Source organism: Blastomonas natatoria (genome assembly GCF_003201955.1).
GTDB classification, from domain to species: domain Bacteria; phylum Pseudomonadota; class Alphaproteobacteria; order Sphingomonadales; family Sphingomonadaceae; genus Blastomonas; species Blastomonas natatoria.
The window spans coordinates 56,898-113,456 of sequence record NZ_QJJM01000003.1 but is presented as its reverse complement, the minus strand read 5'-3'; the positions used below and the strand labels follow the sequence as shown (position 1 = coordinate 113,456).

Below are 56,559 nucleotides of genomic sequence, written 5' to 3'. Positions count from 1 at the left end.
CAAAGGGCACGATCTGCGGCTTTGGCGCAACGTCTTATCTATTGGCGCTGGAGGCCGCAGCGCAGTTATGAGCTTTGCCGCCCCGGCATCTGCTGTCATGATGCGGGCGAGCGATTGAATTTACGCACGGGAGCAGCCAAAGAGCCGCCCCTGATCAAAACAGAACCAAAGGGCGCAGGAATATGGCATCACCAAGCGGCAAAAGCAGCAACAACAAACAGGGAGGCGGCATGAACATCGACAGCAAACTGGTGCGCGAACTGGCGGAACTGCTGGGCGAAACGGGCCTGAGCGAGATCGAGGTGGAAGACGGAGATCGCAAGATTCGCGTCGCCCGGACGATCAGCGCCGCACCGGTCGCGAGCGTCGCGGTACCCGCAGCGCCGGCACCTGTTGCAGCTGCACCCGCCGCCGCCGCCGCGCCTGCCGCTCCGGCGGAACCCGCCGCACCGTCCATGGCCAATGCGGTCAAGTCGCCGATGGTCGGCACCAGCTATCTCGCGCCCGAACCGGGTGCGGCGCCGTTCGTCAGCGTCGGTGCGACGGTCAAGATCGGCGACCCGCTGCTCATCATCGAAGCGATGAAGGTGATGAACCCGATCACCGCCGAGCGCGCCGGCAAGGTCACCGCGATCCTGGTCGAGGACGGCCAGCCGGTCGAGTTCGACCAGCCGCTGGTCGTCATCGAGTAAGCCCATGGCCATCAAGAAGATCCTGATCGCCAATCGCGGCGAAATCGCGCTGCGCATCCACCGTGCGGCGCACGAGATGGGCATCAAGACGGTCGCGGTGCATTCGACCGCCGATGCCGACGCTATGCACGTGCGCCTCGCCGACGAGGCGGTGTGCATCGGCCCGCCGCCTGCGGGGCAGAGCTATCTCAACATTGCCAACATCATTTCGGCCGCGGAAATCAGCCAGGCCGATGCGATCCATCCGGGCTATGGCTTCCTGTCGGAAAACGCCAAGTTCGCCGAGATCGTCGAGGCGCACAAGATCATCTGGATCGGCCCCAAGCCCGAACATATCCGCACGATGGGCGACAAGGTCGAGGCAAAGAAGACCGCCGGAGCCCTGGGCATGCCGCTCGTCCCCGGATCGGACGGTGCGATCAAGGATATCCACGAGGCCAAGATCATCGCCGCATCGATCGGCTATCCGGTGCTGATCAAGGCGGCATCGGGCGGCGGCGGACGCGGCATGAAGGTCGTGCCGTCCGAAGACCAGCTCGAGACGCTGATGCAGCAGGCGGGCAGCGAGGCCAAGTCGGCCTTCGGCGACGACACCGTCTATATGGAAAAATATCTCGGCAACCCACGCCATATCGAGTTCCAGATCTTCGGCGACGGCAAGGGCAATGCCATTCATCTCGGCGAGCGCGACTGTTCGTTGCAGCGCCGCCACCAGAAGGTGCTCGAGGAAGCCCCCTCGCCGGTCATCACGCCGGAGGAGCGGGCGCGCATGGGCGGCGTCGTCACCAAGGCGATGGCGGACATGGGCTATCGCGGCGCGGGCACGATCGAGTTCCTCTGGGAAAATGGCGAATTCTATTTCATCGAGATGAATACCCGGCTTCAGGTCGAGCATCCGGTGACCGAGGCGATCACCGGAGTCGATCTGGTGCGCGAGCAGATCCGCATTGCCGAAGGGCACCCGCTCTCGGTCCGCCAAGAGGATGTCGAGTTTCGCGGCCATGCCATCGAATGCCGCATCAATGCCGAGGACCCGCGCACCTTCGCGCCCTCGCCCGGCCTGGTCAGCTATTACCACCCGCCCGGCGGCATGCACGTGCGCGTCGATAGCGGGCTGTATGCAGGCTACAAGATACCGCCCTATTACGACAGCATGATCGCCAAGCTGATCGTCTATGGCCGTACCCGCCAGGGCTGCATCATGCGGCTGAAGCGCGCGCTCGAGGAATTCGTGGTGCAGGGCGTCAAGACGACCATCCCGCTGCACCAGGCTTTGCTCGACGAACCCGATTTCCTCTCGGGCGAATATACGATCAAGTGGCTCGAGCAATGGCTGGCCGAGCTGGAGGCCGAGGAAAAGGCCTGACCTGCCAAGGACCTATGCTGCACCGCACAATTTTCCGTTGAAACGCGGTGCGGCATTGGTCATATTGGCGCGATGGATACAAACAAGACCGTGCTGGAAGCCATCGCGCTGCGCAAATGCCTCGAGGCGACCTATAACCGGCAGCGCATCCGGCTTGCGCCGCACATCCTGTATACAAAGCACGACCAGTTGTATCTGGATGGCGTCACGCTGGAACGCGACGGCAAGCCGCCGCGCGAACTCAAGGTCGGGGCTTTCAAGCTCGACGGTCTGGTCGATATTGCGCTGACCGATCACGCGTTCGATCTGCAGCCGGTGTTCAACCCCGACGAGGAACGCTACCAGGGCAAGACGCTGTTTGCGGTCGAGATGGCGTAGTCTTCCCTCTGCCCAATTTCGTCACCCCCGCGCAGGAGGGGATCCCGCTTCCTTCTCCAGCATGAGCGCAAAAGCGGGATTCCCGCGTTCGCGGGAATGACAGCGATTGGTTTCCGGGTGCGTTGAGCGTTACTGCTTTTCGACGCTCAGCGACGCCTCGTCGATCGTCAAGCTCAGGCGGCGCGGATCGCGCTGGTTCTCGATCAGGAAGACATGCGGGCCGCTGCTTGCCAGGATCGCATCCATGGCGCGTTCGATCGGGATTTCCACCTTCGGAATGCGCGCGCAATCGCAGGCGATCAGGACCCTGTCCCTGGCGATCCGTGTCACCGTGATCGTCACTCCGGATTGCGATGAACCCCGCGCATCCGAAATGATATCGCCGCGGTAGATGCCCGCGACCAGATCGGCGAGATCGGGCTTGCGCTCGGGCGCGGCGGCAGAGGCGGTGGAAAGCGAAACGAGCGCTGCAAGCAGCATCGCGAAAGAGCTGGAAATCCGACGCGCCATGGCCTTCCCCCATCCAATCTGATGCGGGAGACTATACGAATTTCCACAGCAACGCACGGGAAATGCCCGAAGGCGCTACTTGCCCGCGACGCGCTCCACCTCGGCCATCACGCGCAGCACGTTGCCGCTCCAGATCTTTTCGACATCCTCGCGCGACAGGCCACGCGCCAGCAGCGCCTCGGTAATCTTCGGTATCTGACTGATCTGGTTGAGCCCGATCACGCCGCCGCCGCCATCCCAGTCCGCACCGATGCCGACATGATCGACGCCGACCAGATCGATGCAGTGGAAGATCGCCTGCATGTAGCGGTCGAAATCGGTATCGGAAGGCGGCTCGGCCACGTTCGCCTCGGCCCATTGGCGCATCAGTGCAGCCCGCTCGGAGGGCGGCAGGCTGTCTGCCTCCTTCATGCGCGGACGCAGCGCGTCCACCGTCGGACGCGGCTTGTTGGGCGAGAGGAACAGGCTGTTGATCTGGATCACCCCGCCCTTCGCGGCCAGTGCCTTGATCCGCGCATCGTCGACATTGCGGGGATGATCGTGAAGCGCCCTGGGCCCGGAATGGGAAAGGATGATCGGCGCACGCGACAGTTCCAGCAACTGGTCGAACGTGCTGTCCGCCGCGTGGCTGCCATCAATGATGATGCCCAGCCGGTTCGCCTCGCGCACCCAGTCCCTGCCGAGCTCACTGAGGCCGCCATGTACCGCCTCGCCATTGGTCGAATCGGCAAGCTGGTTGGTTCCATTGTGCACCGGCCCCGCCATGCGCAGCCCCAACTGGTAGAAGGCATCGAGATTGGCGATGTCATTGCCCAGCGGATAGCTGTTCTCCATCGACAGATAGACCACGCGCTGCCCGGAAGCTGCGATGCGCCTGGCATCCGATGCCCGGGTGGCAATGGCAAAACTTTGCGGATTTGCAGCCACGAAATCGTGGATCTGGTGCAGGCGCTTCAGCGCATGTGCCAGCGCCACCGCGTAGCCGCGCGCATCATTTGGCCCCTGGGCGGTATAAATGACCCAGAAGCCGCCATCGAGGCCGCCTTCGATCATGCGTGGCAGATCGACCTGTGTCCCGTCCTGCGCGACATCGTGCCGATCGGTGATCTGCCAGCCGGGCTGATCGAAATTGGCTGGGCTGTCGAGATGCGTGTCCAGCGTCAGGATCGCCTGATGGATGGCGGCCGGATCTTCCGGTGCCTGGGCCGAAGCGGTGCCTGCCACACAGGCCAGGACCAGCAACGGCAAATGTCTGAATCTCATGATGCTCCCTTCAGTCGGCGAGCGCAGCAGCCCGCTTGCGCCAATCGGCCGCCAGTTGCGGAAGATCGGCCAGCTTGCGCACTGCTTCGGGCTCTGCCTTGTACTGGCCACCGACGAGCAGACGGAACACCCTGTCCACTGTCCAGGCCGAGGGGCCCGGTTCGACCAGCCGCATGACATCACCCGCTTGCACCAGCCCTGATTCAAGCACACGATAATAGAAACCGCAACGCGCAGTCCGCACAATTTCTGCCATGACCGACTGCTTGCCCGAAACGCCGAAGCGGTGATCCAGCTTCCAGCAGGGCTGGCGCCCTTTTGTCAGTTCGACCAGTGCCTGCCCCAGGCGGAAGCGGTCACCGATGCGCAACTCGCTCTCCACCAGCCCGCGCGTCGATATATTCTCGCCAAAGGCGCCGGGTTTCTGCAGCAATTTGTGCGAATTCAGCCTCTGCTGCCAAAAGGGATAATGATCGTAAGGATAATGGTGAATGGCCATGTCCGGCCCGCCATGATGCACCGGATCGGCGACTTGATCGCCTTCAAAACCGAGCTCGTTCAGCATCAGGGGGCCAGTAATCGGCTGGCGCGCGATAGCGCTCATCGTGCCGTCTTCACGAAAAGGGCGGGGCTTGCCAATCAGCAGCGCCAATACACGGACCGCTTGCGAACTCATGCACTTGCACAATACGCTGATGCCAGGCAGCGTGCAATGCAATTCCTTCATTTTGGGGCAACGCACAGCTTTTTTCTGAATGGCTGTTCATCTTGCGGTTAAGCTGACGGTCAGACTGTGGCTGATAGTCGTGATTGCCTATACCCAGTCCTGTGCCGCGTGGTTGCCGACACGATTGCCCAGGCCATTATCGAAAGGTCGATTTTGGTCATGCCACCAATCTATCGAGTGCAACCCGTTCCCGCCCAATCGTTTCAACCTGCTTTGCGAGCATCCAACGGCAGGTATCGGTTCGCGCCGCTGGCGCTGGCCGTACTGGCCGCTGCGGGGCTGCTGCTCTCGCCGCACGAAGCCAGCGCCGCCGATCTGCAACGCTCCGGCGCACAGGATGGCCTCCTTGCTGTCACCGGGCTTGAACCTGCCGCCCAGCAACGTGAGGGCCGCCGGGGTGGAGGCGAGTTTCGCGGGCAACGCGGCGGGGGAGGCGGAGGCCGCGAGTTCAGGGGCGGCGGCGGACGCGAAATGCGCGGGCAGTCGCGCAACAATATCGGATCGGCGCGGATCGATACGCCGCGTGAATTCCGCCAGGAACGCCGTGCCGACCGTCAGGACTTTCGTCAGGAGCGTCGTGGCGACCGCCAGGACCTGCGCCGCGAACAGCGCGGCGACCTGCGGGATTTCCGTCAGGAACGCCGCAGCGACCGTCAGGATTTCCGCGACGGCACCGTAACCCGGCCCGAATTTCGAGCCGATCGGCGCGATGATCGCCGCGATTTCCGCAGGGACCAGCGGGGCGATCTGCGGGAATTCCGTCGTGATCGCCGCGATGATCGCCGAGATTTCCGCGCCGACCGTCGCGACGACCGCAGGGACTTTCGCGATAACCGTCGCGACTGGGATCGCCGGGGATATGCCGGGCGGGGCTGGGACGGACGCGATTGGGACAGACGTGACTGGAACGGCCGGGGATGGGATCGCGGCTGGCGCAATGATCGCCGCTATGACTGGTATGGCTGGCGCGCCCGCAACCGTGCGTTCTTCAATGCAGGCCGCTATTATCCACCGGTGCGCGGCTGGAACTATCGCCGTATCGGCATAGGCTTCACGCTCGGCGCCCCGTTTTTCGGCAGCAGCTTCTGGATCAACGATCCCTGGGCCTATCGCCTGCCGCCAGCTTATGGCCAGTATCGCTGGGTGCGCTATTACGGCGATGTCCTGCTCGTCGACATCTATACCGGTCAGGTGGTGGACGTGATCAACGACTTCTTCTGGTAAGCTCGGCCGACCCAAGGCTGCGACCGGAAGCGACTGCTGGCGGCGGGTTGACAGGTCCGGGCGCACGCCGCATCCCGTGCCCCATGATTACCGAGCTCCTTCATCGGCGGGAACTGGCGAAGATCGGACGGGACGTCGGCGAACGCCTTGACGCCCATCGCCGGGTACAGCGCATCAGCTTCGACGATGTGCAGGTGCCGATGCAGATCTATTGCTATCAGGACTTCATGACACCCGCCGAATGCGGCGACATGATCCGGATGATCGATGCCGACGCAATTCCTTCCGAACTGTATCGCGCCGGCACCGCAGCGGACGAAAGCGACTTTCGCACCAGCTACAGCTGCAACCTTGATCGCTGGCACCCCGATGTCCTGCGCATCGACGATCGCATCTGCGGACTGACCGGGATCGATTCTCGCCGTGGCGAGACCCTGCAAGGGCAGCGTTATGCCGTGGGCCAGCAGTTCAAGGCCCATCACGACTATTTCCATACCGACCAGCCCTATTGGCAGAAGGAACGCAACAAGGGCGGTCAACGCAGCTGGACGGCGATGGTGTTCCTGAACGAACCTCAGAGTGGCGGGGAGACCGAGTTTCCGCAGCTATCGTTCAAGATGCTCCCGCGCACCGGCATGCTGCTGATCTGGAACAATATGGGACCCGATGGAAAGCCCAATCCCCATATGCTGCACAGCGGCAATCCGGTCACAGCCGGAACCAAATATATCATCACCAAATGGTTCCGCAGGGGATTCTGGGTCTGAACCGGGGGCGGCCCGTCCGGTCAGGGCCGGAACGCGCCGCCTGCAGCCGGGCAGGCCGCATCATCGGTCGTTATAGGCAAGCACCGTCACTCGGCCGACCTTGTAGCCGCGCTGGCGCATCTCCTTGACATAATCCTTGTCGGCATCGGCCAGTTCGACTTCATATTCTTCCCAGGCGTCTGCCTTGTCTTCGCGATCGGTCGCGCGCTTGAGATCGCTGGTCAGTTCCTTTTCTGCCTCGTTGATGTCAGCGACATAATTGTACCAGGACTGGTTGTAGACGCCCTGCACCGGCTCGGCTCGGATGACGGGCGCCTGATGCCCCTCGCGAGCGGGCAGCGCCTGGGCCGGCAAGGCGAGGATCGCCATGGGCAACGTGCCTGCAAGGGCATTTCGGATCAGCTTGCTCATCGATTGTCTCCTTCGAGCGCCCCCGGACCTCACCAACGCACCGCATGGCGATTGAGACGGCTGGCGGGCATCGACTGGGCGCCGAGTGCGGGCAATCCGCCGCGAAAGGCCGGGTGACGCGTAAATTTTCGACGCGCATGCCACTTTCCATGAACATTTTTCTTCATCTGGCGTTCATCACGAGCCTTCCCTACTTTTCATCGGGTGCGGCTCGTCTATATTGACCGTTGCTTCAGGGCGCATGTCGCCGAGCAAAAGGAGAGTTCATGTCCAGATTGAATGCACTGCGCTATGCTGGCGTCCTGGCCGGCGTCGCGTTGCTGGCCGCCTGCTCGGGTGGCAGCGAAACCCCCAAGGCCGAAGAAGAGGCCGCCGCTCCGGCTGCTGACGCTGGTGCCGAAACCCCCGCCGCAACGCCGGCTGCTGCCGAGGCCCCCGCTGCGGACAACACCGACACCCTGGATGGCAAGAAGTTTGCCGATTTCACCGGCAACGCTGCTGAAGGCGAGAAGGTCTTCGTCCAGTGCAAGACCTGCCACGTGAAGGAAGCCGGCCAGAACCGCGTTGGTCCGTCGCTCGCCGGTATCGTCGGTCGTGCCGCCGGTTCGGTCGAAGGCTTCAACTATTCGCCCGCCAACAAGAACAGCGGCATCACCTGGACCCCGGAAAAGCTGTTCCAGTATCTGGAAAAGCCCGCCCGCGTGGTTCCGGGCACCAAGATGGTGTTCGCCGGCATCCCCGACGCGCAGAAGCGCGCCGACCTGATCGCCTATCTGCAGCAGCCCTGATCGATCGCGATCGGGCTTTTGCCGAAACAGAAAGGCCGCTCCTTCGGGAGCGGCCTTTTTTGTTGGGCGGAAGAATGCGGCTTCACCGTCACACTTGATCGTCACCCCCCGCGAAGGCGGGGGTCCCGCTTCCTGTTCAAAGCCAAATGACGAAGCGGGATTCCCGCTTTCGCGGGAATGACGAGGGTCGTTCGAAAGCGCTCAGGCAGCCATTTCCCGCCGCGCCAGCTCGCATTGCGACCAGATGTCGCTCAGCGCGTGGAGCAGCTTGTCGCAATCGCCATCGCTGTGCACCGGCGAGGGCGTGATGCGCAGCCGCTCGGTCCCCTTGGGCACGGTGGGATAGTTGATCGGCTGCACGTAGATGCCGTGATTCTCCAGCAGCCAGTCGCTGATGCGCTTGCACTTGTGCGGATCGCCGACCATCACCGGGATGATGTGGCTGGGATTGTCGAGATGGGGAATGCCCATCAGGTCCAGCCGCTTGCGCACCTTGGCGACGCGTTCCTGGTGGCGCGCACGTTCCATCTGGCTGGCTTTCAGATGGCGGATGCTGGCCGTCGCCCCGGCGGCAAGCGCGGGCGGAAGTGCGGTCGTGAAGATGAAGCCGCTGGCAAAGCTCCGGACGAAATCGCACAGCGCGGCCGAGGCGGCGATATAGCCGCCCATCACGCCGAACGCCTTGCCCAAAGTGCCCTCGATCACGGTGATCCGGTCCATCAGGCCTTCGCGTTCGGCAATGCCGCCGCCGCGCGGGCCATAGAGCCCGACCGCATGGACTTCGTCGATATAGCTCATCGCGCCGTGCTTTTCGCACACGTCGAGAATCTCCGCGATCGGCGCGATATCACCGTCCATCGAATAGACGCTTTCGAACGCCACCAGCTTGGGGCGTCCCGGCGCAATACCTGCGAGCAGGCGATCGAGATCTTCGGGGTCATTGTGCTTGAACTTGTGGCATTCGGCGCGGCTATGGCGGATGCCCTCGATCATTGAGGCATGGTTGCCCGCGTCCGACAGCACGACGCAATTGGGCAGCTTGGCCGCCAGCGTGCCGAGCGCCGCCCAGTTCGAGACATAGCCCGAGGTGAACAGCAGCGCGGCTTCCTTGCCGTGGAGATCGGCGAGCTCGGCCTCGAGCAGCACATGGTGATGGTTGGTGCCCGAAATGTTGCGCGTGCCGCCTGCGCCGGCGCCGCACTGGTCGAGCGTGTCGTGCATCGCTTTGAGCACATCGGGATGCTGGCCCATGCCGAGATAGTCGTTCGAGCACCAGACGGTGACCTCGTCGGTCCCCTCATCGGTATAGCGCGTGGCGTGCGGAAAGCGGCCGCGATGGCGTTCCAGCTCGGCGAAGATGCGATACCGCCCCTCGTCGCGGATCGTATCGATTTCGCTCTGGAAAAACCCCTCATAGTCCATAACCACTCTCCTTCTTATCCCTTGCGCGCGTCGGGCAGGGCCCAGCGCCACAGCGCGCCGTCGCGAAACGGTAGCGCCAGAAACAGGTGCTCGAGCGCGCCGAGCGCTGCGAGCGTGAACACCAGGGTCGCGCTGACCGCGGCAAAGCTGTCGTCGGGGGCTGCGAGCGCACGAGCGCCCAGCCACAGCGACAGCGCCGCGAGCGCGACCAGGCTGAAGGCCAGCGCACCATGCAGGCGGCGCGGGCCGAAATAGGTCTTCAGATATTCCAGATGCCCCGGCATGATCTCGTCGCTCATGTTCGGCACGCCGACGAACAGGTTGAGCTTGGCCGAAAGGCGCAGCGCGAAGAGCAGGCTGAAGATCACCGCGCCGGTGGGATTGGCGCTGTTCCAGGTGAGCGAGACCAGCATCACCATGACGACCGCGATCGCCAGTTCGTGATGGATCAGCGTTGCCGCCGCATCGGCAAAGCGCCGCCAGCCGCGCGCATGTGGATCGCTCGCGGTGCGGCGGGGCCCGGCGACGATGCCGGTGAGGAAGGTCAGTTCGAGCCAGCCCCAGATGACCAGCGCCGCGCCGAAGCTGATATAGGCGTCGAGCAGTTGCGGCCCTGCGGCATCATGACCGTGCGCCGCCCAGACGATGACGCACAGGCAGATGCCCGCGGCAAATCCGGCCCAGCTCAGGCTCCGCGCAAAGGTCGCCTTGCCGCGATTGGCCAGCCAGGCGACCACGCCCGTGCTGCCGAACCAGGCCAGCAGCACGATGAACGCAGGCAGGATATGGCCGTGCAGGCTCATGCGCTTACCAGGCCGGCTGCAGGCGGATGGTGGCAGGCAGCGCATTGGGCTTGCCGGGCATGAAATACATGCGCGCAAACGCCGTGCCCGCGCCGATCATGCCGCCAGCACGCTGCATCAGCCCGCCAATACCGCCGCGCGCCTTGCCCGCCGCAATCCGGTCCGAAGCCAGACGCAGCTTTTCCATCTGCGCGCGCAGCGCCGGATTGTCGGTATCGATCTCGACCGGGAAGACCTGGCGGCTGATCGCGGTGCAGATGTCGAACACGCGGTAATCGTAATCAGTCGGGTCGACGCCGAGCGCCGCATGAAAGACCGGACGACTGTGATCGCGCACGTACATGGTCGCATAGACCGACAGGATGAAGAACTTGATCCAGTAACGGTTGAGACCCGTCAGCAGCTTGGGGTCCGCATGCAGCAGCATCGCGAAGGCCTCGCCATGGCGGAACTCGTCATTGCACCATTGTTCGAACCAGTTGAAGATCGGGTGGAAGCGGTTTTCCGGGTTGCGCGCCAGATGCCGGTAGATCGCGATATAGCGCGCATAGCCGATCTTCTCGGACAGATAGACCGCATAGAAAATGAACTTCGGCTTGAAGAAGGTATATTTCTTGGTCTTGGTGAGGAACGACAGGTCGATTCCGATCCCGGCATCCTTGAGCACCTCGTTGATGAACCCGGCATGGCGGCTCTCGTCGCGCGCGAGCAGCTTGAACAGCTTCTTGACGTCGGGATTCTTGGTCCGCTTGGCGATCTCGGCATAGAGGATGCAGCCAGAAAATTCGGATGTCAGCGAGCTCACCAGAAAATCGATGAACTCGCGGCGCAGCGCCGGTTCCAGCGATTCGATGACGCCGTCGAACGATTCACTGCGGCGGAAATGCGCCTTGTTCGGGTCGCCCTCCATGTCCGCCATCAGCTGGTCCCATTCGGCGCGTACCAGGCTGACGTCGATCGCATCGAGCGCGTCGAAATCGGTGGTGTAGAAACGCGGGCTCAGCACCGTCTCCTGCGTCGCCAGCTCCATGGTGTCGGGCGCATCGGGCAGATTCGCCCGGCCTGCTGCCTTTACCTTTGTCTGCATGTTCATCGCACCACTCCCGTTGTATCCTTGAACATCTGCGCTCACCACCGGCTGGTGGTGAAGCTGACCTCGTACAGTTCCTTCAACTCGCCAAACGCGGTCAGCTTGGTCCATGCGCGCAGCAATGGACCCGCCGGCTGCACTGTCGCCATGCGCTGGATCAAAATGGACTCGCCAAATCCGACAATGATCGGATCGCCATGCACGCGCACCTTGTCGCCCGGCTGGATGGCGACATCGCCGTCCAGTTCGACATGCGCGTGGAAATGCGCCTCGCTCTGCTCCACCTGGATGCGGCAGGGCGTATCGAACGATGGCTGGCGCAGCAGGCCGATCATTTCAGAAGCGCCTCGAAGGTCGCGCGGTTGGTCGGCCCGAACGCGCCCAGTTCGACCACGCGGTTGGTCGCGGTATCGGTGAGCGAGAGCGATCCGTCGCTCCAGTGGTTGAGCTCGTACGGCGCATCCATCGGAATGCCGCGCACATGCCGACCCCGGCCCATGCCGCGCAGGACGCCGCGGATGAAGCCGCTGCCCTCTTCGCCATAGACATGCACCGTCTGACCGGTGACGGCATCGGTCACGAGCACCTTGCCGTTCTGCGCATCGGCAAAGCGCAGGACGCGCGACTTGATCGCGGTCGCGGCTTCCGCCGCGCGCACGTCGCTGGCAGACGGCGAGGGTGCGATCCAGCCCAGCTGCGTCGCGCTGGTCAGCGCCAGGGTGAACAGCACCACGCCGCACGCCATCATCAGCGCGCCTCTGGGCACCGTGTTTTCATGACTATGGCCGTGGCCACCGTGCGAATGGTGGTTGTGGCTGGACGATGCGCTGGTCATGCGATGGCTCCCTGAAGATGCGCGGGGACTCCCTCACCCGCTGCGACACTGGCCTGTTGCGCGCGGTCCACCGGTGCAATGGCGGCGACAGCCCGCGCCAGCCGCTCGCCGACCACCGCTGCGTCGGGCAGCGCACGCAGCATGGGTTCGGGATGGCCGAGCTTCCATGGACGGGCATGCGGCCAGAGCACCAGATAGCCCAGCTTATGCGGGCCGATCAGCTGCAGCGCCAGATCGCCTTCGACCGGCCCCAGCGCGCGCAGATTGGCGCCACCGATCTTCGTGAGCGGCAGGTTGATGCACATGTTGAGCGCCACGCCGATGCGCAATACCACGCGCTTGCTGGTCAGGGTGTAGACGGTGGTGCGTGCCACGGCCCAGGCAAAGAGCATCAGCAGCCCGACGCCCAAGGCCCCTGCAATCACCGTGGCGATCACTCCGCTGGTGCTGCCATTGTAGATGGCGAGCGCGACGAGCGCGATGAAATACAGCCCGACGATTCGCGTGGCAAAGGCACTGCGCGCCAGCAACCGCCAGTCGGGCGAACCCTGCCACAGCAGGACCTCACCCTGCGGGAGCTCGCCGGGGAGACCCCGGACGGGCTCGTCGTCATATTCCGTGATCATATCAGCGGCTCCTGCCGGGCGCGGTTGGCGTAAAGATAGCCGCCGCCGAAATAGCCCGAGATCTTGTCTTCCTCGTAGCGGCTGATCTGGCCCGGGGTTTCGACCTGCGGGCAGCCGGAGAACTGCGCGGCGTTGATCGCATCGACGACGATCTGGCGCGCAGACTTGCGGATCTTGGCCATCATCATCGGCGCGAGCGCATGTACGCCCTCGGCGGTGACGACTTCCAGATAGCGCACCTGATGCTCCGAACGATCGACCCAGATTTCCGCCACGGTGCCCGCGACCGCGCCATCGGCGCCGATGACGGTCATGCCGCGCGGATCAGGATCGCCGCGTGCGATCGAGAAGCTCGGCTCCAGCGCCATCGGCACGATGCGGTTGTTGCCGAACGCGTCGATATCGGGAAGACGGCTGCGCTCGGCATAGGCGGCGGGGCCGATGCAGTCGGTCAGCGGATTGCCGGTGGGCACATAGGGCGCACCGGGGAACGGGCTGACCCGGCGTCCGGCGATCTCGAACGGTTCCTTGCCGATCGTGGGCGTCGAGACCGTGCCGCGGCCGAAGGGCAGCTTGAAGGTCTTGGGCGCCGCATGCAGCAACGGCCCGCCCATGCCCAGCGAACGGCCGGTCAGGTCGTCCTCGAGCGGGAAGCCCTCGCGCCGGTCCTCGCGCCGGAGATAATAGATGAGACCGATGAAAAACAGCACGAACGCCCAGAAAGCGATCGATGCGACATCGATATTGCCCACGATATTGCCGTTAAACATGGCGCTTCCTTCTCTCTTTCAAGCCGTTCATGTCGGAAATTCGGTAAGGCCGAACCGCTGGGGCGGTGCGGCAGGATCGAGGCCCTGGCCCCCGACAAGCGGGCCGAGCACGATCATGGTGACGAGCAGCAGGATGATTTCGATCAGATACACGGTGCCATAGCCGGTGGCGCGATAGGCCAGCGTCTCGCCGATGCGGTCCGCGAGCGCGAGCGAGGAGACGGCATCACGGATCAGCCCGCCTGCCGCCACCGCCAGGCCCGATGCACTGGCCTGCACAGCACCCCAGGCTCCGAGCGCGAGGCCCGACCCCTTGTGCTTGCCACTGCCGGCGATTCCCATGATCGCGCTCAATGTGCCGACCGAGAACAGGCCTGCGCCAAGGCCGATGGTCAGCGCGCCCGAAAAGACAAGAAAGCTCGCGTCCAGCGGCGCTGCGAACAGGATCATCGCAAAGGCCAGCATACCGATCGCCGCGCCGAAGCCTGCAAGCCGCAGCGGATCGGAACCGTGGCCTAGACGCCGCGCGGCAAAGGCAAAGGCGACGAGCATGCCGAACGCCCAGAGCCCGGTCAGCGAGGTCGTCGATCCCACCGACATGCCGAGCACCTCGCCGCCAAACGGCTCGAGCAGCACGTCCTGCATGCTGAAGGCCGCCGTTCCGCAACCGATGGCGAGCAGCAGCCGGGCATTGCGCGCCTCGGAGGTGAACTCGCGCCACACCACCGAGAATTTCGGCGTCTCGCGCTCGGGCCGGGTGGTCGAAGGCGCGCGCGCCTCCTGCTTCCACAGCGCGATGATGTTGAGCGCCATGGTGAACATCGCCGCGCCCTGGACGATCGCGACCAGCCTTGTGGCACTGAAATCGGCGAGCAGCGAGCCCATCACGAAGGCCGCACCCATCATGCCGACGAGCAGCATCACGAACATCAGCGCCACGACACGCGGGCGGCTGTCTTCAGGCGCAAGGTCGGTAGCGAGCGCGAGGCCTGCGGTCTGCGTGGTGTGCATGCCGAGGCCGGTGAGCAGGAACGCGAGCGCGCCTGCGATGAGCCCCACGGTAAACGTATCGGGCCTCGACAGCAGCAGCAGCGCAAAGGGCATGATCGCCAGCCCGCCGAACTGGAGCAGCGAGCCGAACCAGATATAGGGCACCCGCCGCCAGCCGAGCATCGACTTGTGATGATCCGACTTGTGGCCGATCAGCGCGCGGAAGGGGGCTACCAGCAGCGGGATCGCGATCATCAGCGCCACCAGCCAGGCCGGCGTGCCCAGCTCGACGATCATCACGCGATTGAGCGTGCCGTTGAGCAGCACCGTCGCCACGCCCACCGTCACCTGGAACAGCGAGAGCCGCAGAAGACGGCCCATCGGCAATTCGGCGCTCGCCGCATCGGCGAACGGCAGGAACTGCGTTCCAAGTCCGGCAAAGAACCGGGTCGAGGCGCTTGCCAGGCTCATCCGCGCGCCAGCATCATCGCGTGGCTGGTATAGAAGCCGCTGACAATGCGTTCGCTCGCGGCGATGCCATGGCTGGGGAGACGCTGGGCAAGCAGTCTCTGCAGCTTCCATTCGGCCACCGGCACGATCGCGGGTGCGCGATCGGATTTGGGAAAGAGTTTCCCGGTGGCATGCATCGCCGCGAGCAAGGGTGTCCGCGGTGCGAAAGTGAAGGCGATCGACGGCGCACGGTCGGCCAGAGCCGCCAGCACATCGACGATATCGCCGGTTTCATAATGTATGAGCGAGTCCATCGCGACGACATGGTCGAACTGGCCCAGCTGCGGATCGAGCATGTCGCCCACCCGCCAGTCGATCGTCAGGCCGGACGGCGCACGCTCGCGGGCCACGTCGACCAGACCGGCCGAGATGTCGATCGCGACCACCTCGGCCCCCAGTTGCGCCGCGGCAACGGCAAGCGCGCCGGTACCGCAACCGGCATCGAGGATGCGCTTGCCCTTGAGGTCATAGGGCAGCCAGTCGAGCAGCATCGCCCGCATCCGGTCGCGCCCGGCGCGCACGGTGGCGCGAATGCCGCTGACCTTGGTGTCCGAGGTCAGGTCGACCCAGTTCTGCCGCGCGGTGCGGTCGAAATAATCCTCCAGCCGCCCGCGATAGGCGTCATAGGTGGAGCGGGGCGCGTGGCTCGCCATCATTCGAAGCCCAAGAATTCGAAGATGTCGCGATCCTTCATCGGCATCGCATCGAGCGCATCGGTGCCCGCCCAGAGCGTTGCGGCGAGGCGCAGATATTCGTTCTTCACCGCTTCGATCTCGGGGGTCGAATCCATCTCGAAGATCGTGCATTTCTTGAGGCGGCTGCGACGGATCGCGTCGAGATCGGGGAAATGCGCGAGGCGCTTGAGGCCCGTGGCATCGTTGAACCGGTCGATCTCGTCGGTCGCAGCCGAGCGGTTGGCGATGACGCCCGCCATGCGGACCTCGTAATTCTTCGACTTGGCCTTGATGGCCGCGACGATGCGGTTCATCGCAAAAATGCTGTCGAAATCGTTCGCGGCCACGACGACAGCGCGCTCGGCATGCTGCAGGGGCGCTGCAAAACCGCCGCACACCACATCGCCCAGCACATCGAAGATCACCACATCGGTATCCTCGAGGAGATGGTGCTGTTTCAGCAGCTTGACCGTCTGGCCGACGACATAACCGCCGCAGCCGGTGCCCGCAGGCGGACCGCCTGCCTCGACGCACATCACGCCGTTGAAGCCTTCGAACATGTAATCCTCGGGCCGCAGTTCCTCGTGGTGGAAGTCGACGGTTTCGAGCACGTCGATCACCGTCGGCATCAGCTTCTTGGTGAGCGTGAAGGTGCTGTCATGCTTGGGATCGCAGCCGATCTGCAGCACGCGCTTGCCGAGCAGCGAGAGGGCAGCGGACAGGTTCGACGAGGTGGTCGACTTGCCGATGCCGCCCTTGCCATAGATGGCGAACACCTTGGCGCCGGTAATCTCGTCACGCGGGTCGAGCGCAACCTGGGTGCTGCCCTCGCCAAAGGCTGGTGGCGCTCCGCCATGGTCCAAAAGGCTCATATCGTCTCTCCCGTCATTCTGCTGCAATCAGGCCTTCAAGCCTGTCCTCGATATCGTCGGCGGCAGCGCGGAGCGCCGCCAGGGTTGCGGCATCCGGTTCCCAAAGCCGGCGGTCGCATGCCTCGAGCAGCCGTTCCGCCACCCGGGCCGAGGCCTTGGGGTTGAGCGTGGCAAGCCGCGCGCGCATTTCTGCATCGAGCACATAGGTCTCGCTGATCTGCTGATAGACCCAGGGGGCGACCTGCCCGGTGGTGGCCGACCAGCCCATCGTCGTGGTCACGTGCCCCTCGATCTGGCGCACGCCCTCAAAGCCGTGACGCAGCATGCCTTCATACCATTTCGGGTTGAGCATGCGGGTGCGCGTCTCGCGGTCGATCTGTTCTGCGAGCGTGCGGACCTTGGCCGCGCCTTCGGTGGCATCGACGATATAGACCGGTGCGGCCTTGCCGCCGCGTGCCCGCGTCACCGAGCGACTGACCCCGCCCAGTGCATCAACATATTGATCGATGTCGGTGACGCCGAGTTCAACCGAATCGAGATTCTGATAGGTGAATTCGACCGAGGCGAGCGCGGTTTCGAGCAATTCGCGCTGCTTCATCGGTGCGCCCGAGCGGCCATAGGCATAGCCCTTGTGCGTCTCGAACGCCTCGGCCAGCTCGTCGGGATCGGCCCAGGCGCCGCCGTCGATCATCATGTTGACCTGTGCGCCATAGGCCCCTTCGGCGTTGGAAAAGACGCGCAGCGCCGCGGTCTCCATGTCGCAGCCCATTTTCGCGGCATGGGCCAGCGAATGCTTGCGGATGAAGTTAAGCAGCTCGGGTTCTTCAGCCGTCGAGGCCAGCCAGGCGGCTTCGGCAATCATCCGCGTCTGCAGCGGCAGCAGGTCGCGGAACACGCCCGAGAGCGTGGCCACGACATCAATGCGCGGGCGGCCCAGCTCTGCGAGCGGGATGAGTTCGGCACCGGCAAGGCGGCCATAGGTGTCGAACCGCGGCCGCGCGCCCATCAGGTGCAGCGCCTGCGCAACCTGGGTGCCTTCGGACTTGAGATTGTCGGTGCCCCACAGCACCATCGCGATGCTTTCCGGCAATGGCTCGCCCGCCTCGACATGCCGGGCAAGCAGCGCATCGGCCTGGGCCGCGCCGGTCACACAGGCGAACGCGCTGGGGATGCGGAACGGGTCGAAGCCGTGGGTGTTGCGTCCGGTCGGCAGAACCTCGGGATTGTGCAATATGTCACCGCCGGGCGCGGGGCGGACATAGCCGCCGTCGAGCGCATGGATCAGCGCACCGAGTTCGTCATTGGCGGCAAGCTTCGCATCGAGCTCGGCCCGGCCAGCACCGCCATCGGCAGCAGTCAGCGCATCGAGAAACGCCTCGCGCTCCTCGCCTTCGGGCTGGCTGCCCAGCACATGCAGGCCGAACGGGATCAGTGCGCGTTCGAGCTCGTAGAGATTGCCTGCCAGCGCGGCGATGTCGCTGCCGTCGATGTCGAGCGCGGTCGCAGCATCGCGGATCATCAGTTCGAGCGCGGCGCGTTCGACGCCCTCGCCCGCGAGCGCGCGCCAGCGTTCGACCAGCGCCTTGAGGTCGGAAAAGCCCTTGTACAGACCGGCCTGGGCGAGCGGCGGGGTGAGATACGACACGATGGTCGCACCCGAGCGCCTCTTGGCGATGATCGCTTCGGACGGGTTGTTGGCGGCATAGAGGTAGAAGTTCGGAATGGCGCCCAGCAGACGATCGGGCCAGCAATCGCCCGAAAGCCCCGCCTGCTTGCCCGGCATGAATTCGAGCGCGCCGTGCGTGCCGTAATGCAGCAGTGCATCGGCGCGGAATTCCTCGCGAATCCAGCGATAGAAGGCGGCAAAGGCATGCGTCGGGGCGAAATCGCCATCAAACAGCAGCCGCATCGGGTCGCCTTCATAGCCGAAGCTGGGCTGCACGCCGACGAACACATTGCCGAACTGCTTGCCGAGCACATGGATCGACCAGCCATCGCTCTGGATCTTGCCCGGCGCAGGACCCCATTGCTTCTCGATCGCGCGCAGATGCGGTTCGTTACCGACATGATCGTCGGTCGAGATGCGCACCGCGACATTGGCGTCCGATCCGAACCGGTCGGCATTGCCCTTGAGGATCGCATCGCGCAGAGCATCGACCGTCGCGGGCGGGCTGCACTGATAGCCCTCTGCCGCCAACCGATGCAGCGTCGCGTGCAGCGATTCGAACACGGCGAGATGCGCCGCGCTGCCCGTCGCGCCTGCGTTGGGCGGGAAGTTGAACAGGATGATGGCAAGCTTGCGCTTCGCCCGCTCGGACCGGCGCAGCCTGACCAGCGCATCGACCTTGGCCGCCAGTGCCTCGGCGCGCTCGGGGCAGCTCTGCATCGCGCGCATGGCGTCTGGTGCCGTGAAAAGGCAGTGGCGCGCGCATCCCTGGCACGGCTCGGCCGAACCATCCGAACGACCGCCAAAGACATGCGGCATCACCGCGCCGTCGAGCTCGGGGATCGCGACCATCATCGTCGCTTCGAGCGGGAGCAGCCCCTGATGGCGCGAACCCCATTGTTCCAGGCTCTGGAACTCGATCGGGTGCGCGGCAATATAGGGCAGGTCGAGCCCGGCAAGCACCTCTTCGGCTGCCGCCGCATCGTTATAGGCGGGGCCGCCGACCATCGAGAAACCGGTCAGGTTGATCACCGCATCGACCACCGGGCGGCCATCGCGGACGAAATATTTCGCGACTGCCGGACGGCCGTCGAGACCGCTGGCAAAGGCCGGGACGACATTGAGTCCGCGCGCTTCGAGCGCCGATATCATGCCATCGTAATGGCCTGCATCCTTGCCCAGCAGGTACGAGCGCAGCAGCAGCACACCGACGCTGCCACCAGCCCTGGCGTTGCGCGGCATGCGGGCTGCATCCTCGGTGATCCGTTCGGGGAGCGCGGGGTGATAGAGGCCGATTTCGGGATAGTCGCGCGGGGCCTGGGCAGGCGTGGTGCCCTTGAGCGCGGCGCGCTCGCCAGCGGCATAGCGGTCGATAAGGCCGCGGATCATCGAGACGACATTGTCGTCGCTGCCCGCCAGCCAGTATTGCAGCGTCAGGAAATAATGGCGCACGTCCTGCGCGGTGCCGGGAATGAACTTGAGGATCTTGGGCAGACGCCGCAACATCTTCATCTGCCCCGCACCCGAATTGTTGCCCGGCTTCGAGGAACCGCGCAGCTTCTTGAGCAGCGCCAGCGGCCCGCGCGCGGGCGCATCCATCCGGTATCCGCCCATGCGGGTCAGCTTGACGATATCGCCTGCGGACATCAGCCCCAGCATCGCATCGCACTGCTCGCGCCGCGCTTCGAGCGCAGGCAGGATCGCACGGACATGGTCCTCGAGAAACAGCATCGTCGCGATCACGATGTCGGCGCGGGCGATATCGGCGCGCGCGGCATCGAGCGCGCCCGGATCGCGGCCCCAGTCGGCGGCGGCGTGAAAGCCGATCGACAGGCCCGGCATGTCCTTGACCAGCAGCGCCTCTGCCCGATCGACCGCGCCCGACAGATGGTTGTCGAGCGTGATGAACACCACGCGGATCGCGGCATTGCGGCCTTGGGCCGACTTATGTGGGGCTTTAGCGGGCATAATGCGCCTTCGCATCGTAGAGCGTATCGAGGGATATCGATGCGAGGCCGCGCTCTTCGGCATAGCGTTCCGTGTTCCGCCGCGCCTTGCCGCGCACGAAAAACGGGATTTTCTTGAGCTCGGCCTCGGCCTCGGCGGTCCAGAGGGTGCGTTCGAGCAGCTCGCCGTCCTGGCCGGCTGCCAAGGAAGGGGTTGGGGGTGGGCTTGCAGCCGCAGCGGTTGCAGGCTCGCCAAGCGGCTCGGACCCACCCCTCCCCGTTGCCTGGTCAGGCAGGGGGACAGCTTTTGGCGCGCTGCCATGCAGATGGCTCGCGCCGGCGCCGTCGTGAAATTCGAAATCGTCGCGGAACATGGTGAGCAGATGCTCTTCGAGACCCATGACCAGCGGATGCACCCAGCTGTCGAACAGCACGTTCGCGCCTTCGAAGCCCATTTGCGGGCTGTGCCGCGCGGGGAAATCCTGCACATGCACCGGCGCGGAGATCACCGCACAGGGGATCGACAGCCGCTTGGCGATATGCCGCTCCATCTGCGTGCCCAGCACCAGTTCGGGATGCGCAGCGGCAATGGCTTCCTCGACCTCGAGATGATCATCGGTGATCAGTGGCTCGACACCGTGATCGGCAGCTGCGGCGCGCAGGTCGCGCGCGAATTCGCGGTTGTAGCAGCCCAGGCCGCAGACCACGAAGCCGAGCTCGTCGCGGGCGACACGGGCCGCAGCGATGGCATGCGTCGCATCGCCGAAGATGAAGACGCGCTTGCCGGTCAGATAGGTCGAATCGACCGAGCGGCTCCACCAGGGCATCCGCGCTTCTGCGATGTCGAGCGCGGGCGAGGGATCGACCCCGGCGAGCTTTGCCACCTCATGGATGAAGTCGATGGTGGCACCATGGCCGATGGGGGTGGTCCTGGTGAACGGCTGGCGGAAGTTGCGTTCCAGCCAGCGCGCCGCCGTATCGGCGATTTCCGGATAGAGCACGATGTTGAAATCGGCCTCCCCTATCCGGGCGATGTCCGCCGCGCTCGCTCCCAGCGGCGCGGTGACGTTAATCTCTACGCCGAGCGCAGCCAGAATCTTCGCGATCTCGACGATATCGTCGCGATGGCGAAAACCCAGTGCGCTCGGCCCAAGCAGGTTCGCTTTGGGACGCGGAGAACCTGCCTGGCACGGTGCGGGGCGGGAGGAATCCCCGACCGCGAGAGCTCTGACTATCTGATAGAAAGTCTCCGAAGCGCCCCAGTTTTCCTTGCGGGAATAGCTGGGCAGCTCCAGTGGAATGACGGGTATATCAAGGCGCATCGCCTGCGCCATTCCGGCAGGATCGTCCTGGATCAGTTCGGCGGTGCACGATGCGCCGACCAGCATGGCCGCCGGCTTGAAACGCGCCACCGCATCGCGTGCGGCGGACTGGAACAGCTCGGCTGTGTCCTTGCCCAGATCGCGCGCCTGAAAGGTGGTGTAAGTCACGGGCGGGCGCTTGCCGCGCCGTTCGATCATCGTGAACAGAAGGTCGGCATAGGTATCGCCCTGCGGCGCGTGCAGCAGATAGTGCACATCGCGCATGCCGGTCGCCACCCGCATTGCCCCGATATGAGGGGGCCCTTCATAGGTCCAGACCGACAGCTGCATGGCCCTAAACCCTCAACACGTCGCGGCGGCGGATCGGCCGCGCGAACAATTCGGCAAGATCGCCAGCCTGATCGAAACCGTGAATGGGCGAGAACACCAGCTCGATCGCCCATTTGGTGGTGAAGCCTTCCGCCTCGAGCGGATTGGCAAGGCCAAGGCCGCACACCGTGATGTCAGGCTTTGCCGCGCGCACCCGGTCGAGCTGCCGGTCGACATCCTGGCCTTCGCTGATCACTGTCGCCTCGGGCAGCTGCGCCAGCTCGGCGGCCATGTGCGCGCGGTGCAGATAGGGTGTGCCGACCTCTACGGGCACCATGCCCAGTTCGCGGTGCAGGAACCGCGCAAGCGGCAGTTCGAGCTGCGAATCGGGCAGGAAGAAGATGCTCTTGCCTTCGAGCTGCGCGCGGCTGTGCTCGAGCGCGCGCTTGGCGCGCTCGCGGCCAGGCGCGACCGTGGCACGGAAATGCATCTCGTCCACGCCGAACGCGCGGGCGGCAGCGTGCAGCCAGTCGGTCGTGCCCTCGGCGCCGAACGGGAAGGGTGCCGAAAGGTGCACCGCGCCGCGGTCTTCCAGTGCCTGCGCGGTATCGCCGAGGAACGGCTGGGCGAGCAGGAAGCGGGTATTGGGTCCGACCGCAGGCAGGTCGCGCGACTGGCGCGCGGGCAGGCAGGAAACACGGGTGATGCCAAGATCGCGCACGAGCCGCACAAGCTGGTCTTCGACGATATCGGGAAGAGCACCGACAATCAGCAATTCGGGCTCGGCACCGGCGGCCGGTTCGGGCATGAACGGCACCAGCGATGCGAGGCACGCATCCTCACCCTGGGTGAAGGTCGTCTCGATGCCGCTGCCCGAATAATTGACGATGCGCACATCCGGCAGGAACGCTCCGGCGAGTCGCTGGGCAGCCCGCGCCAGATCGAGCTTGATAACTTCGGACGGGCAGCTTCCGACCAGAAACAGCGTGCGAATTTCCGGGCGGCGCGCCAGCAGGCGGCGAACGACCCGGTCCAGCTCCTCGTTCGCGTCGGCAAGGCCGGCCAGATCGCGTTCCTCGATGATCGCGGTGGCAAAGCGCGGTTCGGCAAAGATCATCACGCCGGCCGCCGATTGCAGCAGATGCGCACAGGTCCGCGATCCGACGACCAGGAAGAAAGCGTCGGGCATCTTGCGGTGAAGCCAGACGATGCCGGTCAGCCCGCAGAAAACCTCGCGCTGGCCGCGTTCGCGCAGCACCGGTGCTGAGGCACAGCCCTGATCGAGCACGGGGGGCGCGGCGGCGATCATTGTGCCACCGCCAGGCGCGGAGCCGATTCGGCGGCGCTTGCGCCCTGCAGCCGCGCCATGCGCAGCTTCCACAGGAACTGCGCGGCATTGATGACATAGGCCGCATAGCCCGCCAGCGCGACGGCCATGCGCTCACCGGTCGTGCCCAGCCCTGCGAACAGCATCACCAGATAGGCGGTGTGCAGCGCCAGCACGAGCATCGAGAACACGTCCTCCCAGAAGAAGGCCGGGGCAAACAGCCATTTGCCGAATACCACCTTCTCCCAGATCGAGCCGGTGATCATGATCGTGTAGAGCGTCAGCGTCTTGGCCACGATCGAGAGGTCGGCCGCGAATGCACCCTCGCCTGTCCCGAAATAGCGCAGCACCAGGCCCAGACTCACCAGGAAGACAAGGAACTGGACCGGAGCCAGCACGCCCTGGACCAGGGTCCAGATGCTCGAATCGCGGCGTGCACGCTCTTCTGGAGTGTAGAGCGAAACGGACACAGGCCGTGGATTGCGACCGACCGGATCGCCGTCAAGCTTGCGGTTTTCCGCAGTTCCAGGCTGATTTTCCAGTGGCATGAGCGTTTGAACGCCTCCCGTTTCAAGTCAGGAAACCTACGCCTCGCCCCGCAAAAGTGTCAAGATAAATTGACGTATAGTTTTCTTGACAAATCTTCGGTTGTCAGGCCTGCTGGACAGGCGTAGGATCAGGGCCTGGCGAGGATGGGCGCACAAGAAAGTTTCCCGCCATGAGGCCGGTGTCATCCGCACCGACAAGACTATGGAGAGTCTGAATGGCCTCGGTTTTTGGCATCGATTTGATCCGGTCGACGACAGAGCTTTTTCGCAATGCGCGTTTGCGCAAGAAGGCCTCGCCCTGGGATGGCGAACAGACCGGCCAGGGTCGGTTCGTTCGCTCCGGCCCGAATGACGATGTTGGCCGCCTGGTGGAAGACGAGATCATCCCCCGGCTGCTGATGGTGCATCAGGATGATCCTCGCATGTCGCAATTTCCCGTCGACCCTCCAGCGCATATGGTGACGCCCGTCATGCACGCGCAGGACGGCGGCGAAGAGTTTCGCGAAACCGCAGGTACGCAGTCGAACGACAACGCGCGCCCGGGCGCGAAGAGCAGAGGCTTTGCGACCATGGCGCCTCTGTTCGACGAGGCAGCGATCCGCGAATTTTCGGACCAGGTGCTGGCGCATGAAGTCAACGCCCTGGCGGACATCATCATCGACCATCTCGATCACGAGATCGCACCCGAAACCCTGTTCATCCAGCTGATCGCCCCGACCGCGCGCGAACTGGGCGAAAAGTGGAATCGCGACGAATGCGACTTTGTCGACGTAACCATGGGATTGTGGCAGCTGCTGCTGCGCACGATCGCGGTCTGGGCACCGCCCGCTACGGGATGGAGCCTCAAGTCGCATCGCGCGCTGTTCACCACCATGCCGCGGGACCAGCACAGCCTGGGCACGCTCATGATCTCCGAATGCTTCCAGCGCGCAGGCTGGGAGGTGGAAACCCTGATCGAGCCCGAACAGTCCGACATCCTCCAGGCCCTGGGATCTTCCTCGTTCGATGTCGTCGGATTGACAGTAACCACTGACTTTTATATCGCCGATGTTCCGAAACTGCTGACGGCGATGAGAAGCGTGTCCTGCAATCCCAAACTGGCAATCATGATCGGCGGCCCAGCCCTAGGCTATGACCCCGAACACGCGCGCAAGCTGGGTGCGGACGGGACCGCTGCTGATGCCGCTGACGCGCTTGCATTGGCCGATGAACTTGTATCTGCCGGGGTAGAGCGCGCCGCGCTTTCGCATTGAAGACCGCACCCGGCGCGGCATGAAGAAGGACGAGCCTCCGGCAATCGCCATGCCTTTTCGCGACCTCAAAGGCGTTGTCGGCACTTTGGAAATCGGCGCAGCACTCGCATTGGTGCTGGCCGCAGGGGATATCGCCCTGGCGCTGGATGAAAACGGCGTCATCAGCGATGTTTCCGTGAGTGCCGATGACATGCCTGACCTCAGCAGCTGGATAGGCCGGCGCTGGGAGGACACGGTTGCGCTCGACAGCCGCCCGAAGATCAGCGAGATGCTGGCGAGCCCCAGCTCCGAAACGCCCGCACGGTGGCGTCAGGTCAATCATCCCGGGCCCGAAGGCAATCTGCCGATCCATTACCGGCTGGTCGACCTGGGCGAAGGCAAGCCGCGCATGGCCATCGGCCGGGATGTCCGCGCCTGGGCCAGCCTGCAGCAGCGCCTGCTGCAGACCCAGCAGTCGCTGGAACGCGACTGTCTCAAGCTGCGCCAGACCGAGGCGCGCTTCCGCCTGCTGTTCGACATGATTACCGATCCGGTGCTGGTGATCGATGCCAGCACGCGCCGAATCGCCGCCGCCAATCCCGCGAGCTACCAGCTGTTCGGCGCCAAGCCCGGCAGCCTCGACAATCGCGATCTGGCCAATGTCATCGGCGGAATATCACGCGACGACCTGATTGCCGCGCTGGGCGGTGCGACCGCCACGGGCGAGCATTGCGAGATGGAAGTGAAGATCGGCGAGGATCAGCCGCCGATGATGCTGACGGCGCTGCCCTTCCGGCAGGATAATGGCCGCCAGTTCATGATCCGCCTGTCACGCGGCGATGCACCGGCGGGGGACAGCGCCAACCGCCGGCCGATGGCCGAGCTGATCGAGCGCATGCCCGATGCCTTCGTGCTGACCGATGCGAAGATGCAGATCCTCACCGTCAATTCGGCATTTGTCGATCTGGTGCATGGCAGCTCGAAGGAAGCGATTACCGGCCAGCCGCTCGGCCGCTTCATCGGCCGTCCGGGGATCGATGTCGATCTGATGCGCAAGCAGCTCGACGATCACGGCCAGGTGCGCAATGCGACCACCATCGTTCATGCCGATGATGCCATCGAGGAAGCGATCGAGGTATCAGGCGTCAAGACCGACGCCCAGGGCGGACATTACGGCTTTGCCATTCGCACCGTCAGCCGACGGATGCGCGACCTGCCGCCGAGCGATCGCGATGTGCCGCGCTCGGTCGATCAGCTGACCGAGCTGGTCGGGCGGATGCCGCTGCGCGAGATCGTGCGGGAATCGACCGATCTGATCGAGCGGATGTGCATCGAGGCGGCGCTGGCCTATACCTCCGACAACCGCGCCTCAGCTGCAGAAATCCTGGGCCTTAGCCGCCAGAGCCTCTATTCGAAGCTCCACCGCCACGGCCTTGGCAATCTGGTCGGCCGCAAGGACGAGCTGAGCTGAGCTGAATCGGTTGCGCTAGCGACCGATAAGTCCGAGCGCGTGGCGGATGAACGCGTCGCGGTCACGCACCCATTGCATTTCGGGCGGCAGCGACGGATCGACATAGGTCCAGCCTTCGGTCGTGAAGGGCTTGCGAATCGTGCCCCGGGTGTTGAATGCCAGCGAGACCATGCGCTGCTGCGCCCGGGTGGTCTGTTCGTTGCCGATGACCGTGGGCGAGCCGGGTTCCACCCCCAGGCCCTGGGCGTTCAGGCGGAAGACATGCGGTTCGGTGCGGAAGCTGTCGACCAGCGTGTTCTGGAAGACCGAGAGATAGACCTGGTCGAGCGAAGCGAGCGGTGCTGGCGGCATGCGCCATTGCGGGCTCACCATGATGTTCCACGGATAATGGTGCGGCGCGCCATAGACGATCTCGGTGCGCAGATCGACCAGCGTGTCGCGCACCGTCTGGGCCGAGGGCACGCGCTTGAGCTTCAGATTGTTCGTCCAGGTAAAGCCGAAGGCCGAGATGTCGACCAGCGGCATCGCCGACGGCGTGGTCGCATTGGGAAGATTCGCGACGGTCAGATCCTCATAGACGCGCAAGTAAGCCTTGTCCTTGAGCTGATGGCCGCTGGCGATATCGACCCAGCCCTTCTGCCCGTACCAGGTCGAATTGCGGATATGCGTGACCAGGGTGCCGTTGATATAGGTGCCATGTTCCTGGTCGACATTGTCGCCGATATTGCCGCGGATAATGCTGTCCTCGATCAGCACCATCGTCTCCCCGCCCGGCACGAAGATCGCATTCTTGCCGCCGAAGATATTGGCGCGGCGGATCACGGCAGTGATCAGGCCAGGCCGCGTTACGTCCAGAACCTCCAGATGCACCGCACCCTTGGCCTCACCGGCATTGGGGAAGTCGAGCGCGATGTCGCGCATTTCGAAATGGATGCGCTGCGGGCCGAGGTCGAACAGGCGCAGGTTGATGCTGGCCCAGGCATCATTGGTGCGGAAGGTGACCGGAACACCGGGCACGGAGGACCGGAAGACATATTGCGTGCCCTGGGTCTGGCCGATGATCTGCGGCAGCGACGGAGCAAACGGATAGACGCACGGCCTTCCGGCGCCGTCATAGGCTTCGAAGACAAATTCGAACCCGCCCTCGATCCTGCCTTCGATTGCTGCTGCCGATGGCCGGTCGAACACTTCGCGCCCCGCCGCGCGCGAGGCATCGCAGCGGACCCGCATGGTCACCGCCGGAGGGCGCAGCCCCTGCATCGGCATGTAGAAGGGATATTCGCGGTCATCGCGCCGGATACCGGATTGCGGCGATGCGGATTGCCCCGCGACAGTGACATTCTCGCTCGGGTTCAGCGCCTCGGTCTCGAGCCGCACGGGCGGCGCGGACGAACCCTGACCGGTCGACGAGAAGAGCAGCACCGGCACGAATGCCATCAGCAGTGCCAGTCGGTGCAGCGCCATCAGACCTCTCCTTGCCTGCCCCGCTTATCGAGCGGGCGTGTAGAAAAGGTCAAGAGGTGCGCCGAGTTCAATAATTCCATTGCGCCTGAATGCGCAGCAGCTCGCCTTCCGCCTGTCCGAAACGCCGCTCGTCAGCCTCCTTGCGCGAGGCAAAGCCATAGGTGACGGTCAGTTCCAGCGCGGGGGTCGGCAGGAATTCCAGCCCGAATTCGAGTTCTTCGGTTTCCAGCCTGGGCGCATTGATGGCCCCCTTGAAGCCGCCGCGATAATATTGCCAGCGGGCAAAGGGATGGAACGGCCCCAGCGGCGATTGGCGTACACGCGCCATCGCCTGGATATAGCCGCCATTGATCGGCCGCTCTTCGATCTGGCGACTGACCGGGTCGAATTCCGGCCCCGTGCCCCAGTTCCATTCCGCCTGGAGGCCGAACGGCTGTGGGTAGAGGATCGCGTGCACCCCGATGCGATTGTCCTTGTAGTCGATGGGGCTGACCCCGCCGGTGCGGATCTCCGGATTGACGCGGTTGCGATAGAAGGATCCGCCCAGCTCGAACACCTGCCCCTCCAGTCCGAGCGCATCGAGCTCGAACGGCCAGGTCGCAAGGCCGACGATCATCACATTGTCGTTGGTCTCGGTGCGGTTGGTGCCCTGGCCGTTGAACGCGCCGAGGCCAAAGGCGCCGTAATTGCCGAACAGCTTCTGCCCGTCCTTGCCCAGCCGGTCCCAGATGTCCTGGACGTGATCGGGGGTGTAATAGGCGACGATGCCGATATCCCGCTCGCTGGGTGCGCCAGTGTTGATTCCGTCGCTGCGGTCGAGCGCCAGCCGGTTCGACGAGGACTGCATGTTTTCCCAGCCATAGGGGATTTTCGACTGGCCGAAGCGGACGCGGAAGCTCTTGTCCCTTGTCGGAAACACATCGGCATAGGCATCGCGCAACTGGGCGAAGCCTTCGCGCCGCTCGCCTGCCGACTGGTTGGACACCGCCGTTGCCATATCGGCCTGCAGATAGAGCGAAAGATAATCGCTGACATCGCCCTGCAGCACGAGGCGCACGCGGCGGAAGCTGAAATTGTTGTCCGCGCGAACCTCGCCGTCGCCGATCGTGCGCAGCCGCGACACGCCCGCAGGAGCTTCGGCATCGCCCGAAACGATAGAGTTCAGCCGAAGCTGGGTATAGCCGCGCAATTGCAGCTTTTCGTACCAGGGCTTGCCCTTGCCGGGGCTGGCAGCGGCAACCTGCGGAGCAGGCTCGGATGGAGCGGGAGGAACGGTTGGCGTTGACGGGGAAGCCGGCGGTGCGGCCTGCGCCAGGACAGGCGAGGCGGACGCAGGCGCTGGTGCTGCGGCCTGCCTTTCCGCCTTGAGTTCGCTGACCGTGGCCTTGAGTTCATCGATCTGGCGCTGGAGATCGGCGATGATGCCGAGATAGTCGGGCTGTTCGGCAGGAGAGGCCGGCGCTTCTCCGGCCAGGGCCGGAGATGCAGCGGTGGCCAGCGCAATGGCGATCAGTGGCAATCGCAAGAGAGCCGTGCGAGGAGAAGTCATGTTCAGGCGCCTGTGGCAATGCCGCGCCCTGCCGCGACGGTTCGGATGCGCAAATATGAAGCTTTTATGTCTATTTTGTGAACTGAACAAAACGCTTTTGTGACATCGGCCAGCCGGCGACGCCCGCCTGTGGGCCTTGCGACGTTCCGGCACGACATTCCTGGCTGTCCATTCTGATTGACACTCTGCGGCGTCAGGCATAGCCTTCATCCCATGGATCGCTCTGCCAACATTTCGCCGTCCGCGCCGATTCCGCATCCGCGCGATGTGCTGGAATTGCTGAAGCCGGTGACCTGGTTTCCGCCGATGTGGGCGTTCTTCTGCGGGGTCATGTCGTCGGGCGCGGGGCTTGAGGGACGCTGGTGGTTCCTGTTCGGCGGCGTGCTGCTGGCGGGCCCGATGGTCTGCGGCACCAGCCAGGCGGTGAACGACTGGTTCGACCGGCATGTCGATGCGATCAACCAGCCCGAACGCCCGATCCCCTCGGGCCGGATCGCCGGGCGCTGGGGGCTGTATGTCGCGCTGATCGGCTCTGCGCTGTCGCTGCTGCTCGGGCTGGCGCTCGGTTTCTGGGTGTTCGTCGCGACCATCGTCGGCCTGCTCTGCGCCTGGGGATACAGCGCGCCGCCCTTCCGCTTCAAGATGAGCGGATGGATCGGCCCTGCGGTCGTGGGGCTGAGCTATGAAGGGCTCAGCTGGTTTACCGGCGCGAGCGTGATGACCGGAGGCCTGCCCGACGCGCGTGTGCTGATCGTCATCCTGCTCTACAGCCTCGGCGCGCATGGCATCATGACCTTGAACGATTTCAAGGCGGTCGAGGGCGACAGCGCGATGGGCGTGCGATCGCTGCCGGTGACCCTGGGTGTCGCGAACGCCGCGAAGCTGGCCTGCGCAGTGATGGCGGTGCCACAGTTGTTCGTCATCGCACTACTCTTCCAATGGGGGCTGGCGATCTCCGCTATCGCGGTGACGCTGCTGCTGGCGATGCAGATCGTGTTCATGCGCCGCCTGCTGACCGATCCCAACAAGTACGCACCCTGGTACAATGCCACCGGCGTCTCGTCCTATGTGCTCGGCATGCTCGCCGCCGCTTTGGGCCTGGGGGGCTGGATATGAGCGCCGCACGCATCGCCGCCCCGAAAATAGGGCTGGGCTGGACCGACATCATGCGGATGGGGCTGGTACAGGCCAGCATCGGCGCGATCGTGATGCTCGCGACGTCGCTGCTCAACCGGGTGATGGTGGTCGAATATGCGCTGCCCGCCGCCCTGCCGGCAGGACTGGTAGCCTGGCACTATGCGGTGCAGCTGTCGCGGCCCTTATGGGGACACGGATCGGACAAGGGCCGCAAGCGCACCCCCTGGATCATCGGCGGGATGGGAATCCTTGCGCTGGGCGGCATCGTCGCGGTCAATGCGACGATCCTGCTGCCGGTAGCAGCGATCCCCGGCACTCTGCTTGCGATCCTTGCCTTCAGCATGATCGGCGCAGGGGTAGGCGCGGCAGGCACCTCGCTGCTCGCGATGCTCGCCTCCGGCGTGGTGCCCGAACGCCGCGCGGCGGCAGCGGCGATTACCTGGATCATGATGGTCGCCGGCATCGTGATGGCCGCTGCGACCGCAGGCAGCCTGATCGATCCGTTCAGCGAACAGCGGCTCGCGACCGTCTCGGGCGGCGTGGCGCTGTGCGCCTTCCTGCTCGCCTGGCTCGCGATCTCGGGGATCGAGCGGCGCCTGGTCGCGCCCGCGCACCCGCATGACGATGCGCCCTCCGCCTCGTTCGGCGAGGCGCTGCGCGAGATCATGGGCGATGCCACCGCGCGGCGCTTCACCATCTTCGTCTTCGTCTCGATGCTCGCCTATGCGATGCAGGATCTGATCCTAGAGCCTTATGCGGGTCTGGTCTTCGGGATGAGCCCGGGCGAATCGACCAAGCTCGCAGGATTGCAGCATGGCGGCGTGATGGCCGGCATGATCGTCGCCGGAATCGGCGGCAGCGCCTTTGCCGGACGGCGGCCAGCCGATCTGCGCTGGTGGATTCTCGCCGGATGCGGCGGCAGCGCACTGGCTCTCGCGGGCCTCGCCTTGGCAGCGACTGCGCCTGATGCCTGGCCATTGCGCGTCAATGTCGGCCTGCTGGGCTTTGCCAACGGCCTGTTCGCGGTGTCCGCGATCGGCGCGATGATGGGACTGGCAGGCGCGGGCCAGCAATCGAAGGAAGGCGTGCGCATGGGCGTCTGGGGCGCGGCGCAGGCAATCGCCTTCGGCCTTGGCGGCCTCACCGGCGCGCTGGGCGTCGATGCGGCGCGCGGCATGCTCGCCAGCGATGGCGCGGCTTTTCAACTGATCTTTGCGGGCGAGGCGGGGCTGTTCGTCTTCGCTGCATTGCTGGGGGTGCGCGTGACCATGCGCAGCCCGGCGCCGTCTATGGTGGCGGCACCGGCCTGACGGCCGGACCTGAAGGAGCGTGGACGCAATGGCACAGGCGGATTTCGATGTGGCGGTCATCGGCGGCGGACCATCGGGTGCGACCGCTGCGAACGATCTGGCGCGGCGCGGGCTCAAGGTGCTGCTCCTCGACCGGGCCGGGCGGATCAAGCCATGCGGTGGGGCAATCCCGCCCCGGCTGCTCAAGGATTTCGAGATTCCCGAATCGCTGCTCGTCGCCAAGGCGCGCGCGGCGCGGATGATCGCGCCCTCGGGCCGCGAGGTCGACATGCCGGTCGGCGACGGCCCCGAAGGCAAGGGCTTTGTCGGCATGGTCGACCGCGATGTGTTCGACGAATGGCTGCGCGAGCGCGCACGGGCCAATGGCGCGACGCGGATCACCGGCAGCTATGAACGGATCGACCGCGACTCCGACGGCATGGCGGTGCTGGTCTGGCGCGAGGGGCGCGGCGGTCCCGACCGCCGGTTGCGCGTGCGATCGGTCATCGGCGCGGACGGCGCGCGCTCTGCCGTCGCGAAGGAGAACATCCCGGGGGCAACGGACGTCAAATGCGTCTTTGCCTATCACGAGATCATCAAGGCCCCCGAACCGGCAGTGGCCGCCGATTTCGATCCCGATCGCTGCGACGTCTATTATCAGGGCCATCTCTCGCCCGATTTCTATGCGTGGATCTTCCCGCACGGTGAGACCGCCAGCATCGGGCTGGGCAGCGCGCACAAGGGTTTTGCCTTGCGCGAGACCACCGCGCTGATGCGCAAGCAGGTCGGGCTGGACGGGTGCGAGACGATCCGCAAGGAAGGTGCGCCCATCCCGCTCAAACCCCTGAAACGCTGGGACAATGGCCGCGACATCGTGGTCGCCGGCGACGCGGCGGGCGTGGTCGCCCCGGCGTCGGGCGAGGGCATCTACTATGCCATGGCCTGCGGGCGACTCGCGGCCGATTCGGTCTACCAGTTCCTCGCCACCGGCAAGCCTGCCGCGCTCAAACAGGCGCGCAAGGCGTTCATGAGCAAGCACGGCAAGGTGTTCTGGATCCTGGGGATCATGCAGTATTTCTGGTATTCGTCGGACAAGCGCCGCGAGCGCTTCGTCAAGATGTGCGCCGATCCGGACGTGCAGTATCTGACCTGGCAGAGTTACATGCACAAGGAGCTGGTGCGCCGCAAACCGGTGGCGCATGCCAAGATCTTCGTGAAGGACATGGGCCATCTGCTCGGGCTTTCGCGGGCATAACTGTTGACGGACGCACAGGCCGAGAGGCCGCAGCTGGGAGGCTGGAATGCATCGTGAAGGCTTGCTGCCGGTCATCCTGGCAGCGATGGCGGCGTTGATCGTCGCAGCCGGTGGCGCGACGATCACCGATCTCGGCCCCTGGTATCAGGGGCTGCGGCAGCCCAATTGGGCCCCGCCCGGCTGGCTTTACGGTGTCGCCTGGACGCTGATCTTTGCCCTCGCCGCCATAGCCTCGCTCGCCGCCTGGCGCGCCGCGCCCAGCGTCAAGGCGCGGACCAACGTCATCGGGCTGTTCGCGTTCAACGGTTTTCTCAATGTGCTGTGGAGCCTCCTCTTCTTCCGCGTGCAGCGGCCCGACTGGGCGCTGATCGAGGTCGCGCTGCTCTGGCTCTCGATCGCCGGGCTGATCGTCTATTGCGGCCGCTTCTCGAAGCTCTCGGCCTTGTTGCTGCTGCCCTATATCGCCTGGGTCAGTGTCGCCGCCGCGCTCAACTATGCGATCGTCCAGCTCAACGGGCCGTTCGGCTGATGGAGTTTGCGCGCGCCCTGTTCGCCAGCGGCCATGTCGTCGATCTGGTGTTGGTGGTGCTCGCCGCCGAATTCGTCTGGCTGGTGATCCGCGGCAACCGGGCGATGGACGTCGGCCTGGGACTGGGCGCGGCGGTGCTGATGATGCTGGCGCTGCGCGGTGCGCTGACCGGGGCACCCTGGCCGTGGATTGCGCTGCCGCTGGTCCTGTCCTTCCCGCTACACCTGGCCGATCTGGGACGGCGCGGGATGCTGAGGCGGCACCGGGCCTGACTGGCCCCTGCGCAGGCAGGGGACCGCAAGCCGCATCGCCGCTTGGACACGCCTCTCCCTCGATGGGAGAGGCAGCGAGACTTGACGACGAAGGAGCCTAGTCGCAGCGGTGAGGGTGAAGGTGCGTGCTGTGCGGGAGGGCGTGGCGTTGCACCATTCGCGCCAGCCGGTACGATCACCCCCACCCCACCCTCCCCCATCGAGGAGGAGGGCTTCCAGGGCTGTGCCAATCCGCAATCGCGCCATGTCCAGATAATGTGACAAACATCTGTCAAACATTATGGACACCTGCTAGCATTGCACAATGACCCGGCGCTTTCCCGATTGGCCAATCCATGCGGCATGAACCGATCATCGTCGCGGGCGCCGGCATGGGCGGATTGAGCGCCGCCGCGCTGCTCGCCGCAGCGGGCGAGCCGGTGCTGGTGGTCGAGCGGCAGAAGACTCCCGGCGGCAAGCTGCGCGAGGTGATGGCGGCGGGCCGTCCGGTCGATGGCGGGCCGACGGTGTTCACGATGCGCTGGGTGTTTGAACGGCTGTTCGCCGATTGCGGCGGTGATCTCGACAGTGCGATCCCCCTGACCCCCGCCAGCCTGATCGCGCGCCATGCCTGGGGGCCGGACGCGCCTTTCGACCTGTTCGCCGATGTGGCGCACAGCGAAGCCGCGATCGGCGACTATTTCGGCGCGCGCGATGCCGCCGGTTTCCGCAGCTTCTGCGCCGAGGCCGCGCGCATCTTCAACGTGCTGCGCGAACCCTATCTCGAAGCCCCTGCCCCCACGCCCTTCTCTCTGGTCACGCGCATCGGCCTCAGGCGCCTGCCCGAGACGATGGCGATCCGCCCCTATCAGGCGATGTGGAAGGCGCTGGGCCGCCATTTCCACGATCCCCGGCTGCAGCAGCTGTTCGGGCGCTATGCCACCTATTGCGGCTCCTCGCCGTTCGTCGCGCCCGCCACCCTGATGCTGATCGCGCATGTCGAGCAGGACGGGGTGTGGCTCGCCGACAACGGCATGCACTCGATCGCGACAGCCATCGCCGACCTTGCCCGCAGCAACGGCGCACAGTTCCGCTATGACGCCCCGATTGCCGAGATCGTCACCGAGCATGGCCGCGCTGCGGGTGTCCGGCTCGAATCGGGTGAGGTGATCCGCGGCCGCGCGGTAGTGTTCAACGGCGATCCTGCCGCGCTCCAAATCGGGCGGCTGGGCGATGCAGTGCGCAAGGCTGTACCCCCGGTGCCGCCGAAACAGCGGTCGCTCTCCAGCATGACCTGGCTGATGAACGCCAAGACCGCCGGTTTTCCATTGGTGCGCCACAGCGTGTTCTTCTCGAACGATTATCGTGCCGAGTTCGACGCGATCTTCGGGCGCGGTGCGGTGCCCGAATCCCCGACCATCTATATCTGCGCGCAGGACCGCGACGACCATAGCGCGCGCGCGCCGCCGGGTCCGGAGCGGCTGCAGCTCATCGTCAACGCGCCAGCCAATGGCGACACCAAACAGAGTTCACAGGCGGAGATCGACCGATGCGAGAGGCAAGTTTTCGGCTTCCTGGAGGCCTGTGGCCTGACGATCGACCGTTCGCCGGACAATTCGCATCTGGTGACCCCGGCGGATTACGAGCGACTTTTCCCGGCGACGGGCGGCGCCCTTTACGGCCGGGCGACCCATGGGTGGAAGGCGGCTTTCCAGCGGCCCGGATCGGCCAGCCGCCTGCCGGGGCTCTATCTGGCCGGGGGTGGCATTCACCCCGGCGCCGGGATCCCGATGGCGAGCCTCTCCGGCCGCTTGGCGGCAGAGCGGCTGCTTGCGGACCTGCCTTCGATGCGGTCGTCCCGCCGGGCGGCTATGCCTGGTGGTATATCGACGCGCTGAGCGACGACGGAAAACACGGCCTCACCATCATCGCGTTCATCGGCAGCGTGTTCTCGCCCTATTACCACTGGTCGGGGCGCGGCGATCCGAACAACCATATCGCGATGAACGTCGCGCTCTACGGCCCCGGCGGTGGCTGGTGCATGACCGAGCGTGGGTCGAAGCATCTGGCGCGCGATCACGACCATCTCGTCATCGGCCCCAGCTCGATGCACTGGGACGGCACCAGCCTGCGCATCGATCTGATGGAAATCACCGCGCCGATCCCGCGCCGGGTGCGCGGCACGATCCGCGTCTATCCGCACATGATGCCGCAGACCGCCTGGCCGCTCGACCTCGAAGGCCATCATGCCTGGCGTCCGATCGCCCCGCGCGCGGCGATAGAGGTCGACATGAAGAGCCCCGGTTTGAGCTGGCGCGGCGAGGGCTATATCGACAGCAATGCCGGGATCGAGCCGCTCGAGCGCGGTTTCTCCGACTGGCACTGGTCGCGCGCGCATCTGGGCCGCGATTCGGTGGTGCTCTATGAAGGCCAGCGCCGCGACGCCAGCCGCTTCGCCATGGGCCTGCGCTTCGCCGAGGACGGCACGATCAGCGAGGTCGAACTGCCCCCCGAACGCGTGCTGCCCAAGACCCTGTGGCGCATGCCGCGCATCACGAGGGCGGATGCAGGTGCCCCGGTCGAAATCCGCCGCACGTGGGAGGACACGCCCTTCTATTCACGCACCGCGCTCAAGACGCGCCTGTTTGGCGAGCAGGCCGAAGCGGTGCACGAGAGCCTGTCGCTCGACCGGCTCGAGAAGTGGATCGTGAAGCTGATGCTGCCGTTTAGGATGCCGAGGCGGGGGTAAGGGGCGGCTTTTGGGGGAGTGGAGAGCGCCATCCGGTGCGGGCGATAGCTTGGACGGAAGATCACTATTCTATGGCCGAAAGCAGCTCCTGAGAGATCATTCGGTCAACGATGATTTCGGAGTGATATAGGCCAAAATGGCCGTAGCCGCCGGGATATTTTGTCTTTCTGCCGACAAATGAAACCAGATAGCGATTGCCGATTTCTCCACTGGTTGCGCCGCTCAGCCATATTCTGTCGTTGGGAATCGGGCATTGAGTTTGTTCGGCATCAGCAGGACAGAAAACCGTGTGTTCATACTGTGCGACCCATTCACCGCGCCAGACTTTGGCAGGTTCCATATGGACGCACTGATCGGTTGGAAGTAGTTCGCTCACCTCATACCCATCAATTGTCTTTTTTCGTGTGCAAGGCTCGACATAATCGAGTGACTCCGGCCGCTCCAGAGCACGCTGGCGATCGATGGGATGGATGAAAGCCATATACGGTATGTCACCGAACGGCCTGATATCAAAAACAAGATAGCTTTCAGTCGCCTTCATTCGTCTAGAATTGGGACCATCGTTTCTTTGCACCAGCATAAATCCGGCGATGATCAATAGCGCAAGAAGGAAACCGAGATTTCTCATGGGCCGAGGTTAGGAGAGAATCCGAACAAGAGCAATATTTGCACTTCTCAGGTATTTGCAAATTCTTGGTCCTACCCGCACCATTCCCGCTCAGCCTGAGCTTGTCGAAGGCCCCGCTATATGGCCAGCGTGGGCGCGGGTCCTTCAACTTCGCGGGCTTCTCGTGAACCTGATTTTGCACGCGAAGACGCGAAGGCGCGAAGGGGCGGGCGTGTTCATGGAGAGGCTGCGCGATGCGCGTTCCCCTCCCTGCAAGGGAGGGGTTTGGGGTGGGTACGCGGTAGCCCGCCGGGGGTGCACCAAGGCGCGCGTGAATGACCCACCCCCTGCCCCTCCCTTTCAGGGAGGGGCAGGGGGTGCGGATGGCGGGTGGAGCCTATAGCCCTCTCCCCTTCAGGGGGGAGGGTTGGGAGGGGGGAATGCGCTGCCCTGCCCTGGCCAAACAAAACCGACCCTCGCTGGCCCCTCTCAACTTCGGCTAGGCAGCGGGCTGTCAAGCCTTCGTTTCTCTCCCCTGAGCCGCAGGCGAGCGAAGCTCAACGGGAGAGAGCGGAGGTGTGCGCTATGCCTCAGCCTTCCGCCGCACCCCCGGCGCGGGCGGGTCGACTGGGGCGCCCGCAAAGCATTGCGCGATAGCCATCCAGGCAGTGGCATTGGGACCCGTCAGCTTGAGCGACGTGTCCGCGATGTTGCGCGTCTGCGTGACGACCTGGCAGAATTGCTCCGCATCGCCCTCGATCAGCTCGCCGTCCGCCGGTTCGCCGAAGACCCACAATTCGCCCGACGGCGCGGTGAGGCGCAGTTGCGGCACCGGCTGGGGCGGCTCCAGTTTGCGGTTTTTGAAGGTCCAGCCATAGGTGTTGAGCCCGAGCACGCAGATATTCTTCAGCGCATCGCCATTCTCGCGATCCACCCCCAGCACGTCGAAGATCGCCTGGGCATGCGCCCAGCTTTCCATCAGCCGCGCGGTGATCGACGAGCGCGCGCTCATGCTCGGCCCGGCCCAGGGCACGCGCTGCGCGGGGTCGGCTTCGGCGAAATCGGCGGCGACCGCGCGATAGGTCTCGGCCCATTGCGCAATCAGTGCCTGGCCGGTCAGGCCATCGAGCCAGACGCGCTCGAAGCTGTTGAGGTCCCCGCCCTTGGCGATGATGCCGCCGACCTGCCGCATGAAGCCCTTGAACGCATCCTCGTCCTTGAGCGAGAGCTGCGCCGCCTGGTTCCAGACGTGCAGATGGCCGATGACATCGCTGATCGTCCAGCCCTTGAACGCGCTCGGTGTCGCCAGCACCGCCTCGTCCAGCGGCGCAACGAGCGCATGAATCCGGTCGCATTCGGTGAGGAAATCGCTCGCCTGCTGCATCACAAAAAGCCCTTCAGTTCGGCCATGAACCGGTCGAACTGGTCATGGTGCAGCCAGTGTCCGGCATCGGCGAATTTGGCGAGCCGCGCGTTCTGGAACAGCTCCATTCGGCCATCGGCCTCGGGGTCGGAGGCCCAGCTCTTCTCGCCCCAGCACAAGAGCGTCGGGCAGGTGATGCGCTGCCATAGCTGGTGCATGTGCTCGGGCGGAATGTCGAGGATCGGCCAGATGCGGATATGCGGGTCGAACTTCCAGCTATAGGTGCCGTTCTCGTTGCGGATCACGGCGTGTTCGCACAGGTGCCGCGCCTGATCGGCGGTGAGATAGCTGTTTTCCGCGTGCATCCGCGACAGCGCTTCCTCGAAGCTGTCATATTCGCGGTGCTTGCGCGTCGCCTTGGCGCGCTTGTCGGCATACCATTTGCGCCAGTGTTCGTGCACCGGGGTGGCGTTGCGCTCCTCGATCATCTTCGGTGATGGGCCCAGCCCCTCGATCGCGACGATCTTGCGCACCTTTTCCGGGTAAAGCCCGGCATAGCGCAAAGCGGTATTGCCGCCGAGCGAGTGCGAGACGATGGTCACCTGATCATAGCCGAACTGTTCGACCAGCTGCGACAGGTCGTAGACGAAGTTCATGATCGGATAGTTGCCGTCGGCGGTCCATTGCGAATCGCCATGGCCGCGCAAGTCGGGCGCGATGACATGCCAGTCTTGCTGCAGCTCGCTCGCCACCCAGTCCCACGAGCGGCAATGGTCCTCGCCGCCATGCACCAGGATCAGCGGCGGGGCATCCTCATTGCCCCAATCGGCATAATGCAGCCGCAGCCGCTGCGAGAAATAGGTCTGCGAAGAGGGTCCAGTCGGTTTCATGCCCGAACCTTAAACGGCTTTGCGCGCAAAAGAAAAGTGGCTTTGGGCGCGGGTTTCGCCTGACGCTACGGCAGGCTTGGCAGCGCGCGACGCACACACGAAAAAGGCCGGAGAAGCGCTATGCTTCCCCGGCCTTTTCGGGTGTCATGGATCGAGAGGATCAATCCAGACGGGCAAGTTCCTTCTTCGACAGCGAGGTCGAAACCTTGCCGTCGCCAGCGGTAAGGGTCGAGGCGCCGATGCGCACGACCTTGCCCTTGTAGATGACCAGGGCCGAGCCGTCTTCGAGAACGCGGGTCACCTTGCCGACGCGCTTGCCTTCGGCGTCGTAGATGGTCTGGTTCTTCGAGATCAGGGCGTCGTCCTGCGCGAAGGCGGGAGCGGCGGTGGCGGCCAGGAGAACGGCGCCGAGCAGTGCGGAACGAAGGTTCATGATGACATTCCTTTCAATCGCGGGGGAGGACGTTGGCCCCTTATGGGCGGTATTCTTGTGACCGCCATTTAAGCGTGCGATTGATAGGTTTCAATACGCAATGCTGCGTCTGCGAATGATATTTTCGCGAGGCTAGATGCAGATTTTGCAATTAGGCTTGTGCACCGTTTAATTTCAGTACCTTAGAATCTCAATAGGAGTTGTGCATCGCAACAAAGTTGCGCTTTTAGCACCTATAGCTCGGCTATTGCGCGGAAACCTTTGACCAAATCCGTTTGTCCCGAGCCTGTCGAGGGACCTGCGCCCACGTCCCTCGACAAGCTCGGGACAAACGGGAAGGGGGTGCTGCTACAGTTTGAGCATCTGCTTGCCCCGGTTCGCGCCGGAGAACAGCCGCTGCATCGTCTGCGGCGCGTTCTCGAAGCCGTGCTGAATGTCCTCGCGATAGGTCAGCCGCCCGTCCTTGACGAAGCCTGCCAGCCGCTTGCGGATTACCGGGAATTCCGCTGCCCAGTCGAGCACGATGAAGCCGGTCATCGTGGCGCGACGGAATATGAGGTTGAAATAGTTCTGCGGCCCGGCGGGCATCTGTCCGGTCTCGTAGCGGCTGATGCCGCCGCAGATGACGACGCGCGCATTCGTCGCAATCTGGCTGAGCATGTCGTCGAGAATCGCCCCGCCAACATTGTCGAAGATGACATCGACCCCGCGCGGACAATGCTGCCGGATCGCCTCGCGCACGCCGCCCGCCTTGTAATCGATCGCGGCATCATAGCCTGCTTCCTCGACGAGCCAGGCGCATTTGTCTGCGCCGCCCGCGATGCCGACGACGCGGCACCCGGCGATCTTCGCCAGCTGGCCGACCACCGATCCGGTCGCCCCGGCGGCGCCAGAGACCAGCACGGTATCGCCCGCAACCGGCTTGCCGATCTTGAACAGCCCGCAATAGGCCGTCAGACCCGTGGTGCCGAGCACCGACATCATCGCGGTCGGCGGCAATTCAGGATCGCACGGAACCAGCCCTTCCCCGTCCGAAAGGTGATATTCGGTCCAGCCGGTCGACCCGATCACCATCGTGCCGACGGGGAACTTGGCCTGGTTCGATTCGATCACCTCTGAAATGCCCGATCCGCGCATCACTTCGCCGATCTCGGTCGGCGCGACATAATCGGCGATATTCTCCATCCAGCCCTTCTGCGCCGGATCGAAGCCCAGATAATGCGTCCTGAGCAGCATCTGGCCAGGTGCGGGCGGCGGCAGCTCGCGCGTGACGAGTTCGAAATCGCTGTCTTGCACCGGGCGGCCACGGGGGCGGCCTGCGATCAGCCATTGGCGGGTGGTGGTCATGGTTTGCTCCTGTTCAAGCTCGGAAAAATCCGTTTGTCCCGAGCGAAGTCGAGGGACGTCGTGCATACGTCCCTCGACTTCGCTCGGGACAAACGGGAGGGGATGACTATGAAACGCTAGCCGATCTGCCGCTCGCCCTCCTGCCAGTAGAGCTTGCGCAATTCCTTCTTGAATATCTTGCCCGAAGGGTTGCGTGGCAGTTCGGATACGAAATCCACGCTTTTGGGGCATTTGAACCCGGCGATGTGCGTGCGCGCAAAGGCGATCAGGGCGTCCGCCTCCACCGCCTCGCCGTCCTTCAGCACCACGATTGCCTTCACCGCCTCGCCCCAGCGCGGATCGGGCACGCCAATGACGGCGCAGTCACGCACGGCAGGGTGGTGGTGCAGCGCGTTCTCGACCTCGGCGGGATAGATATTCTCCCCGCCCGAGACGATCATGTCCTTCACCCGGTCATACAGATACAGATAGCCGTCGGCATCGCGATAGGCCGCGTCACCGGTGCGGTACCAGCCCTGGACAAAGGCGCTGGCATTGGCCTCGGGCAGGTTGTGATAGCCCGCCATCACCAGCGGCGCGCGCACCCAGACCTCGCCGACCTCGCCTGGCGCGCGGTCCTGCCCGTCCTCGCCGACGATGCGCAATTCGACATCCGGGAACGGCTTGCCGCAGCCCTTCATCCGGGGTGTGCCCGCGACATCATGATCCTCGGGCGGCAGATAGACGATCGTCCCACTGGTCTCGGTCGCGCCATACATCTGCACGAACTCAGCATTCGGGAACATCTGCATCGAGCGGCTGAGCACGTCGAGCGGGATGGGCGACGCGCCATATGGAAGCACCCGCATCGAAGAGAAATCCGCGCCTGCGGCATCGGGATGGTTCAGAATCATGTTGAGCACGGCGGGCACCGCGAACATCTTGGTGATGCCATGCTGCTGCACCGTGGCGATGATCGCGGCGATATCGGGCTGGGCAAGGATCACCCCGGTGCCGCCGCCGTTCAGCGTCTGCATCACCCAGGCGGTGCCACCGATATGGAAGAGCGGCATCGCCACCAGCGACACGTCGCTCGGCCACCAGGCTGCCCAGTCCTCGCCGATCTTGCGGCCCTGGCTCAGTGAGGCCGTAAGGCTGCCATGCGTGAGCAGCGCCCCCTTGGGGTGCCCCGTGGTACCCGAGGTGTAGAGCTGCACCGCGACATCCGCCGGGTCCAGCGCTGCAACGCTGTCATCCGCCGCAAAGCCCTGCAGCCAGGTGCGAAAATCGTGCCGTCCTTCGAATGCGCCATCGCTGAGCAGGATCGTCTCCAGCCCCGCCTCGCCGCGCACCGCCAGCGCATTGTCCAGCACCGCCGATTGCGTCAGCAGCAGGCGCGCGCCGGCGTCCTGAACGATATAGGCGATCTCGCGCGGCACCAGCCGCCAGTTGACCGCCACCGTCACCGCCCCGAGGCGCAACGCGGCGATCAGCAGGATGACATAATCGATATGGTTGAGGCCGAGAAACGCCACCCGGTCGCCCTTGCCGATGCCGCTCGCCTTGAGTGCCGCAACGCAGCGGCGGGTCAGATCATGCAGCGTCGCATAATCGAGCGCCTCGTCATCCTGGATCAGCGCGGTCTTTTGCGGGGTCGCAGCAGCGCCGCGCGCCACCATCTCGGCAATCATGCTCATCGGATCAGTGCACCATCGCCTGGGCGTAGAGACCGCCATCGGCGGGATAGAAATTGCAGTGGAAACCGCTCGGCACGCGGAAGGGCACATGCACCCGCGCCACCGGCCCCGAGGCGATATCGAGCGCGTGGAAGATCGCCAGTTCGCTGCCCGGCGCATTGGCACGATGGACGAGCGTCATGGCATAGCCGTCCGCCTCGCCCTCCGGCCCCGTCTTCGCCCCGAGGCGCGGCGCGAAAATCAGTTCGCCCGCAGCCGAACCTTTCCCGAAATGATAGATATCCTCCTCGCCCGTCTCGGTATCGAAGCGAAGCACCGCATCGAGCCCTTCGGCCCGGGCATCGCGCGATTCCAGATTGATATTGGCAAAGGCATGACGCGTTCGGCGGGTCATCAGCCGGTCGTCGGGACGCGGGAATTGCAGGTCGCGTTCGTTCAGCACCTCCTCGCGCAGCATGTCGCTATTCGCATGCAGGTCGATCGTCCAGCGGCGCAGGCTCTGGCGCGTGCCCGCATGCGTGGCGCGCACCCCGGTCTCGTCGGGGAACAGCGCGGTGCCGTTGGCGGCGGCGACATCGGCGATGATCCTGCCGTCCTCCTCCCACACGTTCAGTTCGTGGAACATGTGGCGCGGCTCGTATTCAAACCAGCGCACGTCGCAGGCCCCGCCCCGGCGCGGCATCACCGCCAGCTTGGACGGGCGGTCGTTGACCCAGGCGGTCATCGGCCCGCCGCGCATGAAGCGGCCAAGATCGGTGTCGATCGGCAGCACCGGAAACACCACCCAGTTCTCGGTCACGAAGAAGGTGTGCATCAGGCTCATGTGCGGGACCGGGATGATCTGGCTGTGCGTCAGCGCGCCGGTGCGGTCGATAATGTCATAGCGGATTTCCGCCGCGCCCATCGGCCCGTTGATCATCGCGCCGATATTGATCAGCTCGCCGGTGGCATGGTCGATCTTGGGATGCGCGGAAAAGGTGGTGGAGATCGTCCCGCCATAATGCTCCTCGCCGATGGTGCTGAGGTCACGCGGGTGCATCTCGACCGGCGGCGCGCCTTCCATCAGCGCGAGCAGCTTGCCGCCGTGAATGATGATATTGGTGTTCGCGGTGTTGTAGCGCTTGCCCTGCACCGACGGGTCGGCGGTCATCGGATTGCCGAACACGCCGAACAGCCGTTCGCCCGCTGCCTTTTCCAGCTCGAACTTCTCGGTCCTGACCCAGCGGTTGCGCATCGAGACTCGGCCATTCTCGATGAAGAAGCCGTAGACCATGCCGTCGCCGTCGAACCAGTGATATTCGTCCCCGCGCGTCGGGTGCAGCGGCTCGGGTCCGTTGCGATAGAACACGCCTGCCAGATCGTCCGGAATCTCGCCCTCGATCACCAGGTCGGGCGCGTCCGCCTCGAACCGGTTGGGGGCATGGTGGCCATGCAGGAAGGGATGCGGCGGAAAGGGCTTGGCCATGGTCTTGCGTCTGCCTGTCCCAGATAGGTTTCAACAAAAGGCCCGCCGCTCCGATGCCAGAGCGACAGGCCGAGAGAGGCTATCAGAATTCGAGCATGAGTTCGGCCCCGATCTGCCGGGGCGGACGCACACCGGCAAAGGCGAACAGCCCCGCCACCGGCAGCGTGCTCGACAGACCGCGATTGTCGAAGAGGTTGCGGCCGAAGACGCTGAAGGTCGCGCTCGCCCCGCCGAAATCGTGCTTGTACGAGAGCGTCGAGTCGAGAATCTCGCGCTCCGAGGCTTCGCAGCGGCGGTCGTTGGTGATGATACCCTGCGCCTGCAGCGCCGGATCGGCCACGATGCAGGTCGTGTACTTGTCGACATAGCGGAAGATGGTGCTCCAGCGGAACTCGCCATCGCCCACCGGCCGGGTGTAATCGAACCCGGCGGACCAGGCATATCGGGGCGCACGCCGCAGATCGAGATCGGACACGTCGATGCCTCCGCGCACGAAATTCTGGTAATTGGCATCGAGATAGGTCGCCGAGAAATTGAACGACAGATCGTCTGCCGGCAGCGCGACAATCTCCAGCTCGACGCCCTTGATCCGCGCAGAAGCCGCGTTCTCGACGATGGTTTCCTGCGCCTGAATGGCGTTGAACGGCGCTTGCGTCGCGCGCACCAGCTCTTCCTGCTTGTCCGAATAATCGGTCTGGAAGATCGCGATATTGGTGCGCAGGCGGCGATCGAGCCAGTCCGCCTTCAGGCCGATTTCATAGGCATCGACAATTTCGGGCTGATACGGGCCGATAGCGGTCGGCGTCGCGGCGCGGCCGTTGAAACCACCCGATCGGAAGCCGCGCGAATAGCTGGCATAGAGCAGTTGCCCGTCATCGAACTGGTAGTCGAGGCTGGCGCGATAGGTGAACTCGCCGAAATCCTCGGAGCCACGGCAATCGGCAGCGACGATCCCGGCAAAGCCCACGGGACAAGCCCCGGTCGGGCTGAGCGCAAAATTGGTGACCAGCGCCTTCTCGTCCTTGGTATAACGGCCGCCTACGCCGAGCGTCAGATTGTCCGACAGCTTGAAGCGCGCATCGGCAAAACCGGCATAGGATTTGGAATCGCCGACCGAAAGCTGGAAGGCGCTGGCGCCGGGGCCGAGAAAGCCGAAGAACGAGGTCTGGCGCAGGGTGTACTGGCTATCGAAATAATAGGCGCCCAGCACGATATCCATCCAGTCGGTGACATCGCCTGCAAACCGGATTTCCTGGCTGAACTGCTCGTAGCGCTGGATGCGCAGGGTGTCGAAGAAGTTGATCGATGCCGAGTCGAAATCCTGCCGGACGCTTTCGTTGTTCTTGCGCCAGCCGGTGACCGAGGTGAGCGTGAAATCGCCCAGTTCGACGGTGATCGTCCCGCTGATCGCATCGGTCTTGTTGCGCACCGGGGTCTGGATATTGCCGAAAACGTCATAGAGCAGGCGGCTGTTGGTCGGCGTGCGGTTGCACTGGTTGTCCGGAATCTGAAATGCGCGGACCAGACCGACGCCCGGCACCGGCACCTGAAGGCAGATCAGGTCCAGATCGTTCGAGACGCTGGCGGTCGCGACCTCGCCATCTTCCTCCATATGCTCGTAGGTGATCACCGCTTCGATATCGTCGGTGGGCGTGATCAGCGCGGTGACGCCGGCAGTCCAGACCTCATACTCGTTGGTGCGGCGGTTGCCCTGCGTCACGTTGCGCAGATAGCCATCGGTATTGTCGTAGAAGAAGAAGCCCTTGAGCGCGAGGAAATCGCCGATCATCGGCGTGTTCACGACCAGGCGCCCACGGATGGTGTTATATTCGGCATAGCCGATCGAGGCGCGCACGCCCCATTCGCCGGTCGGTTTGCTGCGGCGGACGTTGATGACACCACCAATCGTGTTGCGGCCAAACAATGTGCCCTGCGGCCCGCGCAAGATCTCGATCGATTCCAGATCGAACGCATCGAGCAGCTGCCCGGTATTGGTGCCGATGAACACATCGTCGACCACCACACCGACCGCCGGGTCGAACGACTTTTCGATGTCCTCGAAGCTGATGCCGCGGATCGCGATCGCGGCAGCGGATGGCCCCGCGTTCACCGGATCGACGACGAGGCCGGGAACGCGTCCGGCAAAGTCGCGCAGATCGTCGACCGCGCCGGTAGCCAGAGCCTCGGAATCGATCGCGGAGACCGCAACCGGCACTGCCTGGAGCGATTCCTCGCGGCGTTGCGCGGTGACGACGATGGTGCGCAGGCCGCCCTCTTCGGCCTGTTCTGCACTCGCCGGCTGATCGGACGCCTCCTGCGCGATCGCCGCCTGGGGTGCCGCGAGCATCGCGAGCCCCAATGCGAAGGTTGACGCCGACAGATAGGTGGACACCCTCATGACAAACCTCCCCTCAATGCTGCGGCCTTTTTGACCCGCACCTTTTCCTATGCTGCGCGAAAATGATCCGGGGGCGACAATGCCTCAAGTGTCAAAAATGACAGTCGCGGACCCTACGGCAAGCGCTAGGTTGGCGGCACAGGGTCGGGGTCCGGCTGCCTTGCTGCGTGCCTGGAACGCGGCCCGCCAGCCCATGTCCGAGGGGAGGGAACGCCATGCCGGTCCAGCGCAGCTTCTGCCGTTTCTGCCACGCCAATTGCGCGATCCTGGTCGAGACCGAGGGCGACCGCGTGGTGCGCGTGTCGGGCGACCGGCAAGACCCGGTGTTCGGCGGCTATACCTGCATCAAGGGGCGGCAACTGCCCGAGGCGCATCATCATCCCGAGCGGCTGCTGTCGTCGCAAAAGAAAGGCGCGCACGGCTTCGAACCCATCGCCACGCAAGCGGCGCTCGACGAGATTGCCGCGCAGCTGAAGCCGTTGATCGAGGAGCACGGTCCGGACAGCGTTGCGATCTATGCTGGTACCTATTCCTTCCAGAACAGCGCCGGGGTCGCCTCGGCCATGGCGTTCGCGCAAGGGCTGGGCACCCGGCATTTCTATACCAGCGTCACGCTCGACCAGCCCGCGAAGGTGTACACCGCCGCGCAATATGGCAGTTGGTCGGGCGGCGGGCATGTGTTCGGCGAGGCAGATGTCGCGTTCTTCATCGGCAACAACCCGATCGTCTCGCATTACGGACCACCGGGCGGCCTTCCGCCCTTCTCGCCCTCGCGGCGGTTGCGTGATGCGATCGCAGGCGGCCTCAAGCTCATCGTCGCCGATCCGCGCGAGAGCGATGTCGCGGAGCTCGCGCATATTCACCTGCCTGTGAAGCCCGGCGAGGACCCGGCGCTGCTTGCGGGGATGATCCACGTGATCCTGCAGGAGCGGCTCTATGACGAGGCGTTCGTGCAAGTGCATGTCGATGGCCTCGCCGAACTCAAAAAGGCGGTTGCGGGCTTCCCGCCTGCCGTCGCCGCCGCGCGCGCGGGCGTGAGCGAGGCCGATCTGGTGGCGGCCGCGCGGATGTTCGCGGGTGGGAGGAAAGGCTCGGCCAGCACCGGCACCGGCCCGGAAATGGCGGGCAACGGTACGCTGACCCAATATCTGGTGAGCAGCCTCAACATCCTGTGCGGGCGCTTCTGCCGCGAGGGCGAGAAGAGCTCGATCCCGCGCATCTTCACGCCCGTCACCCCGCGCCGGGCGCAGGTCAATCCGCCGATGAAGCTGTGGGGCGAAGGCTATCCCGCCTCGCGCTTCCGCGGCCTCACCCATCTGATGTTCGAGATGCCGTGCAACGTGATGGCCGACGAAATCCTCACCCCCGGCCCCGGCCAGGTGAAGGCTCTGATCTCGATCGGCGGCAACCCGATGCTCGCCTTTCCCGATCAGGACAAGATGGCGCGCGCGATTGACGCGCTCGAACTGTTCGTCAGCGTCGATGTGCGGGCGGAAGGCGTATCCGCGCGCCGCAGCGACTATATCCTCGCGCCGCTGATGAGCCTCGAGCGCGACGACATCTCGTCGCTGTCCGAATGGTGGTACGAGATTCCGTACGCGCGCTATACCGAGGCGATCCTGCCGCGCCCCGGCGATCTGCTCGACGAGTACGAGATGCTCTGGGGGCTGGCGAAGCGGCTCGGCACCGGGCTGCCGCTGGCGGGCGGGCCGTGTCCGATGGATGCCTGCCCGGACAAGGAGGCGTTTCTCGACCTCGCGGTCGCAGGCTGCGTGGTGCCGCCGAGCCAGGTGCATGCCGACAGCCCCGATGGCCGTGCAGTCATCTATCACGACCGGCACCCGATCGTCGAACCGGCGGAACCTGGCCACGAGGCGCGGTTCGATCTGGCAGCAGGTGCGATGCCGCAGCAATTGATGCTGTATGGCCGCAACGATCCGGCGCAACAGGGCTATCCCTTCCGACTGATCTCGCGCCGCAGCCGCCACCGCTTCAACTCGACCGGCGGGCATCTCTCCGCACTCAGGGCCAAGCGCACCACCAATCCGGCGCATATCCATCCTGATGATCTGGAAGGGCTGGGCGTCGCGGATGGCGAGATGATCCGCATTGCCTCGCCGCACGGCGAGGTGCACGCGCTCGCCAAGGCCTCGGCAGCGTTGCGGCGCGGCGTCATCTCGATGGCGCACGGCTATGGCGATCCCGATGTCGGGAAAGACGAGGTGCCACTGCGCGGGGGCTCCACCAACCGGCTGGTCAGCGAAACCGCAGGCTATGACCCGATCACCGGCCAGGCGCTGCAAAGCGCGATCCCGGTCAAGGTGCTGCGTGCTTGAAGTCGCACAGACCGATCCTTCGGGGCATCCGGGATTGCAGCCGCAAGGATGTTTGGGCATCACAAGCAGGATGACATTCACCCCCGTCACCCCTGCCGATCTCGAACCGGGCACCACCCGTTTTGTGCAGCATGAGGGTGCAGCATATCTGCTCGTCCGTGATGCTGAGGGGGCGCTGCACGCACTCGATGGGCTGTGCAGCCATGCGCTGCTGCCGCTGGAGGGCGCGAGGGTGCGACGCGGCCATGTGCTGTGTCCGCACCATGGCGCGCGCTTTGAGATCGCCACGGGCGCCGCCAAGGGACCGCCGGCCTATTGCGGCGTCAGAACCTGGCCGGTGCGGGAAAGGGACGGAATGATTGAACTGGATAGCCACGCATGACATTCGACGTGAAGGACAAGGTCGTGCTGGTCACAGGCGCGGCCTCGGGCATCGGGGCCGCCACTGCACGCCTTGCGGCGGAGCGCGGTGCCAGGGTGATTGCGACCGATATTGATGGCGAGCGCATCCAGGCGGTCGCTGCGGATTGTCAGTGCATCGGCCTCAAACACGATGCCACCTTGGCCGACGACTGGGACAATGCGATTGCCGCCGCCGTGCATCATCACGGACGGCTGGATGCGCTGGTCAGCAATGCGGGGATCGTCAATTACGAGCCGATCATCGATCTCGACATGGCCCGCTTCCGAAAGCTCAACCAAGTGCATGTCGAAGGAAGCTTTATCGGACTGCAAAAGGCAGTGGAGCAGATGCGCGCGCAATCGGGCGGGGCGCCTGCGACGGGAAGCATCGTGCTCACCGCATCGGTCATGGCCAATTGCGCGGCACCGGCCATTTCCGCCTATGCGGTCGCCAAGGCGGCGATGGCGAACATGGCGCGCGCGGTCGGCGTCGAGCTGGGCCGCAAGGGCGACATGATCCGCGTGAATGCGCTGTGCCCCGGCCCCACCCGCACCCCGCTGCTCGAAGGCGCGATGCCGCCCGGCGCGATGAACGATCCTGCGCACTGGACCGACGTGCCGCTGGGCGTGCCGCAGGAGCCCGAGGACATGGCCGAAAGCATCCTGTTCCTGATCAGCGAGGAAAGTTCGTTCATGACCGCGACACAGATGGTGGTCGATGGCGGATGGAGTCTGACGTGATGCTGGCAGCAGGCATGAACCCAGGTCCGTTTGTCCCGAGCGAAGTCGAGGGACGTACGCGAGAGGTTTGCGATCACGTCCCTCGACACGCTCGGGACAAACGGGGGTGGTTGATGGCGCGCCCCTTGCAAACGGAGGCCAGCGCATGACCCGTACCGCCATCGTCACCGGCGCGACCTCGGGAATCGGGCGCGCCACGGCCATCCGTCTCGCCAAGGCCGGCTTTCACATCATCGCTACCGGCCGCAATCCGGAGCGCGGCGCAGAGACCGTGCGCCAGGTCGAGGCGGCGGGCGGCAGTGCCGAGTTCCACAGCTTCGACGTCACCTCGGAAAGCGACTGGGCCGCGTTCGCCGAGACGGTGACCGCCCGCCACGCGTCGGTCGATGCCCTCATCAACTCCGCCGGATCGTTCTTCACCAGGCCCCTGCCTGAGACGACGCTAGAGGATTTCCGCGAGCTGTGGACCGCCGATGTCGAGAGCGTCGTGCTCGGCACCAAATACGGCTTTCGCATGATGCGCGATACCAGGAGCGCGGGGTCTATCGTCAACATCTCCTCGCTGGCTGGACTGATCGGGCTGGAAGATTGCGCCGCCTATTGCGCGGCCAAGGCGGCGGTGACGCATTTCAGCCGGGTCGCCGCGCTGGAAGGCGCGCAGATGGACCCGAAGGTACGGGTCAATTCCCTGAACCCCGGCGTGATCTATACAGAAATGATCACCGAGGCCTATGGCGACAATGATGCGGTGAAAGCCTTCGTGATGGACGGCAACGCACTCCAGCGCGTCGGAACGCCCGAGGACATCGCCAGCGCCGCCACCTTCCTCGCCTGTTCCGCCTCGCGCATGGTCACCGGCACCGCCATGCTGGTCGATGGCGGGCGGGGTGCGGACTGACCCTTTTCCATTCCCTGCACGGAGACGCTCCACCCATGACCCAGAACCGCCAGTTCATCCTGAAGCGCCGTCCGAACGGCGCGCCCGTGGCCGAGGATTTTGCGCTAGAGACTTCAACCATTCCCGCTCTGGACGAGGGCCAGTTCCTGATCCGCAACCATTATGCCTCGCTCGATCCGGCGCAGCGCGGCTGGATGTCGGACGCGGACAGCTACATGCCGCCGATCCCCTTGGGCGCCCCGGTACGCGCGACCACCATCGGCGTGGTCGAGAAGAGCCGCGCCGAGGGCTTTGCCAAGGGCCAATGGGTGATGGGCCTCAACGCGATCGAGGACTATTCGATCGGCACCCTGGGCGGCTTTACCCAGCCGATCGATCCGCACGCGGTGCCCAAGGTGACCAATTACCTCTCGCTCTTCGGCGCGGTGGGCATGACCGCCTATTTCGGCTTTCTCGACGTGTGCGAGCCTAAGCCGGGCGATGTCGTGCTGATTACCGGTGCCGCCGGGGCCGTGGGATCGCTGGTCGGGCAGATCGCCAAGATCCTGGGCTGCACCGCGATCGGCATTGCGGGCGGCGCGGAGAAATGTGCACGGCTGACCGAGCGTTATGGTTTCGACCATGCCATCGACTATCGCGGCAAGGACGTGGCCGCGCTCGATGCCGCGATCCGCGCGGTCGCGCCCGATGGCGTCGATGTGATCTTCGAGAATGTCGGCGGCGACATTCTCGATGCGGGCCTGATGAACCTCAAGCACGGCGCGCGCATCGGCCTGTGCGGGCTGATCAGCGAATACAACGCGCCGCAGCCGGTGGGCGCGCGCAATATTTGGCAGCTGATCGTGCACCGCGCCTCGATCCGCGGATTGCTGGTCGCCGATTATATCGCGCGTTTTGCCGAGGGCGGCGCGCAAATGGGCGAATGGGCGGCGGCCGGCAAGCTGATCGTCGACGAGCATGTCGACGAAGGGCTCGACAACGCGTTGCCCGCTTTCCTTCGGCTGTTCGAGGGATCGAACCAGGGCAAGATGATCCTGAAGATCGCCTGAGCGTGCGCGACCTTCTGGTCCTGTCGGGCGGCCATCCGTACGAGGCCGAGCCCTTTGCCGCTCTGCTTGCCAGCCTGGACGGATGGCGGGTGGAGCATCTCGTGCATCCCGAGGCCGAGGCGCAGGTGGCAGACGGTGCGGCGGAGAAAGCCGATGCGCTGCTGTTCTACGACATGCCTGGCTTCACCTTTGCCAACGGCACGGTAACGACGCGGCCCCCGTCGCCCGGCTTTGTTGCAGGCATCAAGGCGCATTTTGCGCACGGCAAGGGCGCGGTGGCGCTGCACCATGCGCTCGCCGGATGGGCGGACTGGCCGGAATGGGCGGAGATGCTGGGAGGCAAGTTCCTGTATCGGCCCGAGACGCTGCGCGGCCGCGAGTGTCTCGATTCGGGTTATCGGCACGATGTCGAATATCAGGCGGTGATGCTGAGAGACCATCCGGTAACACAGGGCCTGCCACCGCGCTTTGCTGTGTGCGACGAACTGTATCTCGCCGAGATTTTCGCCGAGCGGGTCACCCCGCTGATCGCAGCAGACCACGATTTTGTTGCGCACAATTTCCACTCTGCCGCACATGCCGTCGCGGGGCGGATGTTCGACAATTCAGCCTGGCCGCATCCGCCCGGAAGCCATCTGATCGGCTGGACGAAGCCCGTCGCGGCGGGGCAACTGGTCTATCTGCAGTTCGGCGATGGTCCCGCCGCCTATGCCAATCCCCATGTGCGGCAAATGCTGGCCAATGCTCTGGATTACGTTACACAGGACGAAAGCGGAGGGAGACGAGCATGAGCAGGCTGCAGGGACGCAAGGCGTTGGTCACCGGCGCGGCATCGGGCATCGGCGCGGCGACTGTGGCGCGGTTGCTCGCGGATGGCGCGACGGTGCTTGCCTGCGATATCAGCAGCGAAGGCATGGCAGGGACCATCAACCATGTCGCCAATCTTGCCGATCCGCAGGCCATTGCCGTGCTGGCAGCTGCAGCCGAAAGCCAGCTCGGCGGACTCGATATCCTCGTCAACAATGCCGGGGTCTGCCCGGTGGGCACGCTCGAGGACCTGACCGACGATCAGTGGCAGTTCGGGCTCGACGTCAACCTGCTCGCGCCCGCGCGGCTCGCCAAGGCATGCCTTTCGCTGCTCAAGGACTCTTCGACGGGCAGGGTGATCAATACCGGATCGATCCTGTCGCGCTATGGCGATGCGGGGCTCGGCGCCTATGCCGCCTCCAAGCACGCGATTCTCGGCTTTACCCGCTCGCTGGCGATGGAGCTGGGACCCTTCGGCATCACGGTCAATTGCGTGCAGCCCGGCTGCATCGTCACTGGCATGACGCGCGGCATGCTCGAGAACGGCGCGGCAGCCGAATATTATCGCGACAAGTCGGCGCTCAAGCGGCTGGGACAGCCCGAGGACATTGCCGATGTCATCGCCTTTCTGGCCAGCGACGACGCGCGCTTCATCACCGGCCAGGGCATCATCGCCGATGGCGGGGTAATGACCCACAGCTGAGCGGGCACAGGGTCGTCATTCGCTATCGAAATGGCTGAGGACATCGCGGCTGGCTTGGAGGATGTTGGCGATCTCCACGCTCTCGTCGCCATATCGGAAGAAGATGATATACCCATGGGCGGGGACGCTGCGCAGCCCGGGTGCCAAGTCGCTGCGATCCGATCCCAGCGTTCCGGGTAGTGAAGCCAGATGCGAGCATCTGGCGCGCAGTTTCTCGACAAAGCGCAGTGCCGTAGGCAGATGGCGGGACTCTAGGGTGATATGCCTGAGTATCTCGACCAGATCGTCTGTCGCAGCGTCAAGATAGATAAGTGCCCGCACCTAATATCCTTGTACCTTGAGCTCATGCGCTACTGTTTCCAAGCGCCGATCCACATCACCATCCGTATTCTCGCCACCGCGTGCAAGCGAAGTTTCGATCGTCTCGCGCAGCGCCGCAAGCTTCGCCTCGCGCTCTTCGACCAGGCGCAGGCCTTCGCGGATCACTTCGCTGGCGGAGGCATAGCGCCCGGTCTTGAGCAGCGCCTCGACATAGCCTTCCCACCGTTCGCCGATCGATACGTTCATCGCGGTCATTCCTTCCATTACCGACCCATGACCTATCATGATAACACAAAATGCGCAATTTTGGTTATCGCCGCTTGCACGTCCCTCCCTAACATTTTCGACTATCGCGAGGCGGCGCCGCTGCGGGCTATGACGGTTTCATGGCACATCAGAACCATGGGAGCAGGGCATGACGGTGGCGGCGGAGCAGAAGAGCTTTTTCCATCCCGACGTGCTGACCAGCCCCTTCGCCTTCTATCAGGAGCATCTGCCGACCGAGCCAGTCTATCACGACAAGGCGACCGGCCTGTATCTGGTGCTGAGCCACAGGCTGGTCAGCGAGGCGACGTCGCGGACGGATGAATTCTCCAACAATTTCCAGGCAGTGCTCTCGGGCGCGCGGTCCGAAGATCCGGAGGTCAAGGCGATCCTGGACGAAGGCTGGCCGCAGGTCGACACGCTGCTGACCGCCGACCCGCCGGTGCACACGCGGTTTCGCAAGCTCGTCAATCTGGCCTTTTCCGCGCCGCGCGTGAACAAGCTCGAGGCGCATATCCGCGAGATCGCACGCGATCTGATCGAAAGGATGCTGACGCAGGACGATATCGAGTTCATCCGCGATTTCGCCATGCCGCTGCCGATCCGGATGATCTCCGAACAGCTCGGTCTCACGCACGAGCCGCCGGAAACGATCAAGCGCTGGACCGATGCCTTTGTCGATCGGCTGGGCGGCATGGTGCCCAGGGAGCGCGAGCTGCAATGCGCGCGCGAGGTGGTCGAGTTCCAGCATGCGATCAAGGCACAGATGGACCTGCGCCGCGCGAACCCGACCGACGACCTTCTCTCCGACCTTGTCCATGCCGAGATCGACGGCGAGCGCCCGCTCGACGATGGCGAACTGCTGTCGATCGTGCAGCAGCTGCTGGTCGCGGGCAACGAAACGACCACCGCGACGCTGGCGGAGGGCATCATCCTGCTCGCGCGCAATCCGTCGGAACTCGCCAAGGCTAAGGCGGACCCGAAGATCATCCCCAACATGATCGAGGAGATGCTGCGCCTCGCCAGCGCCTCGTCCGGCATCTGGCGAGTGATGAAGGCAGACGCCGAGCTGGGTGGGGTGACCCTGCCCAAGGGCGCGATGGTAATGATGCGCTATGCGGCCGCCAATCGCGACCCCGAACGCTATGAAGAGCCCGACCGGTTTCTCGTCGACCGGGCCAATGCCCGCACCCATCTCGCCTTCGGGCGCGGCATCCATATGTGCGTCGGCAACATGCTGAGCCGAAAGGAAATGACCGTCGCGTTCGAGGAGCTGCTGCCGCGCATTTCGGGCATCACGCTGACCGACGAAGCCTCAATCGCCTATCCCCCCAACATGATGCTGCGCGGACCCGTTTGCGTGCCGGTGCGTTTCGAGCGTTGCCCATGAATTTCGATTATGACGAAAGCCAGCTGCTCTACCGCGCCTCTGTCGAGCGGTTTCTGGAAGGGCGCGACATTGCCGCGCGCAAGGCACAGCGCGCCGCGCCGGGCGGCATCGACCGCGCGCGCTGGCAGGCCTTGGCCGAGCTGGGCCTGACCGCGATGGCGCTCGGCCAGGACAAGGGCGGGCTTGGCAGCAGCCTGCTCGATCTGGTCGCGGTGGGCGAAAGCTTCGGCCTGCGCATCTCGTCGGACAACTGGCTGGAAAATGCGGTGCTGCCGATGCTGCTGGCAGGGTCGGGACTGGTGGAGCATCATCCTTTGATCCACGCACTGGCCTCAGGCGAGGCGATTGCCGCGCTGGCGCTGTTCGAGCCCGGGGGGCGGCATGTCACGACTCCGCGCGTCACGACCGCAAAACAGACCGCCAACGGCTTCGTGCTGCAAGGCGAAAAGAGTTTCTCGCTTGGCGGCATGGCTGCGGACTGGCTGCTGGTCAGCGCTGCGACGGATAGCGGCCCGGCGCTGTTTCTCGTCGCCGCCAATGCATCAGGACTGCACCGGCGAGGCTATCGCGTGATCGACGGCAATATGGCGGCAGAAATCCGGCTGCTCGGCTGCGAAGTCGCCACCGATGCCCGATTGGCGCTCGATTGGGATGTGGTCGAAGCCGCGCTCGGCACCGCACGGCTGGTCGCAGCAGCAGAGATGGCG

At 64.5% G+C, this 56,559-nt stretch carries 55 protein-coding genes (2 of these 55 running past the window's edge); 25 read left to right on the top strand and 30 right to left on the bottom strand.

Annotated elements, in window-relative coordinates; genetic code table 11:
* The 4 genes from aroQ to C7451_RS04730 form a co-directional block, all read left to right on the top strand.
* Window positions 1–71, top strand: partial view of a type II 3-dehydroquinate dehydratase gene (gene aroQ / locus C7451_RS04745; RefSeq protein ID WP_110297824.1) — the end only. Its footprint begins 370 nt before the window's first position; 71 of the gene's 441 nt are visible here — the last part of the coding sequence; its start codon lies off the left edge, out of view; the stop codon is at window positions 69–71.
* Window positions 72–230: 159 nt separating this feature from the next.
* Window positions 231–692, top strand: coding sequence for an acetyl-CoA carboxylase biotin carboxyl carrier protein (accB, locus tag C7451_RS04740; RefSeq protein ID WP_244181597.1), 462 nt, complete (start codon window positions 231–233; stop codon window positions 690–692).
* Window positions 693–696: 4 nt separating this feature from the next.
* Window positions 697–2,058: an acetyl-CoA carboxylase biotin carboxylase subunit gene (gene accC, locus C7451_RS04735; protein WP_110297822.1), complete on the top strand. Its 1,362-nt coding sequence runs from the start codon at window positions 697–699 to the stop codon at window positions 2,056–2,058.
* 72 nt (window positions 2,059–2,130) lie between these two features.
* The gene (locus tag C7451_RS04730; RefSeq protein ID WP_110297821.1) at window positions 2,131–2,436 is read left to right on the top strand and encodes a WYL domain-containing protein; all 306 of its coding nucleotides are present in this window, start codon (window positions 2,131–2,133) and stop codon (window positions 2,434–2,436) included.
* A 129-nt stretch (window positions 2,437–2,565) separates the two neighbouring features.
* Here C7451_RS04730 and C7451_RS04725 read toward each other — a convergent pair whose 3' ends face one another.
* From C7451_RS04725 to C7451_RS04715, 3 genes are all read right to left on the bottom strand, one after another.
* Window positions 2,566–2,946: a hypothetical protein gene (locus C7451_RS04725; protein ID WP_146215282.1), complete on the bottom strand. Its 381-nt coding sequence runs from the start codon at window positions 2,944–2,946 to the stop codon at window positions 2,566–2,568.
* A 75-nt stretch (window positions 2,947–3,021) separates the two neighbouring features.
* Window positions 3,022–4,209 carry a dipeptidase gene (locus C7451_RS04720; protein ID WP_110297819.1) on the bottom strand — a complete coding sequence of 396 codons (1,188 nt, stop codon included), beginning with the start codon at window positions 4,207–4,209 and terminating at the stop codon, window positions 3,022–3,024.
* A 10-nt stretch (window positions 4,210–4,219) separates the two neighbouring features.
* Window positions 4,220–4,885 (bottom strand): MOSC domain-containing protein, encoded by a 666-nt coding sequence (locus C7451_RS04715; RefSeq protein WP_110297818.1) that lies wholly within the window; start codon window positions 4,883–4,885, stop codon window positions 4,220–4,222.
* Between the two features lie 264 nt (window positions 4,886–5,149).
* On the opposite strand from C7451_RS04715, the gene C7451_RS04710 reads away from it, so the two are divergent.
* Complete coding sequence (locus C7451_RS04710) at window positions 5,150–6,160, top strand: RcnB family protein (RefSeq protein ID WP_244181595.1); 1,011 nt, start codon at window positions 5,150–5,152, stop codon at window positions 6,158–6,160.
* An 83-nt stretch (window positions 6,161–6,243) separates the two neighbouring features.
* The gene (locus tag C7451_RS04705; protein WP_110297817.1) at window positions 6,244–6,927 is read left to right on the top strand and encodes a prolyl hydroxylase family protein; all 684 of its coding nucleotides are present in this window, start codon (window positions 6,244–6,246) and stop codon (window positions 6,925–6,927) included.
* 60 nt (window positions 6,928–6,987) lie between these two features.
* Here C7451_RS04705 and C7451_RS04700 read toward each other — a convergent pair whose 3' ends face one another.
* Window positions 6,988–7,338 carry a hypothetical protein gene (locus tag C7451_RS04700; RefSeq protein WP_110297816.1) on the bottom strand — a complete coding sequence of 117 codons (351 nt, stop codon included), beginning with the start codon at window positions 7,336–7,338 and terminating at the stop codon, window positions 6,988–6,990.
* A gap of 275 nt (window positions 7,339–7,613) precedes the next feature.
* On the opposite strand from C7451_RS04700, the gene C7451_RS04695 reads away from it, so the two are divergent.
* Window positions 7,614–8,126 carry a c-type cytochrome gene (locus C7451_RS04695; RefSeq protein WP_110297993.1) on the top strand — a complete coding sequence of 171 codons (513 nt, stop codon included), beginning with the start codon at window positions 7,614–7,616 and terminating at the stop codon, window positions 8,124–8,126.
* A gap of 201 nt (window positions 8,127–8,327) precedes the next feature.
* On the opposite strand, the gene hemA is transcribed toward C7451_RS04695, so the two are convergent.
* From hemA to bchF, 14 genes are read right to left on the bottom strand one after another with little or no spacing between them, the layout of a single operon-like run.
* The gene (gene hemA, locus C7451_RS04690; RefSeq protein WP_110297815.1) at window positions 8,328–9,548 is read right to left on the bottom strand and encodes a 5-aminolevulinate synthase; all 1,221 of its coding nucleotides are present in this window, start codon (window positions 9,546–9,548) and stop codon (window positions 8,328–8,330) included.
* Window positions 9,549–9,562: 14 nt separating this feature from the next.
* Complete coding sequence (gene puhE / locus C7451_RS04685) at window positions 9,563–10,351, bottom strand: putative photosynthetic complex assembly protein PuhE (protein ID WP_110297814.1); 789 nt, start codon at window positions 10,349–10,351, stop codon at window positions 9,563–9,565.
* A gap of 4 nt (window positions 10,352–10,355) precedes the next feature.
* The gene (gene acsF, locus C7451_RS04680) at window positions 10,356–11,444 is read right to left on the bottom strand and encodes a magnesium-protoporphyrin IX monomethyl ester (oxidative) cyclase (RefSeq protein WP_208625142.1); all 1,089 of its coding nucleotides are present in this window, start codon (window positions 11,442–11,444) and stop codon (window positions 10,356–10,358) included.
* Between the two features lie 35 nt (window positions 11,445–11,479).
* Entirely contained in the window at window positions 11,480–11,776 is a 297-nt protein-coding gene (locus C7451_RS04675) for a hypothetical protein (RefSeq protein ID WP_341866613.1), read from the bottom strand.
* The gene (gene puhC, locus C7451_RS04670; RefSeq protein WP_110297813.1) at window positions 11,773–12,276 is read right to left on the bottom strand and encodes a photosynthetic complex assembly protein PuhC; all 504 of its coding nucleotides are present in this window, start codon (window positions 12,274–12,276) and stop codon (window positions 11,773–11,775) included. Before puhC ends, C7451_RS04675 begins: the two co-directional genes overlap by 4 nt.
* Window positions 12,273–12,902 carry a photosynthetic complex putative assembly protein PuhB gene (gene puhB, locus C7451_RS04665; RefSeq protein WP_208625141.1) on the bottom strand — a complete coding sequence of 210 codons (630 nt, stop codon included), beginning with the start codon at window positions 12,900–12,902 and terminating at the stop codon, window positions 12,273–12,275. Before puhB ends, puhC begins: the two co-directional genes overlap by 4 nt.
* Entirely contained in the window at window positions 12,899–13,672 is a 774-nt protein-coding gene (puhA, locus tag C7451_RS04660) for a photosynthetic reaction center subunit H (RefSeq protein ID WP_110297812.1), read from the bottom strand. Before puhA ends, puhB begins: the two co-directional genes overlap by 4 nt.
* A 27-nt stretch (window positions 13,673–13,699) precedes the next feature.
* A complete protein-coding gene (locus C7451_RS04655; RefSeq protein ID WP_110297811.1) occupies window positions 13,700–15,133 on the bottom strand; it encodes a BCD family MFS transporter in 1,434 nt (477 codons plus the stop codon).
* Window positions 15,130–15,825, bottom strand: coding sequence for a magnesium protoporphyrin IX methyltransferase (bchM, locus tag C7451_RS04650; RefSeq protein WP_110297810.1), 696 nt, complete (start codon window positions 15,823–15,825; stop codon window positions 15,130–15,132). The genes C7451_RS04655 and bchM overlap by 4 nt, the downstream gene beginning before the upstream one ends.
* A complete protein-coding gene (bchL, locus tag C7451_RS04645; RefSeq protein ID WP_110297809.1) occupies window positions 15,825–16,718 on the bottom strand; it encodes a ferredoxin:protochlorophyllide reductase (ATP-dependent) iron-sulfur ATP-binding protein in 894 nt (297 codons plus the stop codon). The genes bchM and bchL overlap by 1 nt, the downstream gene beginning before the upstream one ends.
* A 13-nt stretch (window positions 16,719–16,731) precedes the next feature.
* The gene (locus C7451_RS04640) at window positions 16,732–20,352 is read right to left on the bottom strand and encodes a magnesium chelatase subunit H (protein WP_110297808.1); all 3,621 of its coding nucleotides are present in this window, start codon (window positions 20,350–20,352) and stop codon (window positions 16,732–16,734) included.
* Window positions 20,342–21,982, bottom strand: coding sequence for a ferredoxin:protochlorophyllide reductase (ATP-dependent) subunit B (gene bchB, locus C7451_RS04635; protein ID WP_110297807.1), 1,641 nt, complete (start codon window positions 21,980–21,982; stop codon window positions 20,342–20,344). Before bchB ends, C7451_RS04640 begins: the two co-directional genes overlap by 11 nt.
* A gap of 4 nt (window positions 21,983–21,986) precedes the next feature.
* The gene (locus C7451_RS04630; protein WP_110297806.1) at window positions 21,987–23,270 is read right to left on the bottom strand and encodes a ferredoxin:protochlorophyllide reductase (ATP-dependent) subunit N; all 1,284 of its coding nucleotides are present in this window, start codon (window positions 23,268–23,270) and stop codon (window positions 21,987–21,989) included.
* On the bottom strand, window positions 23,267–23,836 hold the full coding sequence (gene bchF, locus C7451_RS04625) for a 2-vinyl bacteriochlorophyllide hydratase (RefSeq protein ID WP_110297805.1): 570 nt from the start codon (window positions 23,834–23,836) through the stop codon (window positions 23,267–23,269). Before bchF ends, C7451_RS04630 begins: the two co-directional genes overlap by 4 nt.
* Window positions 23,837–24,051: 215 nt before the next feature.
* Here bchF and C7451_RS04620 point away from each other — a divergent pair, with 215 nt between their 5' ends.
* Window positions 24,052–25,089: a cobalamin B12-binding domain-containing protein gene (locus C7451_RS04620; protein ID WP_110297804.1), complete on the top strand. Its 1,038-nt coding sequence runs from the start codon at window positions 24,052–24,054 to the stop codon at window positions 25,087–25,089.
* 49 nt (window positions 25,090–25,138) lie between these two features.
* Window positions 25,139–26,539, top strand: coding sequence for a transcriptional regulator PpsR (gene ppsR / locus C7451_RS04615; protein ID WP_167398421.1), 1,401 nt, complete (start codon window positions 25,139–25,141; stop codon window positions 26,537–26,539).
* Between the two features lie 15 nt (window positions 26,540–26,554).
* Here the strand turns inward: ppsR and C7451_RS04610 are convergent, their stop codons facing one another.
* A complete protein-coding gene (locus tag C7451_RS04610; RefSeq protein ID WP_110297802.1) occupies window positions 26,555–28,003 on the bottom strand; it encodes a hypothetical protein in 1,449 nt (482 codons plus the stop codon).
* A 67-nt stretch (window positions 28,004–28,070) separates the two neighbouring features.
* Window positions 28,071–29,552, bottom strand: a complete 1,482-nt coding sequence (locus tag C7451_RS04605; protein ID WP_110297801.1) for a porin — start codon at window positions 29,550–29,552, stop codon at window positions 28,071–28,073.
* 213 nt (window positions 29,553–29,765) lie between these two features.
* On the opposite strand from C7451_RS04605, the gene chlG reads away from it, so the two are divergent.
* The 7 genes from chlG (at window position 29,766) to C7451_RS04570 (ending at window position 36,762) form a co-directional block, all read left to right on the top strand.
* Entirely contained in the window at window positions 29,766–30,668 is a 903-nt protein-coding gene (chlG, locus tag C7451_RS04600; protein ID WP_110297800.1) for a chlorophyll synthase ChlG, read from the top strand.
* Entirely contained in the window at window positions 30,665–31,999 is a 1,335-nt protein-coding gene (locus tag C7451_RS04595) for a BCD family MFS transporter (protein WP_110297799.1), read from the top strand. Before chlG ends, C7451_RS04595 begins: the two co-directional genes overlap by 4 nt.
* A gap of 28 nt (window positions 32,000–32,027) precedes the next feature.
* The gene (locus C7451_RS04590; protein ID WP_110297798.1) at window positions 32,028–33,233 is read left to right on the top strand and encodes a geranylgeranyl diphosphate reductase; all 1,206 of its coding nucleotides are present in this window, start codon (window positions 32,028–32,030) and stop codon (window positions 33,231–33,233) included.
* 46 nt (window positions 33,234–33,279) lie between these two features.
* Window positions 33,280–33,762 (top strand): TspO/MBR family protein, encoded by a 483-nt coding sequence (locus tag C7451_RS04585; protein WP_110297797.1) that lies wholly within the window; start codon window positions 33,280–33,282, stop codon window positions 33,760–33,762.
* Window positions 33,762–34,034 carry a hypothetical protein gene (locus C7451_RS04580; RefSeq protein ID WP_110297796.1) on the top strand — a complete coding sequence of 91 codons (273 nt, stop codon included), beginning with the start codon at window positions 33,762–33,764 and terminating at the stop codon, window positions 34,032–34,034. Before C7451_RS04585 ends, C7451_RS04580 begins: the two co-directional genes overlap by 1 nt.
* Window positions 34,035–34,369: 335 nt before the next feature.
* A complete protein-coding gene (gene crtD / locus C7451_RS04575) occupies window positions 34,370–35,911 on the top strand; it encodes a 1-hydroxycarotenoid 3,4-desaturase CrtD (protein WP_110297795.1) in 1,542 nt (513 codons plus the stop codon).
* A gap of 47 nt (window positions 35,912–35,958) precedes the next feature.
* On the top strand, window positions 35,959–36,762 hold the full coding sequence (locus tag C7451_RS04570) for a hydratase (RefSeq protein ID WP_110297794.1): 804 nt from the start codon (window positions 35,959–35,961) through the stop codon (window positions 36,760–36,762).
* 64 nt (window positions 36,763–36,826) lie between these two features.
* Here C7451_RS04570 and C7451_RS04565 read toward each other — a convergent pair whose 3' ends face one another.
* The 8 genes from C7451_RS04565 to C7451_RS04530 form a co-directional block, all read right to left on the bottom strand.
* Window positions 36,827–37,390, bottom strand: coding sequence for a hypothetical protein (locus C7451_RS04565; protein ID WP_110297793.1), 564 nt, complete (start codon window positions 37,388–37,390; stop codon window positions 36,827–36,829).
* A 562-nt stretch (window positions 37,391–37,952) separates the two neighbouring features.
* Complete coding sequence (locus C7451_RS04560; RefSeq protein ID WP_110297792.1) at window positions 37,953–38,753, bottom strand: TIGR03084 family metal-binding protein; 801 nt, start codon at window positions 38,751–38,753, stop codon at window positions 37,953–37,955.
* Window positions 38,753–39,622: an alpha/beta fold hydrolase gene (locus tag C7451_RS04555; protein WP_110297791.1), complete on the bottom strand. Its 870-nt coding sequence runs from the start codon at window positions 39,620–39,622 to the stop codon at window positions 38,753–38,755. The genes C7451_RS04560 and C7451_RS04555 overlap by 1 nt, the downstream gene beginning before the upstream one ends.
* Window positions 39,623–39,782: 160 nt before the next feature.
* Window positions 39,783–40,055, bottom strand: coding sequence for a hypothetical protein (locus C7451_RS04550; protein ID WP_110297790.1), 273 nt, complete (start codon window positions 40,053–40,055; stop codon window positions 39,783–39,785).
* 348 nt (window positions 40,056–40,403) lie between these two features.
* Window positions 40,404–41,402 carry an NADP-dependent oxidoreductase gene (locus tag C7451_RS04545; protein ID WP_110297789.1) on the bottom strand — a complete coding sequence of 333 codons (999 nt, stop codon included), beginning with the start codon at window positions 41,400–41,402 and terminating at the stop codon, window positions 40,404–40,406.
* 116 nt (window positions 41,403–41,518) lie between these two features.
* Entirely contained in the window at window positions 41,519–43,078 is a 1,560-nt protein-coding gene (locus C7451_RS04540) for a long-chain-fatty-acid--CoA ligase (RefSeq protein WP_110297788.1), read from the bottom strand.
* 4 nt (window positions 43,079–43,082) lie between these two features.
* Entirely contained in the window at window positions 43,083–44,543 is a 1,461-nt protein-coding gene (locus tag C7451_RS04535) for a carotenoid oxygenase family protein (RefSeq protein ID WP_110297787.1), read from the bottom strand.
* An 82-nt stretch (window positions 44,544–44,625) separates the two neighbouring features.
* The gene (locus tag C7451_RS04530; RefSeq protein WP_110297786.1) at window positions 44,626–46,941 is read right to left on the bottom strand and encodes a TonB-dependent receptor; all 2,316 of its coding nucleotides are present in this window, start codon (window positions 46,939–46,941) and stop codon (window positions 44,626–44,628) included.
* A 215-nt stretch (window positions 46,942–47,156) separates the two neighbouring features.
* On the opposite strand from C7451_RS04530, the gene C7451_RS04525 reads away from it, so the two are divergent.
* From C7451_RS04525 to C7451_RS04495, 7 genes are all read left to right on the top strand, one after another.
* Window positions 47,157–49,277 carry a molybdopterin-containing oxidoreductase family protein gene (locus C7451_RS04525; RefSeq protein WP_110297785.1) on the top strand — a complete coding sequence of 707 codons (2,121 nt, stop codon included), beginning with the start codon at window positions 47,157–47,159 and terminating at the stop codon, window positions 49,275–49,277.
* 70 nt (window positions 49,278–49,347) lie between these two features.
* A complete protein-coding gene (locus C7451_RS04520) occupies window positions 49,348–49,659 on the top strand; it encodes a Rieske (2Fe-2S) protein (protein WP_167398420.1) in 312 nt (103 codons plus the stop codon).
* Window positions 49,656–50,420, top strand: a complete 765-nt coding sequence (locus C7451_RS04515; protein WP_110297783.1) for an SDR family NAD(P)-dependent oxidoreductase — start codon at window positions 49,656–49,658, stop codon at window positions 50,418–50,420. The genes C7451_RS04520 and C7451_RS04515 overlap by 4 nt, the downstream gene beginning before the upstream one ends.
* Window positions 50,421–50,565: 145 nt before the next feature.
* Window positions 50,566–51,318, top strand: coding sequence for an SDR family NAD(P)-dependent oxidoreductase (locus C7451_RS04510; RefSeq protein WP_110297782.1), 753 nt, complete (start codon window positions 50,566–50,568; stop codon window positions 51,316–51,318).
* A 35-nt stretch (window positions 51,319–51,353) separates the two neighbouring features.
* Window positions 51,354–52,367: an NADP-dependent oxidoreductase gene (locus tag C7451_RS04505; RefSeq protein WP_110297781.1), complete on the top strand. Its 1,014-nt coding sequence runs from the start codon at window positions 51,354–51,356 to the stop codon at window positions 52,365–52,367.
* Window positions 52,368–52,369: 2 nt separating this feature from the next.
* Window positions 52,370–53,158: a ThuA domain-containing protein gene (locus C7451_RS04500; protein WP_244181592.1), complete on the top strand. Its 789-nt coding sequence runs from the start codon at window positions 52,370–52,372 to the stop codon at window positions 53,156–53,158.
* Window positions 53,155–53,877: an SDR family NAD(P)-dependent oxidoreductase gene (locus C7451_RS04495; protein ID WP_110297780.1), complete on the top strand. Its 723-nt coding sequence runs from the start codon at window positions 53,155–53,157 to the stop codon at window positions 53,875–53,877. The genes C7451_RS04500 and C7451_RS04495 overlap by 4 nt, the downstream gene beginning before the upstream one ends.
* A 15-nt stretch (window positions 53,878–53,892) precedes the next feature.
* Here the strand turns inward: C7451_RS04495 and C7451_RS04490 are convergent, their stop codons facing one another.
* Window positions 53,893–54,198, bottom strand: a complete 306-nt coding sequence (locus tag C7451_RS04490) for a type II toxin-antitoxin system RelE/ParE family toxin (protein ID WP_110297779.1) — start codon at window positions 54,196–54,198, stop codon at window positions 53,893–53,895.
* The gene (locus C7451_RS04485) at window positions 54,199–54,444 is read right to left on the bottom strand and encodes a type II toxin-antitoxin system ParD family antitoxin (protein WP_110297988.1); all 246 of its coding nucleotides are present in this window, start codon (window positions 54,442–54,444) and stop codon (window positions 54,199–54,201) included.
* 169 nt (window positions 54,445–54,613) lie between these two features.
* Between C7451_RS04485 and C7451_RS04480 the strand changes: the two genes are divergently transcribed.
* Entirely contained in the window at window positions 54,614–55,852 is a 1,239-nt protein-coding gene (locus C7451_RS04480; protein WP_110297778.1) for a cytochrome P450, read from the top strand.
* Window positions 55,849–56,559 carry the 5' portion of an acyl-CoA dehydrogenase family protein gene (locus C7451_RS04475; protein WP_110297777.1) on the top strand. Its footprint extends 381 nt past the window's final position, so 711 of the gene's 1,092 nt are visible here — the first part of the coding sequence; the start codon lies at window positions 55,849–55,851; its stop codon lies off the right edge, out of view. The genes C7451_RS04480 and C7451_RS04475 overlap by 4 nt, the downstream gene beginning before the upstream one ends.

Excerpts from the sequence above, each read along its gene's own strand:
- accB (WP_244181597.1), top strand. The coding sequence starts at position 231 with ATGAACATCGACAGCAAACTGGTGCGCGAACTGGCGGAACTGCTGGGC.
- accC (WP_110297822.1), top strand. The coding sequence starts at position 697 with ATGGCCATCAAGAAGATCCTGATCGCCAATCGCGGCGAAATCGCGCTG.
- C7451_RS04730 (WP_110297821.1), top strand. The coding sequence starts at position 2,131 with ATGGATACAAACAAGACCGTGCTGGAAGCCATCGCGCTGCGCAAATGC.
- C7451_RS04725 (WP_146215282.1), bottom strand. The coding sequence starts at position 2,946 with ATGGCGCGTCGGATTTCCAGCTCTTTCGCGATGCTGCTTGCAGCGCTC.
- C7451_RS04720 (WP_110297819.1), bottom strand. The coding sequence starts at position 4,209 with ATGAGATTCAGACATTTGCCGTTGCTGGTCCTGGCCTGTGTGGCAGGC.
- C7451_RS04715 (WP_110297818.1), bottom strand. The coding sequence starts at position 4,885 with ATGAGTTCGCAAGCGGTCCGTGTATTGGCGCTGCTGATTGGCAAGCCC.
- C7451_RS04705 (WP_110297817.1), top strand. The coding sequence starts at position 6,244 with ATGATTACCGAGCTCCTTCATCGGCGGGAACTGGCGAAGATCGGACGG.
- C7451_RS04700 (WP_110297816.1), bottom strand. The coding sequence starts at position 7,338 with ATGAGCAAGCTGATCCGAAATGCCCTTGCAGGCACGTTGCCCATGGCG.
- hemA (WP_110297815.1), bottom strand. The coding sequence starts at position 9,548 with ATGGACTATGAGGGGTTTTTCCAGAGCGAAATCGATACGATCCGCGAC.
- puhE (WP_110297814.1), bottom strand. The coding sequence starts at position 10,351 with ATGAGCCTGCACGGCCATATCCTGCCTGCGTTCATCGTGCTGCTGGCC.
- acsF (WP_208625142.1), bottom strand. The coding sequence starts at position 11,444 with ATGAACATGCAGACAAAGGTAAAGGCAGCAGGCCGGGCGAATCTGCCC.
- C7451_RS04675 (WP_341866613.1), bottom strand. The coding sequence starts at position 11,776 with ATGATCGGCCTGCTGCGCCAGCCATCGTTCGATACGCCCTGCCGCATC.
- puhC (WP_110297813.1), bottom strand. The coding sequence starts at position 12,276 with ATGACCAGCGCATCGTCCAGCCACAACCACCATTCGCACGGTGGCCAC.
- puhB (WP_208625141.1), bottom strand. The coding sequence starts at position 12,902 with ATGATCACGGAATATGACGACGAGCCCGTCCGGGGTCTCCCCGGCGAG.
- puhA (WP_110297812.1), bottom strand. The coding sequence starts at position 13,672 with ATGTTTAACGGCAATATCGTGGGCAATATCGATGTCGCATCGATCGCT.
- C7451_RS04655 (WP_110297811.1), bottom strand. The coding sequence starts at position 15,133 with ATGAGCCTGGCAAGCGCCTCGACCCGGTTCTTTGCCGGACTTGGAACG.
- bchM (WP_110297810.1), bottom strand. The coding sequence starts at position 15,825 with ATGGCGAGCCACGCGCCCCGCTCCACCTATGACGCCTATCGCGGGCGG.
- bchL (WP_110297809.1), bottom strand. The coding sequence starts at position 16,718 with ATGAGCCTTTTGGACCATGGCGGAGCGCCACCAGCCTTTGGCGAGGGC.
- C7451_RS04640 (WP_110297808.1), bottom strand. The coding sequence starts at position 20,352 with ATGCCCGCTAAAGCCCCACATAAGTCGGCCCAAGGCCGCAATGCCGCG.
- bchB (WP_110297807.1), bottom strand. The coding sequence starts at position 21,982 with ATGCAGCTGTCGGTCTGGACCTATGAAGGGCCCCCTCATATCGGGGCA.
- C7451_RS04630 (WP_110297806.1), bottom strand. The coding sequence starts at position 23,270 with ATGATCGCCGCCGCGCCCCCCGTGCTCGATCAGGGCTGTGCCTCAGCA.
- bchF (WP_110297805.1), bottom strand. The coding sequence starts at position 23,836 with ATGCCACTGGAAAATCAGCCTGGAACTGCGGAAAACCGCAAGCTTGAC.
- C7451_RS04620 (WP_110297804.1), top strand. The coding sequence starts at position 24,052 with ATGGCCTCGGTTTTTGGCATCGATTTGATCCGGTCGACGACAGAGCTT.
- ppsR (WP_167398421.1), top strand. The coding sequence starts at position 25,139 with ATGCCTTTTCGCGACCTCAAAGGCGTTGTCGGCACTTTGGAAATCGGC.
- C7451_RS04610 (WP_110297802.1), bottom strand. The coding sequence starts at position 28,003 with ATGGCGCTGCACCGACTGGCACTGCTGATGGCATTCGTGCCGGTGCTG.
- C7451_RS04605 (WP_110297801.1), bottom strand. The coding sequence starts at position 29,552 with ATGACTTCTCCTCGCACGGCTCTCTTGCGATTGCCACTGATCGCCATT.
- chlG (WP_110297800.1), top strand. The coding sequence starts at position 29,766 with ATGGATCGCTCTGCCAACATTTCGCCGTCCGCGCCGATTCCGCATCCG.
- C7451_RS04595 (WP_110297799.1), top strand. The coding sequence starts at position 30,665 with ATGAGCGCCGCACGCATCGCCGCCCCGAAAATAGGGCTGGGCTGGACC.
- C7451_RS04590 (WP_110297798.1), top strand. The coding sequence starts at position 32,028 with ATGGCACAGGCGGATTTCGATGTGGCGGTCATCGGCGGCGGACCATCG.
- C7451_RS04585 (WP_110297797.1), top strand. The coding sequence starts at position 33,280 with ATGCATCGTGAAGGCTTGCTGCCGGTCATCCTGGCAGCGATGGCGGCG.
- C7451_RS04580 (WP_110297796.1), top strand. The coding sequence starts at position 33,762 with ATGGAGTTTGCGCGCGCCCTGTTCGCCAGCGGCCATGTCGTCGATCTG.
- crtD (WP_110297795.1), top strand. The coding sequence starts at position 34,370 with ATGCGGCATGAACCGATCATCGTCGCGGGCGCCGGCATGGGCGGATTG.
- C7451_RS04565 (WP_110297793.1), bottom strand. The coding sequence starts at position 37,390 with ATGAGAAATCTCGGTTTCCTTCTTGCGCTATTGATCATCGCCGGATTT.
- C7451_RS04560 (WP_110297792.1), bottom strand. The coding sequence starts at position 38,753 with ATGCAGCAGGCGAGCGATTTCCTCACCGAATGCGACCGGATTCATGCG.
- C7451_RS04555 (WP_110297791.1), bottom strand. The coding sequence starts at position 39,622 with ATGAAACCGACTGGACCCTCTTCGCAGACCTATTTCTCGCAGCGGCTG.
- C7451_RS04550 (WP_110297790.1), bottom strand. The coding sequence starts at position 40,055 with ATGAACCTTCGTTCCGCACTGCTCGGCGCCGTTCTCCTGGCCGCCACC.
- C7451_RS04545 (WP_110297789.1), bottom strand. The coding sequence starts at position 41,402 with ATGACCACCACCCGCCAATGGCTGATCGCAGGCCGCCCCCGTGGCCGC.
- C7451_RS04540 (WP_110297788.1), bottom strand. The coding sequence starts at position 43,078 with ATGAGCATGATTGCCGAGATGGTGGCGCGCGGCGCTGCTGCGACCCCG.
- C7451_RS04535 (WP_110297787.1), bottom strand. The coding sequence starts at position 44,543 with ATGGCCAAGCCCTTTCCGCCGCATCCCTTCCTGCATGGCCACCATGCC.
- C7451_RS04530 (WP_110297786.1), bottom strand. The coding sequence starts at position 46,941 with ATGAGGGTGTCCACCTATCTGTCGGCGTCAACCTTCGCATTGGGGCTC.
- C7451_RS04525 (WP_110297785.1), top strand. The coding sequence starts at position 47,157 with ATGCCGGTCCAGCGCAGCTTCTGCCGTTTCTGCCACGCCAATTGCGCG.
- C7451_RS04520 (WP_167398420.1), top strand. The coding sequence starts at position 49,348 with ATGACATTCACCCCCGTCACCCCTGCCGATCTCGAACCGGGCACCACC.
- C7451_RS04515 (WP_110297783.1), top strand. The coding sequence starts at position 49,656 with ATGACATTCGACGTGAAGGACAAGGTCGTGCTGGTCACAGGCGCGGCC.
- C7451_RS04510 (WP_110297782.1), top strand. The coding sequence starts at position 50,566 with ATGACCCGTACCGCCATCGTCACCGGCGCGACCTCGGGAATCGGGCGC.
- C7451_RS04505 (WP_110297781.1), top strand. The coding sequence starts at position 51,354 with ATGACCCAGAACCGCCAGTTCATCCTGAAGCGCCGTCCGAACGGCGCG.
- C7451_RS04495 (WP_110297780.1), top strand. The coding sequence starts at position 53,155 with ATGAGCAGGCTGCAGGGACGCAAGGCGTTGGTCACCGGCGCGGCATCG.
- C7451_RS04485 (WP_110297988.1), bottom strand. The coding sequence starts at position 54,444 with ATGAACGTATCGATCGGCGAACGGTGGGAAGGCTATGTCGAGGCGCTG.
- C7451_RS04480 (WP_110297778.1), top strand. The coding sequence starts at position 54,614 with ATGACGGTGGCGGCGGAGCAGAAGAGCTTTTTCCATCCCGACGTGCTG.